45 protein-coding genes and 1 pseudogene (1 of these 46 running past the window's edge) are annotated in these 57,671 nt (G+C 51.2%); 36 read left to right on the plus strand and 10 right to left on the minus strand.

From position 1 onward, the window contains the following. Both AC3ZPD_RS01965 and AC3ZPD_RS01970 read left to right on the plus strand, forming a co-directional pair. On the plus strand, positions 1 to 32 hold the end of the coding sequence (locus AC3ZPD_RS01965; protein ID WP_490982577.1) for an ABC transporter ATP-binding protein. It extends 958 nt beyond the left edge of the window; 32 of the gene's 990 nt are visible here — the last part of the coding sequence; the start codon falls outside the window, past its left edge; it ends in the stop codon at positions 30 to 32. Continuing rightward, positions 25 to 990, plus strand: coding sequence for an ABC transporter ATP-binding protein (locus AC3ZPD_RS01970; RefSeq protein ID WP_490982578.1), 966 nt, complete (start codon positions 25 to 27; stop codon positions 988 to 990). Before AC3ZPD_RS01965 ends, AC3ZPD_RS01970 begins: the two co-directional genes overlap by 8 nt. Before the next feature lie 111 nt (positions 991 to 1,101). Here the strand turns inward: AC3ZPD_RS01970 and AC3ZPD_RS01975 are convergent, their stop codons facing one another. Next, positions 1,102 to 1,689, minus strand: a complete 588-nt coding sequence (locus AC3ZPD_RS01975) for a TraR/DksA C4-type zinc finger protein (protein ID WP_490982579.1) — start codon at positions 1,687 to 1,689, stop codon at positions 1,102 to 1,104. 138 nt (positions 1,690 to 1,827) lie between these two features. Between AC3ZPD_RS01975 and AC3ZPD_RS01980 the strand changes: the two genes are divergently transcribed. After that, complete coding sequence (locus tag AC3ZPD_RS01980) at positions 1,828 to 3,099, plus strand: MFS transporter (protein WP_490982580.1); 1,272 nt, start codon at positions 1,828 to 1,830, stop codon at positions 3,097 to 3,099. Positions 3,100 to 3,168: 69 nt separating this feature from the next. Here AC3ZPD_RS01980 and AC3ZPD_RS01985 read toward each other — a convergent pair whose 3' ends face one another. Next, positions 3,169 to 4,401 carry an aminopeptidase gene (locus tag AC3ZPD_RS01985; RefSeq protein WP_490982581.1) on the minus strand — a complete coding sequence of 411 codons (1,233 nt, stop codon included), beginning with the start codon at positions 4,399 to 4,401 and terminating at the stop codon, positions 3,169 to 3,171. A gap of 72 nt (positions 4,402 to 4,473) precedes the next feature. Next, the gene (locus AC3ZPD_RS01990; protein ID WP_490982582.1) at positions 4,474 to 5,022 is read right to left on the minus strand and encodes a PadR family transcriptional regulator; all 549 of its coding nucleotides are present in this window, start codon (positions 5,020 to 5,022) and stop codon (positions 4,474 to 4,476) included. A 155-nt stretch (positions 5,023 to 5,177) separates the two neighbouring features. Here AC3ZPD_RS01990 and AC3ZPD_RS01995 point away from each other — a divergent pair, with 155 nt between their 5' ends. The 9 genes from AC3ZPD_RS01995 (at position 5,178) to AC3ZPD_RS02035 (ending at position 16,094) form a co-directional block, all read left to right on the plus strand. After that, positions 5,178 to 7,940, plus strand: coding sequence for a CHASE3 domain-containing protein (locus AC3ZPD_RS01995; protein WP_490982583.1), 2,763 nt, complete (start codon positions 5,178 to 5,180; stop codon positions 7,938 to 7,940). A gap of 5 nt (positions 7,941 to 7,945) precedes the next feature. Then, complete coding sequence (locus AC3ZPD_RS02000) at positions 7,946 to 8,215, plus strand: hypothetical protein (RefSeq protein ID WP_490982584.1); 270 nt, start codon at positions 7,946 to 7,948, stop codon at positions 8,213 to 8,215. Between the two features lie 46 nt (positions 8,216 to 8,261). Then, the gene (locus tag AC3ZPD_RS02005; protein WP_490982585.1) at positions 8,262 to 9,344 is read left to right on the plus strand and encodes an AI-2E family transporter; all 1,083 of its coding nucleotides are present in this window, start codon (positions 8,262 to 8,264) and stop codon (positions 9,342 to 9,344) included. 102 nt (positions 9,345 to 9,446) lie between these two features. Next, positions 9,447 to 9,914, plus strand: a complete 468-nt coding sequence (locus tag AC3ZPD_RS02010; protein ID WP_490982586.1) for a hypothetical protein — start codon at positions 9,447 to 9,449, stop codon at positions 9,912 to 9,914. A gap of 131 nt (positions 9,915 to 10,045) precedes the next feature. Next, positions 10,046 to 10,687: a TVP38/TMEM64 family protein gene (locus AC3ZPD_RS02015; RefSeq protein WP_490982587.1), complete on the plus strand. Its 642-nt coding sequence runs from the start codon at positions 10,046 to 10,048 to the stop codon at positions 10,685 to 10,687. A gap of 39 nt (positions 10,688 to 10,726) precedes the next feature. After that, positions 10,727 to 11,635 (plus strand): aldo/keto reductase, encoded by a 909-nt coding sequence (locus tag AC3ZPD_RS02020; RefSeq protein ID WP_490982588.1) that lies wholly within the window; start codon positions 10,727 to 10,729, stop codon positions 11,633 to 11,635. A gap of 179 nt (positions 11,636 to 11,814) precedes the next feature. Next, positions 11,815 to 13,086, plus strand: a complete 1,272-nt coding sequence (locus AC3ZPD_RS02025) for an alkaline phosphatase (protein WP_490982589.1) — start codon at positions 11,815 to 11,817, stop codon at positions 13,084 to 13,086. Positions 13,087 to 13,292: 206 nt separating this feature from the next. Further along, positions 13,293 to 14,399: a glycosyltransferase gene (locus AC3ZPD_RS02030; RefSeq protein ID WP_490982590.1), complete on the plus strand. Its 1,107-nt coding sequence runs from the start codon at positions 13,293 to 13,295 to the stop codon at positions 14,397 to 14,399. A 288-nt stretch (positions 14,400 to 14,687) separates the two neighbouring features. Continuing rightward, positions 14,688 to 16,094 carry a collagen-like triple helix repeat-containing protein gene (locus AC3ZPD_RS02035; protein ID WP_490982591.1) on the plus strand — a complete coding sequence of 469 codons (1,407 nt, stop codon included), beginning with the start codon at positions 14,688 to 14,690 and terminating at the stop codon, positions 16,092 to 16,094. Positions 16,095 to 16,201: 107 nt separating this feature from the next. Here AC3ZPD_RS02035 and AC3ZPD_RS02040 read toward each other — a convergent pair whose 3' ends face one another. Continuing rightward, positions 16,202 to 17,065: a helix-turn-helix domain-containing protein gene (locus AC3ZPD_RS02040; protein ID WP_490982592.1), complete on the minus strand. Its 864-nt coding sequence runs from the start codon at positions 17,063 to 17,065 to the stop codon at positions 16,202 to 16,204. A 269-nt stretch (positions 17,066 to 17,334) separates the two neighbouring features. On the opposite strand from AC3ZPD_RS02040, the gene AC3ZPD_RS02045 reads away from it, so the two are divergent. From AC3ZPD_RS02045 to AC3ZPD_RS02070, 6 genes are all read left to right on the plus strand, one after another. After that, positions 17,335 to 19,740 carry a glycoside hydrolase family 95 protein gene (locus tag AC3ZPD_RS02045; protein ID WP_490982593.1) on the plus strand — a complete coding sequence of 802 codons (2,406 nt, stop codon included), beginning with the start codon at positions 17,335 to 17,337 and terminating at the stop codon, positions 19,738 to 19,740. 157 nt (positions 19,741 to 19,897) lie between these two features. Beyond that, positions 19,898 to 22,294 carry a helix-turn-helix domain-containing protein gene (locus AC3ZPD_RS02050; protein WP_490982594.1) on the plus strand — a complete coding sequence of 799 codons (2,397 nt, stop codon included), beginning with the start codon at positions 19,898 to 19,900 and terminating at the stop codon, positions 22,292 to 22,294. Between the two features lie 221 nt (positions 22,295 to 22,515). Then, the gene (locus AC3ZPD_RS02055) at positions 22,516 to 23,421 is read left to right on the plus strand and encodes an ABC transporter permease (protein ID WP_490982595.1); all 906 of its coding nucleotides are present in this window, start codon (positions 22,516 to 22,518) and stop codon (positions 23,419 to 23,421) included. Between the two features lie 16 nt (positions 23,422 to 23,437). Beyond that, positions 23,438 to 24,367, plus strand: coding sequence for a carbohydrate ABC transporter permease (locus tag AC3ZPD_RS02060; RefSeq protein ID WP_490982596.1), 930 nt, complete (start codon positions 23,438 to 23,440; stop codon positions 24,365 to 24,367). A 34-nt stretch (positions 24,368 to 24,401) separates the two neighbouring features. Then, complete coding sequence (locus AC3ZPD_RS02065) at positions 24,402 to 26,057, plus strand: ABC transporter substrate-binding protein (RefSeq protein ID WP_490982597.1); 1,656 nt, start codon at positions 24,402 to 24,404, stop codon at positions 26,055 to 26,057. A gap of 114 nt (positions 26,058 to 26,171) precedes the next feature. Beyond that, positions 26,172 to 27,374, plus strand: coding sequence for an SGNH/GDSL hydrolase family protein (locus tag AC3ZPD_RS02070; protein ID WP_490982598.1), 1,203 nt, complete (start codon positions 26,172 to 26,174; stop codon positions 27,372 to 27,374). Between the two features lie 93 nt (positions 27,375 to 27,467). Here the strand turns inward: AC3ZPD_RS02070 and AC3ZPD_RS02075 are convergent, their stop codons facing one another. Both AC3ZPD_RS02075 and AC3ZPD_RS02080 read right to left on the minus strand, forming a co-directional pair. After that, entirely contained in the window at positions 27,468 to 28,361 is an 894-nt protein-coding gene (locus tag AC3ZPD_RS02075; protein ID WP_490982599.1) for a carbohydrate ABC transporter permease, read from the minus strand. A 24-nt stretch (positions 28,362 to 28,385) separates the two neighbouring features. Next, entirely contained in the window at positions 28,386 to 29,366 is a 981-nt protein-coding gene (locus AC3ZPD_RS02080; RefSeq protein WP_490982600.1) for an ABC transporter permease, read from the minus strand. A 173-nt stretch (positions 29,367 to 29,539) separates the two neighbouring features. On the opposite strand from AC3ZPD_RS02080, the gene AC3ZPD_RS02085 reads away from it, so the two are divergent. The 4 genes from AC3ZPD_RS02085 (at position 29,540) to AC3ZPD_RS02100 (ending at position 36,879) form a co-directional block, all read left to right on the plus strand. After that, positions 29,540 to 31,129, plus strand: a complete 1,590-nt coding sequence (locus AC3ZPD_RS02085; protein WP_490982601.1) for a response regulator — start codon at positions 29,540 to 29,542, stop codon at positions 31,127 to 31,129. Continuing rightward, positions 31,107 to 32,936 carry a cache domain-containing sensor histidine kinase gene (locus AC3ZPD_RS02090; RefSeq protein WP_490982602.1) on the plus strand — a complete coding sequence of 610 codons (1,830 nt, stop codon included), beginning with the start codon at positions 31,107 to 31,109 and terminating at the stop codon, positions 32,934 to 32,936. Before AC3ZPD_RS02085 ends, AC3ZPD_RS02090 begins: the two co-directional genes overlap by 23 nt. 113 nt (positions 32,937 to 33,049) lie before the next feature. After that, positions 33,050 to 34,666 (plus strand): ABC transporter substrate-binding protein, encoded by a 1,617-nt coding sequence (locus tag AC3ZPD_RS02095; RefSeq protein WP_490982603.1) that lies wholly within the window; start codon positions 33,050 to 33,052, stop codon positions 34,664 to 34,666. Between the two features lie 101 nt (positions 34,667 to 34,767). Next, positions 34,768 to 36,879 (plus strand): alpha-galactosidase, encoded by a 2,112-nt coding sequence (locus AC3ZPD_RS02100; protein WP_490982604.1) that lies wholly within the window; start codon positions 34,768 to 34,770, stop codon positions 36,877 to 36,879. Positions 36,880 to 36,902: 23 nt separating this feature from the next. Here the strand turns inward: AC3ZPD_RS02100 and AC3ZPD_RS02105 are convergent, their stop codons facing one another. After that, positions 36,903 to 37,796, minus strand: coding sequence for an AraC family transcriptional regulator (locus AC3ZPD_RS02105; protein WP_490982605.1), 894 nt, complete (start codon positions 37,794 to 37,796; stop codon positions 36,903 to 36,905). Between the two features lie 161 nt (positions 37,797 to 37,957). Between AC3ZPD_RS02105 and AC3ZPD_RS02110 the strand changes: the two genes are divergently transcribed. The 4 genes and pseudogenes from AC3ZPD_RS02110 to AC3ZPD_RS02125 all read left to right on the plus strand — a co-directional run. Beyond that, positions 37,958 to 41,314 (plus strand): tetratricopeptide repeat protein, encoded by a 3,357-nt coding sequence (locus tag AC3ZPD_RS02110; protein WP_490982606.1) that lies wholly within the window; start codon positions 37,958 to 37,960, stop codon positions 41,312 to 41,314. Beyond that, complete coding sequence (locus tag AC3ZPD_RS02115; RefSeq protein WP_490982607.1) at positions 41,311 to 42,255, plus strand: DUF4432 family protein; 945 nt, start codon at positions 41,311 to 41,313, stop codon at positions 42,253 to 42,255. The genes AC3ZPD_RS02110 and AC3ZPD_RS02115 overlap by 4 nt, the downstream gene beginning before the upstream one ends. A 121-nt stretch (positions 42,256 to 42,376) precedes the next feature. After that, positions 42,377 to 42,754: a DUF488 domain-containing protein gene (locus AC3ZPD_RS02120; RefSeq protein ID WP_490982608.1), complete on the plus strand. Its 378-nt coding sequence runs from the start codon at positions 42,377 to 42,379 to the stop codon at positions 42,752 to 42,754. A gap of 181 nt (positions 42,755 to 42,935) precedes the next feature. Then, positions 42,936 to 43,185, plus strand: a pseudogene (locus AC3ZPD_RS02125) (FAD-dependent oxidoreductase); the annotation flags it as partial. A 250-nt stretch (positions 43,186 to 43,435) separates the two neighbouring features. Here AC3ZPD_RS02125 and AC3ZPD_RS02130 read toward each other — a convergent pair. Together AC3ZPD_RS02130 and AC3ZPD_RS02135 are read right to left on the minus strand one after the other, a co-directional pair. Then, positions 43,436 to 44,275, minus strand: a complete 840-nt coding sequence (locus tag AC3ZPD_RS02130; protein WP_068694928.1) for a copper amine oxidase N-terminal domain-containing protein — start codon at positions 44,273 to 44,275, stop codon at positions 43,436 to 43,438. 126 nt (positions 44,276 to 44,401) lie between these two features. Continuing rightward, complete coding sequence (locus tag AC3ZPD_RS02135) at positions 44,402 to 44,953, minus strand: TetR/AcrR family transcriptional regulator (RefSeq protein ID WP_490982609.1); 552 nt, start codon at positions 44,951 to 44,953, stop codon at positions 44,402 to 44,404. Positions 44,954 to 45,097: 144 nt separating this feature from the next. On the opposite strand from AC3ZPD_RS02135, the gene AC3ZPD_RS02140 reads away from it, so the two are divergent. The 10 genes from AC3ZPD_RS02140 (at position 45,098) to moaA (ending at position 57,142) form a co-directional block, all read left to right on the plus strand. Next, on the plus strand, positions 45,098 to 46,027 hold the full coding sequence (locus tag AC3ZPD_RS02140) for a ketopantoate reductase family protein (protein ID WP_490982610.1): 930 nt from the start codon (positions 45,098 to 45,100) through the stop codon (positions 46,025 to 46,027). 216 nt (positions 46,028 to 46,243) lie between these two features. After that, entirely contained in the window at positions 46,244 to 46,378 is a 135-nt protein-coding gene (locus AC3ZPD_RS02145; RefSeq protein ID WP_490982611.1) for a 4-vinyl reductase, read from the plus strand. A gap of 106 nt (positions 46,379 to 46,484) precedes the next feature. Further along, a complete protein-coding gene (locus tag AC3ZPD_RS02150; RefSeq protein ID WP_490982612.1) occupies positions 46,485 to 47,213 on the plus strand; it encodes a YwiC-like family protein in 729 nt (242 codons plus the stop codon). A gap of 184 nt (positions 47,214 to 47,397) precedes the next feature. After that, the gene (locus AC3ZPD_RS02155; protein WP_490982613.1) at positions 47,398 to 51,090 is read left to right on the plus strand and encodes a nitrate reductase subunit alpha; all 3,693 of its coding nucleotides are present in this window, start codon (positions 47,398 to 47,400) and stop codon (positions 51,088 to 51,090) included. Continuing rightward, the gene (narH, locus tag AC3ZPD_RS02160; protein WP_490982614.1) at positions 51,080 to 52,687 is read left to right on the plus strand and encodes a nitrate reductase subunit beta; all 1,608 of its coding nucleotides are present in this window, start codon (positions 51,080 to 51,082) and stop codon (positions 52,685 to 52,687) included. Before AC3ZPD_RS02155 ends, narH begins: the two co-directional genes overlap by 11 nt. Then, positions 52,680 to 53,255 carry a nitrate reductase molybdenum cofactor assembly chaperone gene (gene narJ / locus AC3ZPD_RS02165; RefSeq protein WP_490982615.1) on the plus strand — a complete coding sequence of 192 codons (576 nt, stop codon included), beginning with the start codon at positions 52,680 to 52,682 and terminating at the stop codon, positions 53,253 to 53,255. The genes narH and narJ overlap by 8 nt, the downstream gene beginning before the upstream one ends. Next, complete coding sequence (narI, locus tag AC3ZPD_RS02170) at positions 53,252 to 53,950, plus strand: respiratory nitrate reductase subunit gamma (RefSeq protein WP_490982616.1); 699 nt, start codon at positions 53,252 to 53,254, stop codon at positions 53,948 to 53,950. Before narJ ends, narI begins: the two co-directional genes overlap by 4 nt. A gap of 33 nt (positions 53,951 to 53,983) precedes the next feature. Continuing rightward, on the plus strand, positions 53,984 to 54,445 hold the full coding sequence (locus AC3ZPD_RS02175; RefSeq protein WP_490982617.1) for a GAF domain-containing protein: 462 nt from the start codon (positions 53,984 to 53,986) through the stop codon (positions 54,443 to 54,445). Between the two features lie 123 nt (positions 54,446 to 54,568). Beyond that, positions 54,569 to 56,065 (plus strand): nitrate/nitrite transporter, encoded by a 1,497-nt coding sequence (locus AC3ZPD_RS02180; RefSeq protein WP_490982618.1) that lies wholly within the window; start codon positions 54,569 to 54,571, stop codon positions 56,063 to 56,065. A 63-nt stretch (positions 56,066 to 56,128) separates the two neighbouring features. Next, complete coding sequence (moaA, locus tag AC3ZPD_RS02185; RefSeq protein WP_490982619.1) at positions 56,129 to 57,142, plus strand: GTP 3',8-cyclase MoaA; 1,014 nt, start codon at positions 56,129 to 56,131, stop codon at positions 57,140 to 57,142. Positions 57,143 to 57,236: 94 nt separating this feature from the next. On the opposite strand, the gene AC3ZPD_RS02190 is transcribed toward moaA, so the two are convergent. Next, a complete protein-coding gene (locus AC3ZPD_RS02190) occupies positions 57,237 to 57,581 on the minus strand; it encodes a winged helix-turn-helix transcriptional regulator (RefSeq protein ID WP_490982620.1) in 345 nt (114 codons plus the stop codon). Positions 57,582 to 57,671: the final 90 nt, after the last annotated feature.

The raw sequence follows: 57,671 nt of genomic DNA on the forward strand, positions 1-57,671 counted from the left end.
TGTATGAAGAGGAGGCGGTCACCCATGCCTGAATCTTTGCTGGAAATTAAAAATTTGAAGAAATATTTTCCGATCAAAGCGGGTTTGTTGAACAAAACGGTCGCCAACGTCAAAGCGGTCGATGATATCAGCATTTCGATTGGACGCGGCGAGACGTTTGGCCTGGTGGGCGAGTCCGGAAGCGGTAAAAGCACCGTGGGCAAAAGCGTCGTTCGCTTAACGGAAAAGACAAGCGGCGAGATTTTGTTCAAAGGGCAGGACATTTACAAGCTGTCCGGCGAGGAGCTGCGGAAAATCCGTCCGCAGATGCAGCTGATTTTCCAGGATCCGTACAGCTCGCTGAATCCACGGGTGCGGGTGGGCGACGCCATTGGGGAAGCGCTGCTTGACCATGGGCTGGCGCCAAGAGATGAAATTAGGGACCGGGTGAAGGAAGTGCTGTCCTTGTGCGGCCTTTCCTCTTATCATATCGACCGGTTTCCCCACGAGTTCTCCGGCGGTCAGCGTCAGCGGATCGGGATTGCCCGCGCGCTTATTTTGAACCCGGATCTTATCATCGCCGATGAGCCGGTTTCAGCCCTGGACGTTTCCATTCAGGCCCAAATTATCAACCTGTTCAAGAAACTTCAGGACACCCGTGCGCTGACCTATCTGTTTATTTCGCATGACCTCAGCGTAGTTGAGCATCTTTGCACGCGGATCGGGGTTATGTACCTGGGAACGATGATGGAGACGGGTTCGCGGGATGATCTGTTCAAAAATCCGCTTCATCCCTACACGAAAGCTTTGCTTTCCGCCGTACCGGTTCCGATTCCGAAGCTGAAGAGAGAGCGGATCGTATTAAAAGGCGATATTCCGAGCCCGGTGAATCCGCCCTCCGGCTGCAAATTCCATACCCGCTGCCCGTTTGCGGTGGAACGCTGCAAATCCGAGGTGCCGGAGTTCCGCAATGTCGGCAGCGATCATTTTGTCGCCTGTCATTTGGTATAAGCTAAGCGCCCCCGACGTTAAGCCGTCTGACGCTGCTGCCTATAGAATGAGAAGTAAAAACGCCAAAAGCGCTCCCTAATGTTTAGGGGGCGCTTTTGGTTTGAATCTTGCTTAATCCTCATCCGGCGTTGTGTCCGAGGCCATATCCTCGTAGCTGTCCACGTTCCGTTTGGCGGACATTGCCGGAGAATCGGAATTGCCGTAGCTTTCCACCGTTCTCCAGGCGCTTGCATCGTCAAAACGGCCGGCATCCTGCTGGCGGTGTTCGCCGGCGCCCTTCGGCGGCAGGGTCATGACTTCTTCCTCAACGGGCCGTGTATCCGGCACCTGCTGTTCCGGCGAATTCTCCACCGTATAAGTCGTGTAAGGGATCGCTTCCAGCCGCTCATAAGGAATTTCCTCGCCGGTCACTTCGTCGATTCCGTATTCGCCTGTTTCCATGCGCTGAAGGGCGGCTTCGATTTGTTCAAGCTGGTGTTCCAGATTTTCGTCGATGGCCAGATCGCGGCTCCGCTCGAAGGTCTCCGTGCCTTCATCGGCAGGATGGTTGTCAGCTGTGCTTAGATCTCCCGTCGATAATCTAAGGGATTCGTCAAGTCCGGGGCCGCCATCCTCCTTAAAATGATTTTCCAAATCTTCTTTCATTTCAAGCAATGTATGCTTCAGCTTATCCAGCTGGGATTGGGTTAAATGGCTCATGTAGGTTTCCTCCTCCGAATAGGGTCATTGGTTTCTTACCCGGAAAAAGGGGATCGTGACGCAAGTCAAGATTTCATATACAATGGGTAGAGCGTCTATGGGTGCGTTTTCAATCATGAAGGAAGAGGGAGTTTTCTGATGAAAAGGTTAATCTGGATCAGTGGCTTATCCTATTTGCTGATCGGTTTGGCTCATGTCATTATCGGATCTATTATGCCGGTTCTGCTGGAGCATTACGGTAAACATTATAGTGCCGGGGGGACCTTGATTTTCGCCCAGTTTGCCGGATTTCTTGTGGGGGTGCTGGTATCGCCCTGGTTGATTTCAAGGCTGGGCAAAAGGCGAGGGCTTCTTGTCGCATTATCCGTATTGGGCATTGCCGAGCTCGTTTATATGCTGCTTCCGGCCTGGCCGATTATGTATGTGATTGGGGCATTTGCCGGATTTGGCTTCGGGATGATCGAAGCGATCATCGGTACGCTGGTCATCGCGGCCGCGAAGGAGAAGGCGGCAATGGCGATGAGCCGCATTGAAGTGGCCTTTGGCGTTGGGGCTTTGCTCATGCCGCTCATTTCCGGCTGGCTGATCCATTCAGGAGCCTGGCGTTATGGCTTTCTGGTCATTTCCGCGTTTGCGATCCTCATGCTGCTGGTATGGTCCAAAAGCAGATTTGGCGAACTGGATACCGTCATTAATGAACGGCCTGCAGGGAAACCCAAAGCTGCGGAGGCTGATTATGCTTCGGCCGAAATCGGCTCCGGGGCTCCGGATGATCCGCCGGGACAGAAGGAAAGGAAGGGCTGGAGCCGCCATTACAGCGGTGTACGCGGCGTTCTGATGGGCGTATTCGTTCTGTTTTTCTTTATCTATGTGGGCATCGAAATGGGATTTGTCAACTTCCTGCCGTCGATGATGATTGAGAAAAGCGGGGTCAAGGAAGCTACGGCGGCGTACGGCGTAACGGTATTTTGGGTGGCGATGTCCATCGGGAGAATTTATGCCGGCGTGCTCGCTTCAAAAATCGGTTTCGCCAAATACCTCATTTCCGGCATTTTTTTGTCTCTGCTTTTTTTAGGTTTGTTTAGCTTGTTCGATCATGTCGGACTGCTGCTTCTGGCAGTCTTGTTCATCGGTTTGTTTTTATCCGGGGTGTTCTCGATTGCCTTGGTTCATGCCACGAGCCTGCTTCCGGGCAGCGAAGAAACAACCCCAAGCCTGCTGATTGCTGCGGGAGGAGTAGGGGGAGCCGTTCTGCCTCTTCTGCTGGGCCGCAGCATGGACCATTACGGCGCCGGTTCGTCGGGCTGGCTGCTGGTCGGCGTTTTGGCCTTACTGGGGATGCTGAGCTTGATCATAGCCGGCACCGAACGGGCCCGCCGGCTCAAAAAAAGCGCCGCGGCCAGCATCTAAAACAAAAACAAGCGGATCGCTCCGGGAGGAGCCGATCCGCTTGTTTATTATTGCAGCGCGCCGCGGCTGTTAAATCGCCCAGCTGCCTTTTTTGAAAATTTGAATCTCCGTGCCGTCTTCCGTGAGGCCGAAAATATCCATTTCGCCGGAACCGACCATGAAATCCACGTGCGTAATACTGGTGTTCAAACCGCTTTGTTCAAGCTGCTCCTGCGTCAATTCCTTGCCGCCTTTCAGGTTAAACGCATAAGCGCTGCCGATAGCCAGGTGGTTGGAAGCATTTTCGTCAAACAAAGTGTTGTAAAACAAAATGTTCGATTCGGAAATCGGGGAGTTGTGCGGTACAAGCGCCACTTCACCCAGATAATGAGCGCCTTCGTCCATGGAAACGAGCTGTTTGAGCACTTCTTCGCCTTGTTTGGCGGTTACGTCGACAATACGTCCGTTCTCGAAAGTTACGGTAAATTCGTCGATAATATTGCCGCTGTAGCTTAGCGGTTTCGTGCTGGACACTTTGCCGTTGACGCCGGTTTTAAGCGGTGCGGTGAACACCTCTTCCGTTGGCAGGTTGGCCAGGAACGAGTTCCCGTTTTGGTTGATGCTGTCCGCCGCCACCCACAGATGGCCTTCGGGAAGTTCGATCGTCAGGTCGGTTCCCGGAGCTATGTAGTGCAACTTTTTGAATTTCTTATCGTTTAAATATTCGGATTTCTCGTTCAGCGTCCGAATATGCTCATCCCAGGCTTCAAACGTGTCTTCACGGTCGATGCGCGTAGTGTGGAAAATAGCCTCCCACAGCTTGTCGATCTGTTCGGATTCCGGCACGTCAGGGAATACTTTCGCAGCCCAGGCTTTGGACGGCACCGCCACGATCGACCAGCTGAACTTGTCGGCTTGCTGATACTGACGGTATTTGCTCATGGCTTTGCCTGTTACTTTCTGCAGATTAGTAATCCGTTCATGCTTAACGCCTTTCAGAAGATCCGGGTCGGATGAGATCACATGCAGAACAGCGGCGCCGTTTTCCACGAGCTCCAGCATTTCGCCTGCATACCATTTCGGCTCGTCGAGGAACGATTCATCTGCCGCCATATCGTATCGGAGACGGGTAATCGTATCGTCATTCCAGTTTACTTTTACAAAACGCGCGCCTTTCTCATAGGCTTTCTTGACAATTAGGCGGACAAGCTCCGCGGAATCAATCGTAGCGTTAACGACCAGCGTTTGGCCGGGCTGAACATTGACGCCCACTCTAACGGCCAGTTCGGCGTATTTCTCTAGTTTTTGCAAAAAATCTGACATGTCCAATTTCCTCCATTCGGCAAATAACTACTTTCCTATTGTACAGGAAATGTATTTAGAATCCAAAAATAATTAATTCGCTCCGGGCAGTCCAAGCAGGGCTAAAACCCAATTGCACCAAGCGATTTCTTCTTCTTCCATCCGAAGCTTGCGGTTGTGGACGATATAACGTCCGAATTGCAGTTCTCCGAATTCCGGAACTTTTCCACCGGACTCTTGGATAACGGTTTCGATCTTGAGTCTGCGGTTCTCGGAGCTTTTCCGGTAAAAGGCAATACGTTCATGAAACAGGCGTTCCGCCGTGGGGAGGTCGGAAAGGGATAGGGCATAAGCTTTGATCAAAAACTCGTCCCGGGCCACGGGCATGGCCGGCGATTTTGAAGTCCAGGTTTTTAGAATCTCTCGTCCCTTGTCGGTGATATAATAGATTTTTTTGTTGGGTTTTCCGGTTTGCTCCACGTTTTCGGATGTCAGCAAAGCTTGATCTTCAAGTTTGGCGAGCAGCGGGTAGATTTGGCTGTGTTTCGCCTGCCAGAATACTTCCATCATCTTTGCGAGCTCATAGCCTGAGCAGGGCTTTCTGACCAGCATGGCGAGCAGCGCATAACTGAGACTATTCATGAAAGAATAACTCCCTTTCTTTTGATAAAAACAATGCCTGGCTGTGCAAAAAATGATAGTATAAAGCAAGACATATCTTAAAATTACCACACAAATCTCTTTTTATGTGAAATAAATGCGCTAATTCGATAAAAATTCATGGAGGTAGGCCGGATTTGAAACTCAAAGTATGGAATATTCGCGGTAAAATCCTGTTTGGCTACATTTTGATCGTGTTGTGCTTGGGCATCCTGCTGATTACGGTTTCCTCTAGGCTGAACGATCTACAGAAAGAAACCGACTATATCAGCGACCACGATTTGGCGGTCCAGAACCAAACGAATACGATCGAAAAGCTGGTTCTCGATATGGAAACCGCCCAGAGGGGATTTATCATAACCGGCATGGAGTCTTATTTGGAGCCATATAACAATGCCTTCGGTTCCTGGAAAATGGCCTCTGAAACCTTGAAGCAGCTTGTGCAAAACGATCCTGTGCAAAGCGATAATCTCGATAAGATTGATAAAGAAATCTCCAACTGGATCGAGGTTGCCGGAAGCCCATCGATAGACTACAAACGCGAGAATAACGAAGCGGCTATCAGAAGCTTTTTCGCAAACGATCCCGGCAAACCGATTATCGATCAGATCCGCCAGGATTTCGAGCAGTTCCGGAGTTATGAGAAAAACGGAACCAGCCAGCGCGTCGCGGCGCTTGAGGAAGGCAACAAAAGTCTGGTCAGCTTTATCCTGCTGCTGTGGCTGTTAATTACCGGGGTTGCTTTGATTGCGGCCATTTCCATCTCCAGAAACATCGTAAATGCCATTAAGCAGGTGACAGGGGCGATACGGGAAATCGGAAGGGGAGGAAACCTGTCAAAAAGAATTGCGGTCAAATCCAAAGATGAATTTTTGGAGCTGGCCCAGGTTACCAATGACCTGCTCGCGAGCATGGAGGAGGAGAACTGGCGCAAGGAGCAGCTTAAGAACACAGCCCTTACTTTGCAAAACAGGCCAACCGTCGAAGAATTGGGCAAAGTGCTGCTAGAGAAACTGGTGGAGACTTTGGACCTCTCGGTTGCTGCTTTTTACGTTGCTTCTAAAAATACCGGGCGTTATATGCTTGCAGCTTCTTTTAATACAGTTTTATCTGAAAGTGCTCTTCAGTTTGAGGTTGGGGAAGGACTTGTCGGCCAATGTGCGCAGAGCAGAAAGACCGTCCATATACATAACGTTCCGTCCGACGTTCTATCGATCGAATCCGGCTTTGGCAGAATCGTCCCTTGTCAGCTCACTGCAATGCCTGTCCTGTTTGAAGACGAAGTGGTTTCGGTCCTCGAATACGGCATGATGGAAGAGCTTCCGCCGGGCAAACAGCGGTTCCTGGAAGAGCTGCTGGCCACCGTCGGCTCCTCTGTTCATTCCATTACAACGCGGATGGAGCTTGACCATCTTTACCGGGAATCCCAGGCGGTGAACGAAGAACTTCAGGTCCAGACGGAGGAGCTGCAAACCCAGGCCGAGGAACTGCAAACACAGACAGAAGAGCTCACCATGCAGGCGGAAGAGCTGCATAATCTCAATGAACGTCTCGAATCTCAGAAGAGCCTGGCGGAGTATTCGGCGCAGGAGCTGGAGAAGTTCGCCAAAGAACTGGAGGTCAGCTCCAATTTTAAGTCGGAATTCCTGGCGAACATGTCTCATGAATTGCGGACCCCGCTGAACAGCATGCTGATCTTGTCGCAGCTGCTGTCCGAGAATCAAACCGGCAATTTGACGGAGGATGAAAAAAACTATGCTTCGGTCATTCATTCCTCGGGGCGCGATCTTCTGCACCTGATCAACGATATCCTGGATTTGTCGAAGGTGGAGGCCGGTCAGATGGATCTGGAGATCATGGACGTGTCCCTTAAGGACATGCTGGAAACCCTGGAGGTACAGTTTGAAAACATCGCCAAGCAAAAAAATCTCGAGTTCATGATCTATTGGGATGAACAAGTCCCTGCAAGCATCCGGACCGATTCCTTGCGGGTTCAACAAATTTTGAAAAACCTGCTGTCCAACGCCTTCAAATTTACGGATCAGGGGCAGGTAGCAATTTCGATCCAGCGGAAAGACGGGCTTATGGTTCCTGAAATCGCCGCTCCGGTGGATGTGCTGGCCTTTACCGTACGCGATACGGGCATCGGCATCCCGCCTGAGAAACAAGAGATGATCTTCGAGGCATTCCGTCAGGCGGAAGGAAGCACATCCCGCCGTTATGGGGGGACAGGGCTTGGTTTATCCATTTCGTTGCAGCTTTCCAGATTGCTCGGCGGTCATATCACCCTGGAAAGCGAGCCGGGATTCGGCAGCTCGTTTACCTTATATTTGCCGATATCGGAAACCGCAGCTAATGATCTGTTGAGATATGACAACGTCATGCTTCCGCAGGGATACGATCCGTTAGGGCAAACGCAGGCTGCGGCCGCTGCGGAAAGGATCGGCCTTTCAGAGCCGGATATTCAGGATAGCGGCATCCTGACGACTGCCTTCGAGAACAAAACCGTGCTTATCGTGGATGACGATATCCGGAATGTTTATGCCTTAACAAGCGTCCTTGAAAAGTTGAAAATGAAAGTGGTTATTGCGCAAAACGGTTATGAGAGCCTCGATGCCGTTTCCCAGCAGCCGGTCGATCTGGTGCTCATGGATATTATGATGCCGGAGATGGACGGTTATCAGGCGATCCGCGAAATGCGCACGACGTTAGGCTACACCAGCCTGCCCATTATCGCCTTAACGGCCAAAGCGATGAAGGAGGATCGGGAGAAATGCCTGGCGGCAGGAGCCTCCGATTATGTCAGCAAGCCGCTGGACATTCAACATGTTTTAAGTATTATGCAGCTATGGCTGGAGAAAAATAAGGAAGAACCGACTAAAGATATGAGGGAGTTTTGAAACAAATGAACATAATGATTAAAAACGCGGAAATGAGCAAGGATTCGGAAGGGGCCTTCCTGGGTAAAACGGTATTTGAAGTTGAAGGACACAGCCAGCCCTACGAGATAACCTTTTACAGCAAAAAGGGCAAGGAGTGGGATTACAGCCTTCATTTTCATGCGGAGCCGGGAGAAGAAGAGAAGCTTCTTGCGGTAGATGCGTTTATAGAAGAAAGCGACGAGGCTTTCGACAACCTGCTTGACGCTGCTTTGGATTCTAATCCGGAGCTGTAGCCTGCCGCGTTGCCCGGGCCTTGTTCGGAGGACTAGGGGGATAAGCATGCCGCAGAACACTTTTTTCAAGAGCTCGCTTGGCATCATCATGGTGCTTACGATCATCTATCTGCTCCACAAGATCAGTTTTGTTTTTAATCCGGTCGTCACGCTGGTTTCCATTCTGATCGTGCCGGTCAGCGTATCCGTATTCTTATATTATTTGCTCCGTCCGATCGTGCATTTGCTGGACAAACGCAAGGTGAACCGGGTGGTCTCCGTGCTTGTCATTTATTTGGCGATCGGGCTCCTGCTGACGATCTTTTTCCTTGTTGTTTGGCCTCCGCTGCGCAATCAGATCCAGCAGTTCATCAACAACGTGCCGAACCTGATCAGCGGGCTGACGGTACAGTTGAACGAGATCCAGAAAAGCAAATATTTTTCGATGTTTGACAGCGACAATGAACAATTCACCAGTAAAATAACGGAGTATACCAACGAGCTGCTGCAAACCATCAGCGGTTATTTGTCGCATTTTATTTCGTTCCTGAGCGGATTTTTTATCGTCGTGGGCACGGTGCCGATTGTCCTGTATTACATGCTGAAGGAAGATGGGAAAATGTCGGCAGCCGTCGTACGCATGATTCCTTCGAAATACCGCAAGGATGCCAATTATGTAACGGAAGAGATTGATAACGCGTTAAGCGGGTTTATTGCGGGACGGATTATCAGCTCCTTTTTGCTCGGCGTACTGAGCTTTATCGGCTACGTGATCATCGGGCTGCCTTATCCGCTGCTGCTGGCGATCATCTGCGCGATTTTTAATTTCATTCCTTATTTCGGTCCCTTGCTTGGCGCCATTCCGTGCGTCATCGTCGCTTTTACCGAATCCCCGAGCATGGTGCTCTGGGTCGTTGTAGTCGTATTTGTAGCCCAGCAGATTGAAGGCAATTTGATCGCCCCTTACGTATATGGGAAAACCATTAATATTCATCCGTTAACAACGGTGGTGCTGATCCTCATTGCCGGCGAAATCGCCGGCATTCTGGGCATGCTGCTCGCTATACCGCTGTATATGATCGTGAAGGTGACGGTCGTGCGGATCTACCGGATTTTTCTGGCTGAGAAAGTTGAAGAATTTGTCGATTGAATGGTGGATTTGTCAGAAGTGACAGATGTCATATCGGGACCTTCTTTTGATAAGGGATGATGGAGGCAAGCAAGTTTCTCTAAACTCCCGGGAGGCGATATCATGTCAATGACTGCCAAAGGCGGCAAGTTTGTATACGCTTGGAGCCTGATCGGCTTAGACGGCTCCCTGCATTTGCCGGAGCAGGCGCTGGAGGAATACGGTATTCTTCCGGGCCCTGTCATTCTTATGTCCGGCAGAAACACATCCAGCGGATTCAATGTCATGTGCAAGGAACTTATCCCCAACTCACCGCTGGCTGCGGTATTTGCCAGCCTTCCTGAGCTGCAGAACTTTTCCATTAAAGAGGGGAGCATTACCAAGTTTAAGGAACGTTTATTTTGTTGGGTAGCGCTTAAGGAAGACAACAGTCTGACCATTCCGCTTCCGACGTTGAAGTTATGGGGACTCGAGCCAGGGGACAAGCTGCTCTGTCTGCGGGGAAGCCATTTATCCTTCTCCTGCCTGGCTAAAGGTCCTTATGTGGAAAGGGCAGAAACATCCTACGGAATAAAGGTATACCGGATTTGAACCAAAGCCGATCGTTTCAGGATCGGCTTTTTATTTTTCGCCGAATGGGTAAGTAATATCAAAAATGACGTTTTTGGGTTATGATGAATCAGTACCAAAATTCATTGTTTAGGTTGTGGAGCGGGATATTTATGGAGAATTACCCCGAGGAATTTATTGACTGGTTAATTCAAACCATGCAGCTGGATGGTTACTCTATTCTGCTGGTTACGATTCCTCTAGCCCTCATTCAGTCCTTTGTCGGCCTCTATCCGTTTGCTGCCCTGATTATGCTCAACATTTCGGCCATTGGTCTTGCAGAAGGTCTGCTTGTCAGCTGGGTAATGGGTACGTTAGGCACGATACTGGTCTATGTAGTTTGCGAGAAACTTTTATCGGACTGGATACAGCGCAAGTGGCTAAAAAAAATGAAACGGTATGAAAAATGGCAGAAGTACACGGAGCGCTACGGGATTTGGACGATCATCCTGCTGCGCACGCTGCCTATCATGCCGAATAACTTAATCTGTTTAATGGCGTCCATTTCTTCGTTAAGCTTCAGAAAATACTGCTGGTCCTCGGTATGGGGCATGTTGTCCTATATCGGCCTTATCGGGGTTCTGGGAGCGGCGGTGCTTATGCCTGAGGTAAACATAGGTTTGGCAACGGGCTTGTATGCGGCGTTTTGCCTGCTGATGCTGCTTATCTTCATTAGCCAGGAAGTTTGGCTGGTCAAGCAGAACGGCAGGAAAACGCCGGATAAGGAGCCTCCTCCCACCAATCACACGTTGTAATGCTCATCCTTATTTTGAAGCGGAAGGCAGGTAGGATTTATGAGGAAAAATCAGCTCGGAAACTCGGATTTATTCGTCTCCGAAATCGGGTTTGGCTGCATGTCCATCGGGACGGAGGAGCAGCCGGGCGTAAGACTGATCCATGAAGCGATAGATCGCGGCATCAATTTGCTGGATACGGCGGACTTATATGACAGCGGCCGAAACGAAGAAATTGTCGGCAAGGCCGTCAAAGGCCGCCGACAGGAGGTTATTCTGGCGACCAAGGTCGGCAACCGCCGCGTTCCCGGCCAGGATGGCTGGGTATGGGATGCTTCCAAAGCTTACATTTTATCCGCAGTGAAGGAAAGCCTTCGCAGGCTGCAAACCGATTATATCGATTTGTACCAGCTTCATGGCGGAACGCTCGAAGACCCGATTGAGGAAACGATCGAGGCCTTCGAACAGCTCAAGAAAGAAGGCGTGATCCGCGAGTACGGCATCTCGTCGATTCGGCCGAACGTTATCCGGGAATATGCGTCGCGTTCCTCTATCGTCAGCGTTATGAATCAATACAGCCTATTGGACCGGCGGGCCGAAGAAGAAGTCCTGCCTCTGCTGCAGGAGCGGGGCATCAGCGTGATTGCCCGCGGGCCGGTGGCCAGCGGCATCTTGGCTGAAAGCGGACAGGCTAAGGCCGCCAAAGGTTATTTGGACTACAGCGAGCCTGAATTGCTGGAGATCAGACGCCGGCTTGCCGAGCTGGCGGCAGGGAAAGGCACGTTAAGCCAGCTCGCCATTCGTTACAGTCTGGCTGCGCCGGCCGTGGCTTCGGCAATCGCCGGAGCAAGCTCGCTGGCCCAACTGGATGAAAATCTCGGCGCGGCGGCCATCGAGCCGCTTGATGCCGAAATTTTGAAAGAGCTCCGGGAGATCAGCCGGGCTAATCCATACACGCAGCATCGTTGATTATGGAACCGGAAGATCGCCTTTGAGAACAAAAAGAGATCAAAAGGATAAACCGAATCCATCTCGGATTCGGTTTATTTTTGTCGGTTTAACACTATTTTACATAGAGGATATATTCTATTAATCTACTAAAGGTATTCTACTTTTTGGATAATAAAACCAATTAGGAGGGTACTACAATGAAATTGAGCCAAAAAAAACGCCTCACAAAAACTGCGGCCGTAACGGCAGCAGCCGTACTGGCCATTACCGGTTTTGTTGTTCCTAAAGCATCGGACAACGTCCTGGCGGATACCCCACAAACCAAAAACGTAATTCTATTTGTAGGGGACGGCATGGGCACAGCCCAGCGCAATGCCATCCGGTTGGCTACGGTAGGCCTTACAGGCAAGCTGGCCATGGACGACATGCCTTACGCGGGTTTGATTCACACTTCCTCGACGGTTCCGGTTACGGATTCCGCAGCTTCGGCAACCGCTTATGCGAGCGGTGTTAAAACCTACAACGGGGCAGTCGGCGTGGATGAAAACAAGAAACCCGTCAAAACGATTATGGAATACGCGAAAGATTCCGGACTTTCCACCGGCGTCGTGACGACCAGCCAGGTAACGGATGCAACGGGCGCCGCATTTGGTTCCCATGTGGAAGACCGCGGCAAGCAAAGCGATATCGCGCTGCAATATTTGAATGACAGCAAGCTGGACGTGATCTTGGGCGGCGGAGAAGACTTCTGGTATCCGGCAGGCAGCGCAGGCGTTTTCCCGGATGAACCTGCGGAAGATCCGTCCGAGAAGAGCAAAGGAACGCAGGGCAACCTCGTGGATAAAGCCAAAGAGCTGGGCTACACGTATGTCAGCAGCAAAGCCGAGCTTGACCAGGCTACGGGCAGCAAGCTGCTTGGCTTGTTTGCGAACGAAGAAATGTTCCAGCAAAGAGAAGAAGGCCAAGGCGATCTTTACAATCCGGTGGTGCCTTTGGCTGACATGACTCAAAAGGCCATCAGCACCCTGTCCAAAAACGATAAAGGCTTTTTCCTGATGGTGGAAGAGGAGGCTACGGATGAAATGGCCCACTCGAACAATGCCAAGCTGACAATCAAAGCGGGTCAGGAGCTGGACAAAGCCGTTCAGGTCGCTAAAGATTTTGCCAAACAAAATCCGGATACGCTTGTGCTTGTATTGGCCGACCATGAAACCGGCGGCTTCTCGATCGAACCGGTGGAAGATACGGAAGACGAATCCGGCGACGGCATTTCCAAAGAAGACGGGCCGTTCAGCATTGCAGGCTCCGACCAGCAATTTATGGTGGACTGGACAACGTCCGGCCACACGGCGGTTGACATTCCTGTAACGGCTATGGGCAAAAACTCCGTTTTGTTCTCCGGCATGTTTGAAAATACCGAACTCGATGACAAGCTTATGCTGGCCATGGGGCTTAAGAAAAGCGAATAAATTTTAAACCAGCGCGCATGAGCTCATCCGAAGAGGATGGGCTCTTTTTTTATATCCGCGAATCACGACTCTATTAGGTCGGGGTCATCAGGCCATAGAAGGAACTGAGGGGCCAGGAAAATGGATTATTACAGTACAGAGGGGATTCTATAACGGGCACACGGGATATCTTTTCCTGGAATATAAGTAAGGTGAGGTGATAAAGTGTGATCCAAATCAGTTTATGCATGCTTGTTAAAAATGAAGAGGACACCATCGGCCGGTGCCTAACCTCCGTGCAAGATTTGGTAGAGGAAATTAATATCGTGGATACCGGTTCTACCGATCTGACCAAAGAAATCGCAAGCCGGTTCACGGATCGGATTTACGATTTTGAATGGATCCAGGACTTTGCTGCAGCACGGAATTATGCGTTTAGTAAAGCGACAAAACCTTACATTTTATGGCTGGATGCGGATGATGTATTAAAGGAGCCCGACCGCGTGAAATTTGCCCAGCTAAAAAAAACGCTGGACCCTTCCGTGGATTCCGTGACGATGAAATACGATCTTGCCTTCGATGAATTCGGGAACGTTATTTCAAGCTTGCGCCGCAACCGCTTGGTCAAAAGATCCAAAGGTTTTAAATGGATCGGTCCCGTACACGAGTATTTGGAGGTCTGGGGACATATTCTTAACAGTGAAGTATCCGTCACGCACGGCAGTCTTCATCATGACCGAGACCGGAACCTGAACATTTACGAAAAGCGGGAACGGACAGGGGAAGATTTTTCTCCTAGGGATTTATATTATTTTGCCAATGAGCTTCTTGATCATGGGAAATACGAGAAAGCCATTTCGTATTATAACCGCTTTTTGGCTACCGGACTTGGTTGGGTGGAAGACAATATTGCGGCCTGCGGGAAGCTTGCGGACGGTTACACTCATTTGGGTCAAAAGCAGATGGCGCTTGAGTCGGCGCTTCGCACGTTTCAATACAGCAGCCCGCGGTCCGAAACCTGCTGCAGACTCGGTTATTATTTTCTGAATGAAAGAGATTACCGCTCCGCCGTATTTTGGTATGAACTCGCAATTCAACTAAAACCGCCTCCAGAACACCTGGGGCTTACCCACATGGTCTACTCAACCTGGCTTCCTCACCTGCAGCTTTGTGTATGTTATGACCATCTGGGAGAACACCGGCTGGCTTACAGTCATAACGAGCAAGCTCTTAAGTACAGGCCTGCCGACGAAAGAATGCTGCATAATAAAATATATTTTGAATCGGTACTTGGTATTTCCAGCGAGGCGGAGCAGAAAGAAGGGGAGGGATAGGCATAAATGGCGCGGTATAGGAAAAAGGAGATTGTGCCGTGTCATTGCCCGTATAGAGACTGTGTCCCAGACGGCCTATGGCTATGTTTTTTTTGTTAACCCCTGAAAATAGGCGGCTGCACTCTTCAATCATCCAATCTCTTTGCGCGTTTTTTGAATATATTAATTACTAAAAAGTAAAAGGGAGATGGGGGGAATATTTAGCTCGATGCTAAAGGGCAACAATAAAGGAATTATAGCTCCAGCGTTGCGGTCATGTATAGAAATTAGGCGAAAGGAGTAGAAACATTGACATTTTACAGTTCTGGCCCCATAGATAACGCGATTGACGCTTCAACCGGATTAAGACCAACCCAGCAGGTTGCGCTGCGTTTTACAAACCGGAGTCAGACTAACTCGGCTACGGCAGGAGTAACCGGTTATATACTGGGTGCAATAAGAACCGCATATGTTCTGGAATATTTTCCGATTCAGGCAAATCAGGCGATTGTCCGAACTTATCCTGCCGACGTAGATGCTTTTGAATTTGATTTTAACATCACTGGAACCTCTCCGGAAGAAGTTGAAATTTCCATGTGGGGGAAAAACGCCAACAATCAGCTGGTAAGCGTGCATCGGCTGGTGACCTCTGAATTAGCCGGGGCTGGATCCGGTGGAGCAACGGGACCAACCGGACCTACCGGCGCAACAGGGGCAACGGGACCTACCGGCGCAACAGGGGCAACGGGACCAACTGGGGTTACGGGAGCAACGGGACCTACCGGGGTTAGGGGAGCGATGGGACCAACTGGAGTTACGGGAGCAACCGGAGCAACAGGATCAACCGGAGCAACGGGCTCGACGGGGCCAACAGGAGCTCCCGGTCCGGGAGGAGGGGCGACCGGAGATACTGGACCTACAGGGCCGACAGGTCCAACCGGCCCGACGGGAGCAACGGGAGCCACCGGGGATATCGGTCCTACGGGAGCTACCGGCCCGACGGGTGCCGTTGAACCCAATCCATTTAATGTCTATGTGCAAGCTGGCGCTATGGGCGGAAACGGAAGTCAAGCAAGTCCTTTCGGAACGATTCAGCAGGGCGTAACCGCTGTGGCGCCAACGGGGAAGGTGCATATTTTGGGAGGAAGCTACCCGCTGACGGCACAAATCACCATCAACAAAGCAGGAGTCACTCTGCAGGGTTATCCAAACACCCAGGTGATCCTGCAGGCAGCGGTGATTCCTTTCCTTGTGACGGGCAGCGGCATTACGATTGACGGATTAACGATTACCAGCAATCTTCCTTATGCTGTTGAGTTCATTCAGTTAGCTGGGGCTAATCACGTATTGTCCAATAATACGATTTTTGGTCCGCCACAAGCCGGACCTTCAACAGGCTGGGTAGTTAACCGGGGATTTTTGACCCAAGGCAATGTAACCAACCTGCTTGTGAAGGAAAACATTTTTTACAGCTTGAGACAACCAGCTTATTTGAACCCTAACTCCGCAGGCAATATCATAAACAATGTCGTGTATAACACCCGAGGTTTCGTTGTAGATAGAGCTATATTCGTTTTCTCGGGCAATTCCTGGGGCATTCCGGAAAACGCGTCGGATATCGCCTTGCTCGTCGGGACGCCAATTGGAGCGCCCTATGATCCGGTTACGGAACTGGAGGCTAACAACAGCAGCGCCACGGTCGACGATCAAAGGTAAATAAAAGCAATGGAAAAGTCTAAAACACGCTAATAAGACCGGTAATTGAGCGGCCAGAGTGCTGCATTTCGGTCAATCAAGATTCTCAAATGAAGAGGGTCTTTTTTTTATGGCCGGGGCTGCGGATTTTTTCGAAATTGGGTAGGGGTCAGGCCGTAGAAGGAACTGAAGTGTCTGGAGAAAGGGTGGATCGAGCCGTATCCCAGCTTTTCCGCAATCAGGGTCACGCTCATTTCGCTTTCAAGCAGCAGGTTGGCCGCCTTCTTCATGAGCAGGTTATGCTGGTAAACCTTTGGCGTCAGCCCGGTTTCCCGGAGAAAAAGTTCATGGAAGTAGGTACGCTTTAAGCCGCAGCTTCTGGACCACTCAGCGATCGAATCCCGGCGCTCCGGGTGAGCCTGCAGCTGCTCCAGAAACCGGACAATCCGGTAATCGCTCGGCTGCCGGGTTTGCAGGACGTTAAACCAGGACAAAAGCCACCCGTAAAAATAGCTGTTTACCGCCTCCTGCCGGTACAATTCCAGCTCATCGAAAGCCCGCGCCACCTGAAGGAAGCCGTCATACAGATGCGGGTAGGCGCGAAGCGAATAAACCTGCGGCAGAATCGCAAGCTCTCCACATTCCTCTTCCGCCGCTTTATCTTCCAAAAGGAAAGGCAGGGGCGCATAAATAATGGTCCGGCTATAGGGAGCCTTTGCGGGACGTTCCCACAAGTCGCAATACAGATTATAAGAGGCTAAGGGACGTTCGGGGGAAATGTGAAAAGCATGCGGCTGGCCCGGACGGAGAAAGATGAGCGTGCCCCGTTCAATCGGATAAAGGATTCCGTCGATCTCCATTTCGCCCGGACCCTCCGTAAATAAATGAAAGGCGTATACGCCGCATATCCTGAGTTTTTCATTGCTGCTGCCGTCGTAAATATATTTCATCGAATCCCCAACATACGGCCGGATTTCGGCTAAACGTTTCATGTTTCTCTGCGCCTCCCATCATATTTGAATAAATCCAAATTACCGGATAATTCGTCAAATCAATGAATGATCCAGCAAAGACATGATCTGCTTCCAATGATACGATATTTGCGGATGAAACGGAAAGAGGAAGAAAAATTAAGCGGATCATTCGGCAACTCCATTCACCATTGAATCCGCTTTCTTTTTAGGCTGAAGGAGCAAGCGGGTTGGCTGGCGGAGCGCGGTTGATCCATAAACCTTACTATGGGCAGAAAGAGGGATATCCGATGTCTACAAACAAACTTTGGTACGATACGCCGGCTAGCGGCTGGGGACAGGGACTGCCGGCCGGCAACGGAAGAATCGGAGCGGTAGTGATTGCGGAGGCTCTAAAGGAAATCTGGTGCATGACGGAAGTGACCTATTGGTCCGGACAGCCGGAATATATCCGGGGGGCCGCCGGCGGGAAAGCCGCCTTGGATGAGATGAGAAGCCGTTTTTTTGCCGGGGATTTTGCCGGCGGCGACCGGCTGGCGAAACGTTACCTGCAGCCCGCCAAACAAAACTTTGGGACGAATCTGAGCTTGTGCGACGTTGTTATCGAGTTCCGAGCGTCCGGTTCGGATGGGCAGCGGGGGGGAAGCGGCGGGGAGCCGTCGATCTACCGGGAGCTGGATCTTGACGAGGCAATCATCCGGACGGAAGTGCGAGGTCTTGAAGGGGAAGCCGCAGCTTCGCCGTCGCTGACGAGGGAGCTTTTTGCGACGCACGCGGAGGGACTGGTCATCGGAAGGGTGCGGAGCGCGTCGCCTGGAGGCGTTCATTTTTCGTTGAGGCTCGAAGGCCGTACCGATGAGTTCCGGTCTGAATGTGCCAGGCAGGATGCCGAGGACGCCGGTTTGCTTGTTTTTCGTGGGAGGGCTGTTGAATCCGTACATAGCGATGGAAGCTGCGGGGTGCGGAGCGAAGGGGCCGTGAAGGTGACAGTTACCGGAGGGTCGGTGCGCCAATCGGGCGGAACCCTTGAGGTCAGCGGCGCGGACGAGGCGATCCTGTATTTTGCGGTGAATACGGATTATAAGCAGAAGGATCAAGCCTGTAAGACCCGAAGCTTGGAACAAATCGAAAGGGCGGCAGCCAAAGGATACGAGCGACTAAAGCAGGAGCATGCGGCCGATTACGCCCCTCTTTTTGAACGCGTGAAGCTGGATTTGGGAGAAACAGCCGCCGCCTGGCTGCCGCTGGATCAAAGAATCAGGCGTTTCAAAAACGGGGAGCTGGAAGACCCGGCGCTTGTTGCGTTATTTTTTCAATACGGGCGTTATTTGACGATTGCCGGAGCCAGGGAGGATTCCCCCCTGCCGCTGAACCTGCAGGGCATCTGGAACGATGGGGAAGCTAACCGGATGGCCTGGAGCTGCGATTACCATCTCGACATTAACACCCAAATGAATTATTATCCTACGGAGATCGCGAATCTCGGCGAAAGCCATGTGCCGCTTATGAATTATGTGGAGGACCTGTCCAAAGCCGGGCGGTCGACGGCCCGGGATTTATACGGCGCGGACGGCTGGGTGGCCCATGTCTTCTCCAATGCCTGGGGATTCACGGTGCCCGGCTGGGAGACCGGCTGGGGACTGAACGTAACGGGCGGATTGTGGATCGCTACGCATCTTATGGAGCATTATGATTACACGCTGGACAAACGGTTCCTGGAAGATCAGGCATATCCGGTGTTGAAGGAGGCGGCGGCTTTTTTCTTCGATTATATGACCGAACATCCGAAGTATGGCTGGCTCGTTACGGGGCCGTCGAATTCGCCGGAGAACAGCTTTTATCCCGCCACACCGGAGGAAGGCGGGCAGCAGCTTTCCATGGGGCCGACGATGGACATGGTGCTGGTGAGGGATTTGCTGGAGTTTTGCCTGCGGTCCGCCCGCCATTTAGGCAAGGATGAAACGCTGCAGGAGCAGTGGACAGCGGCGCTCTCCAAGCTGCCTCCTCTCCAGGTCGGCAAACAGGGCCAACTCCAGGAATGGCTCGAGGATTATGAGGAAGCCCAGCCGGAGCACCGGCATTTGGCCCATATGTTTGCCTTGTATCCAAGCAACCAGGTTGATGCCCGGCGTACGCCGGAATTTGCGGAGGCGGCCAGGGTTACGCTCGAGAAACGGATGGGACAAAGCGATCTGGAGGACGTAGAGTTTACGGCGGCTTTGTTTGCGGTTTATTTCGCGAGGCTGCAGGACGGAAGCCGGGCTTTGAAGCACATCTCTCACCTGATCGGCGAACTGTGCCTGGATAACCTGTTAACGTTTTCAAAAGCAGGAATTGCAGGGGCGGAAACGAATATTTTTGTAATAGACGGGAATTATGGCGGAACCGCAGCTATCGCTGAAATGCTGCTTCACAGCCGTCCAGGCGAAATCGAACTGCTGCCGGCGCTGCCGCAGGATTGGCAAGAGGGCCGGATCAGCGGTTTAAGGGCGAAAGGCGGATACGAGGTCGGCCTCGAGTGGCAGGGGGGAGAACTTCATAGCGTCTCTATCCGTTCTTTGATTGCAGACGGCTCGTTAGAGATTCGGTACCGGGAGAAGCAGGTCCGGCTGGAATTGCCGAAAGGAGAAGCCGTCCGGCTGGATGGTGAGCTTGGGGAAATTCCAGCCGCGGGGGGCGTTCAAATCCTTCATTGACGGCGACTGGGTGATCGCTCGCTGCTCAGGACGCGCCCTCACCGTAAATAGGGCAGAAGACAACCGCAGGCTTTCAGGCCGGGTTGTTTTTCCTGCCTTTCGGAGGCGGCTGCGGTTCCGGTCCAATTCGATCTTTTTACTCAAGGGGGAAAGGCTTTTGCGTTTGCCATCGATTGAGAAACTGCACAATTCGGGAAAGCTGCTCCAAAATTCGAAACGGATGCTGCAAAACACGCAGCGGGTGCTGAATCAATCCAAAATGTTCCGGCGTTTTCTTGTTTCCTATTTGATCATCCTGGTGATTCCTAGCTTTGCCGGTTATCTCTCGTATCGAACCTCTATTTCGGTTACGGAATCGTTATCCATCGAGAACAGCCTGACGGAACTGAACAAAAGCAAGGAAATTCTGGAGAGGCGGATGGCGGAGGTGGAGGGTTTTACCCGGCAGCTTGCGCTGAATCAGGACTTGAACGTGCTGATGAACGAGAAACCGGCCGCAGGCGGCGCCGTAAACGTCTTTGGCATTTGGGAATTGATGAAACAGGTGACCCCGTTCAGCCAAACGAACGATTTTTTGCAAAATTACTTTATCTACCTGAACAATTACAACGTGATTTTGGCGAAGGGCTCCACCTACAAGCCGGAATCCTACTTCCAAACCAATCATTATGAAAATATGTCCTTGAGCGGCTGGAAAAATAAAGTGCTGCATGAAACCCACCGCAGCGAAGTTTCGCCGCTAGACACCATGGTCACTGAAGATAAACGGTATGCAGCCGTTTCTTATATGCAGTCCCTTCCGCTGGACAGCTTCAGTGGGGCTTCGCCGGCCGTAGTCGTGGTTACGATCGACGAAAAAAACATCCGAAATCTGCTTTCGGGCTGGATAGAGAGGTATGGAGGCTGGACCTCCATCACGGACGAGAAAGGCCAGCCTATCAGTCTGCAGGGCATCAGCGCGGATAAAATGAAAGCGGTATCATCTGAGCTGGCTCCGGAAAACGGGCAGGTGAGCCGGTTCCTCGACGACGATCTCGTCATCACCATTCATTCGAAAAAAACCGGATGGGTCTACCGGGCGGGGATTCCCAAACAAGTATTGATGGAAAATGCCATCCGGATCAAACATATTACCTGGTTGTTTACGGGAGCGGCTTTGCTGATCGGACTGCTGGCCGGTTTTATCCTGTCCTACCGGAACAGCGCGCCGCTGAACCGGCTGCTTGCCATGATTAAGGAGCAGGTGCAGAAGGACGAACCGGCAAGCCGGAGACGGAATGAGTTTGATTTTCTGCACGGCAACATTTCGCAGATGATTTCAGCGAACAAACAGCTGGAGACGGAGGTAGCCCGACAATTTCCCATGGTAAGGGACGGCTTCCTCAAACGGCTGATCAACGGGGAATTCGAGACCAGGCCGGAAATACTGGCCGCGGCCGCCCAATCCAACACGGAGCTGGAATCCCACTGCGGTTATGTGGGGGTTTTACGGGTAAACGGTTATCCGGACCTGGACAGCGTAGATATTCTGAATGAATTGTACGCCGCACGTCTGCTCGTCAAGCAAATGCTCAGCGGCCGCCAGCCGTCGATGTACGTGACGGACTTGGGCTCGGACCGGATGGTCCTGATCTGCCTGGGCGGGATGAATAACGAAAAGGAAGAGGACCCTGAAGAACTGCGCACCAAGCTTGAAGAAACGCTGTGCGGAGTGCTGGGCATGGCTTATGCCGAATATAAAATCAAGCTGACCGCCGCCTTTGGCGATTATTTTTCCTCGATTCAGGATATCGGCCAGTCGTTTGAACAGGCGAAACAGACGGCCGAATACGCGGCGGCGGAAGAGGATAAAGATATTGCCTGGTTCAGCGACTCCAGGCAGGGAAACGGCAGTTATTATTATCCCCTGGACGTCGAGCAGCGTTTGATCAGCACGGTTCGTGCGGGGGATTTGGAAGAGGCGGAGAAAATTCTCGGCACCATAATAGCTCTGAACAAAGAAAACCGCTGCCTGCTTACGGACATGAAAGTCCAGTTCATCAACGAGCTTAAAGGAACTTTGATCAAGCTGCTGGACCAGAAAGTGTTCCTGGAGTCGGAGCATTATGCGGAGCTTTATCAGAAAACGATGAACATTCATCCCGGCAGCGAATGGGAAACCGCCCAGCAGGAATTCGGCGAAATTTTGTCCGCTCTATGTGTATTGGTGACCAGCAAACAAAGCGACAGCCAAATCCAAACCGTGGAGAAGATCAAACAATTTATTGCGGAAAATTATTCGGACGGGGACCTGAACTTGTACCGGATCGCGGAGCAGGCGGAACGCCCGGAAAAGTATATTTCGCAGTTATTTAAAGAGATAACGGGGGTCAACTTATCCGATTATTTGGAACAGATACGAATGGAAGAGGCGGTTAAGCTGCTTCGGGAAAAGCCTTATACCGTGGATGAAATTTCCGAAATGGTGGGTTATAACAGCTCCCATTCCTTCCGAAGAGCCTTCAAAAGAGTGATGGGCGTTTCGCCAAGCGCTTACAGGCAGCTCGCGCGGTAGCGCGGGCTTGTTTGGTTTATCGGACAATCTTGCGGAGGCAGGGCGGGACCGGTTATCGCGGGAAATGTACGCCGCAGAAGCGATTGGCCCCATTCATACAGGGAGAACGGTACCTAAAAAACGGAATTGTACCTACCCGACAACAGCCCGGCGGACCTACAATGAACCCTGTAGAAAGCGCTATCATTTCAGCGTAGACCTAACTCGAAGGGGGGATTTATTTGAATGTCGCACGCAAAAGTTTTGCCAAGCATTGGCAGCTGTATTTGATTCTGATTCCGCCCATTCTGTTCTTCATCATCTTCAAATACTACCCGATGGCAAACGCTGTGCTTGCTTTCAAAGACTACAATGTAACAAAGGGAATTTGGGGCAGCCCGTGGATCGGATTTAAAAATTTCCGGCTGTTCTTCGAAAATCCGATCTTCTGGACGCTGGTGAAAAACACCTTATTAATCAGCCTCTATCAGCTGCTCGTCGGATTTCCGATCCCGATCCTGCTGGCGCTTGCCCTTAATGAAGTAAGGCACGCCAAGTTCAAGAAGCTGGTGCAGATGGTCACCTTTGCGCCGTATTTCATCTCAACAGTGGTTATGGTTTCCATGATCATGTTGTTTTTGGCTCCGCGGCTGGGGTTCGTGAATCTGGCGCTGAATGCGCTGGGTCTGGATTCCATCAATTTTCTCGGGGAGCCGGGAATGTTCCGTTCCATCTATGTATGGTCGGACCTCTGGCAATCCGCAGGTTATGCTTCCGTAGTCTATTTGGCGGCGCTGGCGGGAATTGATCCGGTGCTGTACGAAGCGGCCAAGGTGGATGGGGCCTCCAGGCTCCAGAAAATCATCCATGTGGATTTGCCGGGCATTTTGCCTACGATTACGATTTTGCTCATTTTGAACGTAGGGAACATCATGGCGCTTGGCTTCGAGAAAATTTATTTGCTTCAGAACCCGCTTAACACCTCTAATTCGGAAATCATCGCGACTTATGTTTATAAAATGGGGCTGCTGAATGCAAATTACAGCTTTGCTACTGCGGTTGGTTTGTTCAACTCGGTGATCAATCTTGTGCTTCTGGTGTTCGTGAACTCGTTAGCCAAACGGATTTCGAACAACAGCATCTGGTAGAAGGGAGGGACTGGCATTGGCCTCACAACTTACGGCTTCAACCGCAGCGGCCGCCTCCAATTCGTACCGTATCAAAAATTCCGCTGGCGACCGCGTGCTGATGGCAATTATATATACGGCGCTCAGTCTCGTCCTGATCGCCGTGCTGTACCCGCTGATTTATATCCTGAGCAGTTCGATCAGCAGCCCGGATGCGGTGTCTTCCGGCAAGGTCTGGCTTTGGCCGGTGGATATATCCTTCGAAGGCTACCAAACTTTGTTTTCAACGCCGCTGATTCTGACGGGCTACGCCAACTCCCTGTTTTATACGGCTGTCGGCACTTTGATCAGCGTTACCCTGACGATCATGATCGCTTATCCGCTTTCCAGAAAAACGTTGTACGGGCGCAGTGTCGTTATGGTGCTCGTCACCTTTACGATGCTGTTCGGCGGAGGTCTCATTCCTACTTATCTGGTGGTTAAAGAGCTCGGCATGATCGATACCCGGTGGGCTTTATTGATTCCGAACGCCATCTGGGTCTGGCAGGTTATCATTGCCCGTTCTTTCTTTCAGTCCTCCATCCCCGATGAACTGCTGGAAGCCAGCGAGCTTGACGGCTGCAGCGATCTCCGTTTTATCTGGAGTGTTGTGCTTCCGCTGTCCAAGCCGATCATTGCGGTACTTGTGCTCATGTACGCGGTTGGCCAGTGGAACGCCTATTTTGATGCGCTGATTTATTTGAAATCGGATAATCTGTTTCCACTCCAACTCATCCTGCGGAGCATCATCATCCTGAATAACGGCGCCGGGGCCATGGATGCGGCAGAGATGGTGCAGAAGCAGCACTTGTCCGACCTGCTGAAATATTCCCTGATTGTCGTGGCAACCCTTCCGGTGCTTTGCATTTATCCTTTTGTTCAGAAGCATTTTGTGCAGGGCATGCTCGTGGGATCCGTTAAAGGTTAAACCAAGAAATTGAACAAAAAAGGAGAGGTCGGATTTGAGAAAAAGAATCTTGAGTTTGTTCAGCTTGATGGTGACGTGCTGCTTGCTGCTTGCTGCTTGCGGCGGCGGAAATAACAGCGCGTCTTCCAATTCCGGAAAGGCTTCCTCGGGCAGCGCCGACAGCGGAAAGCCGGTAGACGTCAGCGTGTTTGCGCAGCAGGAATCCGGCGTGGATCTTAAAACGAATACGTTCAGCAAATTTTTGGAGAAGCAGTTCAACGTCAAGTTTGACTGGCAGGTCATTCCTACCGACGGCGCGAAGGAGAAACGCCAGATCTCCCTGGCGAGCGGAGACTACCCGGACGCTTATTTTCTGACCGAATACATCGACCAGTTTACGCCTGCCGATTTGCTGAAATACGGGAAACAAGGCGTGCTTGTTCCGCTCAATGACCTGATCGACCAATACGCTCCGCATATCAAGGCTGCTATGGAATCGAATCCTTCGCTGCGCAGCTATATCACCGCGCCGGACGGCAACATCTACGGGCTGGTAGCCTATGCCGAGTGTTTTCACTGCTCTTATCCGAACAAAATGTGGATCAATACCAAATGGCTAGATAAGCTGAACCTGCAGATGCCGAAGACGACCGAAGATTTCAAAAAAGTTTTGGAAGCGTTTAAAACGCAGGACCCGAACGGCAACGGCAAAGCCGACGAAGTGCCTTTGAGCGGATCTACGGAAACGTTTGGCGTTCACGTCGTTCCGTTCCTGATGAACGGTTTTATCTACGACGATGACAATAACTATTTGCAGCTTAAGGACGGCAAAGTCGATTCGGTGGCCAATAAGCCTGAATGGAAGGAAGGGCTTGAATATATCAAATCCCTTTATAATGAAGGATTGATCGATCCGGGTGCCTTTACGCAAAATGCCGATGCTTTCCGCAAAATCGGCGACAACGCCAGCGCGGAAATTTTGGGAGCCGGCGCCGGGATGCATCCGGCGATCTTTGTCAACACAAACACCAAAGACTACAACCCGGTTCCGCCTCTGACCGGTCCTCATGCTTCCTATGCTACGCATAATGACGGCGGGATCGTTCCTGGAGCCAAGTTCGTCATTACCAACAAAGCCAGCAAGGAAGCGCAGATCGCACTCATTAAAATCGCGGATTACATGTATACGCCGGAAGGCCAGACGATCTCCAACTCCGGACAGGAGGGAGAAGGCTGGAGAAAACCGAAGGAAGGCGAGCAGGCGCTTGGAGACGGCGTAACGCCTCAGTTTGCTTCCATCAGCTACCCTTCGGGCCAAGGTCCTACCAACTACGGTTGGGGCGGCATGTCACACATGTATATGCCTAAGAGCTACCGCGACAGCTTTGTAGCCGACCAGGACATCTATTCGCCGGACGGATACGAACGCAGACTGTATGAAGCGACGCTGCTGTACCAGGGCAAGGAGCCGAAAGATCTGTTCCCGTTCTGGTCGATCTGGGTGGATCCAACCGAAACGGATGAACTGAGCATGCTGCAAACGAATATCAAGAACTATATCGATCAAAATACGCTCCAATTCATTACCGGCAGCAAAGATTTGAATAAAGACTGGGACAGCTATGTGAGCGGCCTGGATAAACTCCAGCTGGGACGTTATCTTGAGATTCTGCAGAAAGCCTACGATTCCAGCAAATCTGCTACAAATTAAAGAACTGCCGACAGGCAGATTCGAATAAGGTACGGCCCCCTTTGTCTCGCATGGCGGCAGAGGGGGTTTTAAGTTTACAGGAAGAACAGGATGGCTTTTTAAGGAGTGGTGAATATGGAATTGGATTCAAAAGGCATTCAAATGCGCTGCGGGCTGCCGCATACGAATAGGAAATTTCGCAGGCGGGAACCGCTCCGGGTCGTCTTTCTGGGCGGTTCGATTACGGAGGGAGCGGGAGCCTCAAACGGTGACGAGACCAGCTGGAGGGCGCTGACAGCCCGTTATTTGGCTGAAAGGTACGGCGAAAACCTGGTCGCAAGCATCAATGCCGGAGTAGGGGGAACGAATTCGGCTTTCGGGGCTCACCGGCTGCAGGAGCACGTCCTCCGTTTTGGGCCTGTTGATTTGCTCTTCGTGGAATTCAGCGTCAACGACGGCAATGATGGATTATCGAGGGAAGAATCCATACGCGGCATCGAGGGCATCGTGCGGCAGATGCGGCGTCTGTCCCCGCAGACGGATATCTGCTTTGTTTATACGGCGGCGGAGAAAAATTTGACCGGCACCCTGCCGTTTTACATTGCCGTACAGGAGGAGGTGGCCGAGCATTACCGGCTTCCAAGCGTCAATTTCGCGAGAAGAATTTATGACCGGCTTCAAGCCGGGGAAACGGAATGGACGGACCTGGCGCCGGATACGTATCATCCCAATGATGATGGTCATGCCCTTTATGCCCGTTATATGCGCGAGTATTTGGAGGTTGCTTTATCCGGAAGCCCTTCCTTTCCGGAAGCGAACGTTTCAGCCCAACCCCTGCCAGAACCGCTTGAAACCTCCAATTATGAATTTGCCGGAATGAAATTTGCTGAATCGATAGGGGAACAAACAGCCTCCGGTCTGGAAGGCAGTACGGAAGCTCCGGACTCAGTGCCGATCCAGCTCATTAGCCAAACAGGCTTTTGCCGGACAACTCTTGATGCGAATGCTCCCGTCATGAACTGGAGATACGATTCGAGCCATCTGGATACGAGCCTGCCGGGTGCGGAGCTTGCTTTCCAAACCTGGGGACAAAGCGCAGGCGCAACGCTGCTTTGCGGCCCGGATTCGGGCAGCTTCGAATATTCGGTTAACGGAGCGGAGTTTAAGCGAGTAAATCCGTTTGACGAGTGGTGTCCTCTTGCCTACCGGCCCGTGACCATCCTGTTTCCGCTGCAGCCGGAGCGGGGTCCCATCAGCGTCCTTTTGCGGAATACCGGACAGCGGAATGAACGAAGCAAAGGCAACGGCCTGAAAATCCTCGGACTGCTGTCAAACTGAGGTTAAAGTTGTCCGCTCGCTTCTCCGTGTTCTCATTAAAAAAACCTTCCGCACGCCAGGGTGCGGAAGGTTTTCTTGGCTTCATTTTTTCCGTTAACTTTTGATAGCGCCCATCATCATGCCTTTTACGAAATACTTCTGCACAAACGGATAGACCAGAATAATCGGAATCGTGGCGACCATCGTTGTGGCCATGCGGATGCTTTCCGTGGAGACCGGGATTTGTTTCGAGCTTTGCGCGAGCTGCTGGGCGTCGGACATCATGCCGGCGGTTTGATATTGATTCAGGATTTTGACCAGCACGGCCTGCAGCGTCTTCAGGCTTGGCTTGTAGGTATATACGTAAGAATCGTACCAGGCATTCCAGTGGCCGATGGCCAGGAACAGACCGATCGTGGCGAGAACCGGCACGCAAAGCGGCATCACGATGCGGAAAAAAATCTGCAGGTCGTTGGCCCCGTCTATTTTGGAGGATTCTTCGATTTCGCCCGGAATCTGTTCAATAAAGGTGCGGACCAGAATCATTAGGAACACGCCGATCAGTCCCGGGAATATAAATACCCAAAACGAATCGATCAGCCCGACGGATTTGATGACCATGTAGCTCGGGATCAGCCCTCCGCCGAAGTACATCGTGAATACAAAAAAGAAAGAGAAGTATTTCCAGCCGACCAAGTAACGTTTGCTGAGCGCATAGGCCAGCATGGAGATGCAGAAGAGCGATAGAAGGGTTCCGACGACGGTGCGAAGCACGGTCACTTCCAGGGCGCTCCAAATCTCGGGATTCCGAAAAATCGTCCGGTAGCTTTCAAAGGTAAGCGATCTCGGCCAGAAGTAAAGATTCCCTTTTAGGGTATCCGTCGCATCGTTCAGGGAGATGACGAGAATGTTCCAGAACGGGTAGAAGGTGATGATAAAAATGCCTGTCAGGAAAAGATAAAGCGCGGCGTCAAAGAGACGTTCGGCGATCGTTTTGCTGCTGTTCATAATAAGCCCCTCCGGTCAAAAATTTTAGAATAGGGATTGTCCGTTCACCCTTTTGGCAATGGAGTTCACGATGACCACGATGATGAAAGCGACGACGGAACTGAACATGCCCACTGCGGACGCATAGGAGAACATGCCGTTCTGGATCCCGTAGCGGAAGGAATAGGTCGACAAGACGTCCGAATAATCCTTGGTTAAGTCGTTGCCGAGCAGGAAGTGCTGGTCAAAACCCGCGTTCAGGATGCCGCCGAGTGCGAGGATCAGAAGAATGACGATGGTCGGCTTCAAATGCGGCAGCGTAATGTAGCGGATTTGCTTAAACCGGTTGGCTCCGTCCACCTTGGCGGCTTCGTAGAGCTCCGGATTGATCGAAGAAATGGCGGCCAGGTACATAATCGAGCTGTAGCCCATATCCTTCCAGGTATTGCCCAAAGCGACGATCCACCAGAAATAAGGGCCGTGCTGCAGAAACAAGATGCTGTCCTTCGTCAGATGGAGGAATTTCAGCAGGCCGTTGATCGCTCCGTCGGAAGACAGCAGGGTAACGATGATGTTTGCCGCAATAACCCAGGAGATGAAATAAGGCAAATAGGAAGCGGTCTGGACGGTTTTTTTGAAGGCGACGTTTTTGATTTCATTGATCGCAATGGCGATCAGAATCGGCATCGGGAACGAAAAAAGCAGGGTAATCAGCGTTGAAGCCAGCGTATTCCGCATGATCAGGAGAAAATCGCCGTTGCTGAAGAAATAATCGAACCATTTGAACCCTACGAATTCGCTGTGGAACAAGGTTTGCCAAAAAGCGCCAAGCGTCGGCTGATAGTTGACGAAAGACATGTACAATCCGACCATAGGCGTATAGGCAAAAATGAGCGCCCACACGATGGCGGGCAGCATCATCAGGAACAAATATTTTTGCTGCTTGAATCGGGTCCATATTTTCCGCTTAGGGACTGCAAGAGTAGGAAGCGGCGGATTTTCCTGCACGTTTGTAAAGGTTTTCATTTTGCTGCACCTCGCAAGTTCAAGTTAGTAAAATTATAGAGCCGTCAAAAAACCAGTGTCGATATGACATTCTAACGAATGATGCCTGAAAATAACTTTCATGCTAAAGTCTCATTAAAGCTCTATAATGTAAGCGCTATAATATTGAGAAGCCAGTGAGGAGGGAAACAGCGATGTACAGCATTTTTCTGGTTGATGACGAAACGCTTGAGCTTGAAATGATGCGGGATTATATACGATGGGAAGAGATGGGCATCTATGTCGCTGGAACGGCGGTGAACGGCAAAGACGCCATGGAGAAAATCGAAGTTATCCAGCCGGATATCGTGCTGACAGACGTGCAGATGCCGATTCTGAACGGGATTGATCTGGCGAGGCAGGTGAGCGAACGTTTTGAGTGGATGCAGCTCGTGTTTTTGACCGGGCATGACGAATTCACCTACGTGAAATCGGCGCTGAACGTAGGGGCCGTAGGCTACCTGCTTAAGCCGCTGGACCTGACCGAAATCGTGACGATTATGGAAAAGGTGAAGCAGAAATGCGAGGAAGTGAGACTTAAGAACCGCTCTATCCAGGCCGCGAAAGCGAACATTTTAAAGGAGCTGCTCCAAGAGCGCAGTCCGGAACGAGTGCGGAATCTGACGGAGAGCTATTGCAAGCTGGCCCGCAGACAGGAGACGCCTTCCTACAGCCTGATGCTTTGTGATGTCCATCCCGCTTCGGAGCCTGCCGAAGATCAAGGGAAATCCCTGGAGGAAGCGCTGGCGGCGTTTGTACCTTTGGCGGAAAGGCTGCTTGCGGAACATCATATGGAGGGAATCGTCGTGCCTGTGCGGGAAGGTGAAGCCGGCATTTTTATGGAGCGAAAGGCGGACCCTCAATCCGCATCCGTGTCCATATCCGGCACTGGCGCATCTTTTGTTTATAACCTGGCGGAGCAATGGTCATCCCGTTTGCGGGAACAATTGACTCTCCCGGTTACCCTTGCGGCCAACGAAGAAGTGGAGCCCCTGGAGAACTTGGCTTCCTTGTACGAACACAGCAAACGGATCCTTAACGATCAATTTTATGCGGGAGAGGGCAAGGTGCTTCGCCGCCAGAACCCTTGCGCCAATCTGCACGAGGAACTGATCCCTCCTTTTCCGGAGCGAAGATGGCTGGAAGCGGTGAATCAGCTGGATGACGAAACGTCGGAGCAGCTCATCCATGAATATACGGATATCCTGATCCGGCTGCATGCCGGACGCAAAACGGTTTGCGATTGGGCGCTGCATCTGATGGGGCGGGTGGAGGAGGAAATTCTTCATCAGCCCGCGAAGGGATACGAGCGCAGCGAGCTGTATTATTCGGTTTACAACGCCCGGACCATCCACCAGATCGAAGCCCGGGTTTTAAAGGCAGTGCGGCAAACGATGGAGCGGCTTGGCGAACGGTTTACGGATAAAAACGAAAAGCTGGTGCACCAGGTCTGCATGCTAATCGACCAGACGTACCATGAACCGATCACGATCAACAGCCTGTCTGAACAGGTTTATTTGTCGCCCAATTACCTGAGGTCTATTTTTAAAGAGAAAAAAGGGATTACCATCCATGATTATTTGACGAAAATCCGGCTGGACAAAGCCAAACAGCTGCTGGCGGACGGTTCTTTAAAGGTTCAGGACATCGCGCAAAAGGTCGGTTATGAAAGCACTTCGTATTTTATTTCCTTATTCCTAAAGAACCAGGGAGTTACGCCGAATGAATACCGAAAGAGTTTATAAACCAAAGCCAAAGCCGGTGCAAGGGCATCCCGGGGCAATGAAACGGAGATTTCCGCTCCTCGGCAAAGGAGCCTTCGCGAACCTGCGCCTGAGGAACAAATTTTTCTTTATTTTTCTGGTCGTGCTTATTATCCCATTCTCCGTGCTCGTTTTCTACTCTTATACTTCAACGAGGGATACGATCACCCAGCAGGCATATACGAGCATCAGCAGCACGCTGGATCAGATCGATGCGAACGTGGAGGACCGGCTGGATTATTATAAGCAGCTGTCGACCAGCATTTACATGGACGCGCAGCTGCGGAATTATTTGTCCACCCAATACGAGCAGGCCTATTATTACCTGGACGCTTTTGATTATATTAACCGGCTGCTGCCGTCCATCATGATCCTGAATTCCAATTTGCAGGGGATCACCATCTATACGAATAACAAAACCCTTTATACCGACGAACAATTCGTCAAATATATGGAAGAGCTGCCGGATCCGCTGCAAACCCGGGCTTTGGATGCCGCGGGAAATACGGTGTATACCCATTCGGCCGATTATAAAGCGGCGGATGCGCACATCACGCTGGCCAGGTCCTTAAGTTATTTCAGCCTGAAGCATCCCTACGGCGTTCTGACCCTGGATATCAAAAGCAGCGAGCTTTATTCGCTGATCGAGAAAGAAAACAATCAAAAAAGCGTTTATATCATAGACGAAAACGGTCAGGTCATCAGCACGGGAGATCGCAGCCTGACCACGGATCAGCTGTTTGACGTTTATCCGATCGAGTCCCAGCTCAAGGACGGGGAGGGGAAATTCGACGCCGTCATGGGCGGGGAAAAGCATTTTTTTACTTACAAATCGCTCAGCAACGGCTGGAAAATCGTCATCACAACGCCTTACAATGAGCTGCTGTCGAACACGAACAAGGCTACTGCGCATATCGTCTGGATTTCGGCCATCGCCATCGCCGCCGCAACGCTTTTGATTTTTATTACGAGCAAGGTGATCACCAAACGGATCGAAATTTTGCTGTCGCAAATCCGCAAGGTGGAACGGGGCGATTTCCGGCTTTCCATCAAACCGATGGGCCATGATGAAATCGGGCAGCTGTCTTTTGCGTTTAATAAAATGGCCGCACAAATCCAGTCCTTGATCCATGACGTATACGAGAAAGAGCTGTCGATGAAAGAGTCGGAGCTGAATACGCTGCAGGCCCAAATCAATCCTCATTTTCTCTATAACACTTTGTCTTCCATCTCTTCTTTGGCGGTCAAGGAAGGGGCCATGCCGGTATACGAGATGGTCAATTATTTGGCCAAGTATTACCGGGTATCCCTGAATAAAGGCAAACGGATTATTTTAATCGAGCAGGAAATCAATCTCGTCAAAAACTACGTGGCGATCCAGGCCATCCGTTTTCCGGATAAACTCCATATGCATTATGAACTGGATGAAACGCTGTTCGGCAGGTCGACCATCAAGCTGATTCTTCAGCCTTTTATCGAAAACTGCATCAATCATGCCATCTGGGACGAAAGCGGCATTAATATCGTCGTTAAGCTGCAGCAGGAAGGAACGGATATTTTGCTGAAGGTGATCGACGACGGCATCGGCATGACGGCGGAGCAGCTGGAGCAGGCGTTGAGCAAAACGGACAATTTATCCGGCTACGGCATCCGAAATGTGGATGAACGCATCAAGCTGACGTACGGTGAAAAGTACGGAGTTCACATGTTCAGCAGACTCGGGATCGGCACCTCCGTGACCATCCGGCTCCCTCTTGATCCAAACGTAAACGGCAAGGCTTTGCGATGAAAGACGTTTTCCATCATGGATTGTAACATTGCGTTATAGATTAATGCTTCCGGCATTTTTACAATGAACTTGTATTTACGGCTCACACGAATACGGAAGAGAGGGGTTAAACGATGAAAAAGTTTTCGGCCATCGCAGCGGCAGTTTTAGTTTTGGCAGCGCTTACGGGATGCGGCAGCAACCAGGGGGCTTCTTCCTCCGGTACAAATGGTTCAAACGGGGAGGCGAGCACCGGGCCCATTACGCTAACCTGGTTTGACAAAAACACGGGGGATCCATTCGACAATCCTGTTGCGAAAGCGATTACAGAAAAAACGGGTGTCACCATCGAAGTCCAGCAGCCGACCGGCAATCCGGTCGAAAAGCTGAACCTGATGCTGGCGAGCAACGACTTGCCGGATGTGGTCATGCTGGACCGCGGCAGCGATATTATGAACAAATATATCGCCTCCGGCGCGGTGATTCCGCTGAATGACCTGATCGACAAATATGCGCCGCACATCAAGGAAATGTACGGGGACACGCTGAAGAAAACCCGGAGCGACGACGGGAAAAACTATTATTTTGCCAACTGGTACGGGTTGGAGAAATATCCGGTATTCGGCTTCATGATGCGCATGGACCTGGCGAAGCAGCTGGGCGTGGGCGACAAGCTCACGAACGGCGAGCCTTTTACGGCTCAGGAATTCGAAGACCTGCTTGTTAAGTTCAAAGAGAAATTCCCAACCATCGACGGAAAAGAAAGCATCCCGATGACGCTGAACGGCGAAAACATCGGCAGCGTAACCGGCACTTTTAAAGGGATGTTCGGCATGATGCCTTATTACGAGGAGAACGGCGAACTGAAGAAGGATATCCGCGATCCGAAATATTTGGAAATGGTAAAGTATTTGAACTCCCTGTACCAAAAAGGGCTGCTCGACAAAGAATGGGCAACGCTGAAAACGAAGCAATATGAACAAAAGCTGTCTACAGGCAACGTCTTTGCGACTGCGGAAGCCCTCTGGAACGTCGGCAACGCCAACACGGCGCTTAAAGCGGGAGCCAGCGACCCGGCGCAGCAGGACGAACGCCAATTTTACCAATACAAAGTGGTTGCGCCAGGCGTAGATCCGGACAAAACGACGTATGGCCCTAAAAGCTCCCTCGGCTGGGACGGCATAGCCATTACCAAAACGAACAAAGATCCGGTCAGAACGATCAAGCTGCTTGATTTTCTGGCCAGCGAAGAAGGGCAATACCTGCTTATGTGGGGCATCGAAGGCAAGGATTGGGACATGAAGGACGGCAAACACGTACCTCGTCAGGAAACGCTGGACGCTTTCAAGAAAAACTGGGATGAAGCTGCCCGCACGACCGGCATCCGCAAATGGACCTGGATGATCAAAAACGGTCCGGGCAAAGACGGCACGCCTTATGACCTGATCGGACGTTACTCTACGGATCCTGTAACTGATCTGGCGATCAAAAATCTGGCGGACACCTCGTTTGATACGGCGCCTTACGACAGCCTCGGACCTGCCGGCGGCACGCCGGAAGCGATTATGGAGACTAAGGTCAACGATACGGTCAACAAATATTTCCTGAAAATGGCTCTTGCTCCTTCCACGGACCAAGTTACGGAACTGTACAACCAGATGATCAAAGAAGTGGATGCGGCCGGACTGCCTAAGCTGGAGAAAATCTACACCGATAACTACAAAAAACGCCAAGAGCTGTGGAACAGCTAACCGGCTGTCATTGAACGACTGGCAAGGGAGAAGAAAGACGGCCGTCTTTTTCTCCCTTTTATTCGGGGCTTGTTTATTTAACGAAGGAAGGATGATTCGGCTTGACTATTCAGTTTGACGAGCTAAACCGCATTTTTGCGATTCAAACGGCGGGCAGCTCTTATGTATTTGGCGTAAATGACAAAGGGAAACTGCAGCATTTATATTGGGGGGAGCCGGTGTCGATCGAAGACGCAGCGCCTTTGCTTCGCTCCTCTTCCCATAGTTCGTTTGATGCGGAGGTAGATCGCGAAGCGGAGGAGTACAGCTTCTGGGGCGGAGTTTGCTATACGGAACCCTCCCTGAAGGTGCGCATGCCGGACGGCGTGCGGGACTTATGCGTCGATTATGCCGGGCATGCGATTACGGAACAGGACGGCAAAGAAACGTTGATCGTCACGCTCAAGGATCGGGTATATCCGCTTGAAACGCATCTCGTCTACCAGGTCATTCCGGAATACAATCTGATCGAACGCAGCGCTAGGATCGTAAACACCGGGGATCAGGAAATCATTCTGGAAAATACGCAGTCCGCGGCGTGGAGCTTGCCTTATCTGCCGGAAACGCGGATGACCCACGTAACCGGCAAATGGGCCGGCGAATTCCAGCTTCGCAGCACCTTGCTCACCGAAGGGAAAAAAGTGATCGAATCCCGCAGAGGTTTTACGGACAGCCATGCCAACCCCTGGTTCGCGATTGACGGCGGTGCGGCAACGGAGGACAGCGGCCAGGTTTGGTTCGGGGCTTTGGCCTGGAGCGGCAACTGGAAAATGACCGCCGAGAAAACCGCTTTTAACCATGTACGCGTGACGGGCGGCATTAACGATTTCGACCACGAATGGTTGCTTGCCGGGGGAGAGACCTTTGAGACGCCGGTGTTCGTAGGCGGCTACAGTCGGGACGGCTTTGGCGGTATGAGCCGGCAGCTGCACCGTTACCAATACGGGTACGTGCTGCCACGGAGCGAAACGCGGAAGGTGCTTTATAATTCCTGGGAAGCCACCTATTTCGACGTCAACGCCAAAGATCAGATGGCGCTGGCCGAACGGGCCGCCAAAGCCGGTGTGGAGCTGTTTGTCGTGGATGACGGGTGGTTTGGCGCACGGAACCATGACCGGGCCGGCTTGGGCGACTGGTACGTCAACAAGGAGAAGTTCCCGAACGGTTTAAACGAGCTGATCGGACGGGTGCAAGAGCTGGGCATGGAGTTTGGCCTTTGGGTCGAACCGGAGTCCGTGAATCCGGACAGCGATTTGTACCGGAAGCATCCGGATTGGGTGTACCACTTTGAAACCCGGGACCGAACGGAGCTGCGCAACCAGCTGCTGCTCAATATTTCCAAGCCGGAGGTGAAGGCCTACATTTTAAAATTCATGACCGAACTCCTGGAGCAGCATGACATTAAGTTTATCAAATGGGACATGAACCGCACGATCACCGAACCCGGCAGGTCCGGCAGCCCCTTGAACCGGCAAAAGGAAATCTGGGTCCGCCACGCGCTCACCCTGTACGAAATTTGGGCTGAGCTGCGGCGCAGATTCCCGCAGGTCGAGTTTGAGACGTGTGCGGGCGGCGGATCGCGCATCGATCTCGGCATTTTCCGTTATGCGGACCAGTCCTGGCCGAGCGACAACACGGATGCGTTCGACCGTCTGAGCATTCAAAAAGGTTTTTCTTATACTTACGCCCCGCGCATGATGACCTGCTGGGTGACCGAATCGCCGACCGGCATGAACAAACGCCATGTGTCTCTGAAATACCGGTTCCACAGCGCCATGATGGGGACGCTTGGCATCGGCTCCAACCTGAACGAATGGAGCGACGAGATGATGTCGGAGACGGCCGTATACGTGGACCAATACAAACGGATCCGCCATTTGATCCAATTTGGAGACCAATACCGGCTGACCGCCTTGGAAGATAAAGGGGTCACCGCGGTCCAATACTCGGGCGGGGATGCCACGGAGCATGTGCTGTTTGCGTTTCTGCATTCGCAGAAGCTGGGCGAACCGCTGCCGCGCCTTCGCCTGAAAAATCTTAACCCGGACCGATCCTATGCCATAGAAGGACTTTCCGGCGTCCGGAGCGGACGCGCCCTGATGAACATCGGGATCGAGCTGCCGCTGCGCGGCGATTTCGACAGCCTGATGTACCGCATCCGCGAACAACAGTAATTCCTTTGAAGAAAACCCTCGGCCTATCCCTTCCGGGTTTCCCGGTATTCGGTCGGGGGTTTTCCCATGATTTTTTTGAAGAGGCGCGAGAAGTAATAGGGGTCCTTAAAGCCAAGGCTGTGGCTGATCTCTTTGACGCTCTGGTCGCTCAGATCGAGGAGCTGGCAGGCCCGCTGGATTTTCAGCCGCAAATAATAATCGACCGGCGAATAACCGGTGGTTTTCTTGAAGCGGTGGGTGAGATGCGGGACCGACAAATTGGCATGTGCGGCCAGCTCCGCCAGAGTTAACTGATCCTCCAGATGTTCGGTCATAAACCGGATTGTTTCGTCGATGGCCGACGGATTGGCGGCAGGGCGTTCCCCCGGGGAACGAAGCTGCGGAAGCTTGAGCAGAACCGCCGCATAAGAGGCCAGCTGCGAAACGTAAATCATGTGATTCAGCGAATACCCTTTCAACAGAATCTGAAAACCTTCCTCAAACAGCTGCAGCAGCTTGGAGGTCTGTTCAACATCAAGAGGGACGGGGGCGGACTGGCAGTCGAACCCTTCAAAGTAAACCTTCGCATGTTCGCCTTTCATATGCCACCAATAAATGCTCCAGGGATGCGTTTCGGAAGAAGCGTATTGATGAGGGACTCCAGCCGGAATCACCACGGCGAAACCTTTGCGCAAAGTCTGTTTTCTGCCCTCCTCCAGCTGCACCCAGCCTTCGCCTTCCACGCAATAAATGAGGATATAGGCCTCGATGCCGACCGGCCGTTCCCGGTAATGATGCCTGGCTTCCGGGAAATAACCTGTATCGGTAACATAAAGCGGGGCGACGAGCGGGTGTTCGGCAGCTTTATTCAGTATATCGTCCGGCAAAACAATAAGCTTTTGTGCGGCGAATCCTTCTGATTTTCTTATCGTATCCATACTTTAACTATGATTCATGCCTCTTTTTCTGTCAATGAAAATTCTATTAAAAATCATCAGATAATCCATCAATTCCATGAGATCGTTAATGGAGGGAGAGCCGGGGAGCAGGTAACATAAGAAATAAGAAAGCGATTTCCTAATCAGAAAGGATGACAAACATGTCCAGCATTTCCGTACAAGCTGACGTGAAGGTTTGGGAACAGCACGTTGAAATTCCGACTTACGAAACCGGCCTTCCGGATAAAAACCCGATGTTTCTGGAGAAACGTGTCTATCAAGGCAGCTCGGGCCGGGTATACCCGCATCCGGTTATTGATAAAATCGAAAACGACAAAGTGTTGAAATCCTACCGAATTGTGTTTCTGGAGAACGAATACGTACAAATCCAGATCATGCCTGAAATCGGAGGACGGATTTACCGTGCGTTCGACAAAACCAACAATTACGATTTCGTGTACTACAACCGGGTCATTAAGCCGGCTTTGGTCGGGCTGGCCGGTCCATGGATCTCCGGCGGCATCGAGTTTAACTGGCCTCAGCATCACCGGCCGAACACGTTTGGTCCTGTAGAGTACAAAATCGAAGCGAACAAGGACGGGAGCAAAACCGTCTGGGTCGGCGAAACGGACCGGATGTACGGTACCAAAGTTACGACGGGGTTTACCCTGCATCCGGGCAAAGCTTATCTGGAGATCCACGCCCAGCTGTATAACCGGACCGCCGAGCCGCAGACCTTCCTGTGGTGGGCCAACCCGGCCGTAGCTGTCAACGACCACACCCAATCCGTTTTTCCTCCGGACGTCCATGCCGTATTCGACCACGGAAAAAGAGACGTGTCCAAGTTTCCGATCGCAACCGGCACCTATTATAAAATGGACTACTCCGCCGGCGTAGACATTTCCAAATACAGCAACATTCCGGTGCCGACCTCCTATATGGCATACCATTCGGATTTTAATTTCGTCGGGGGTTACGACCATGGCGCGGGAGCCGGAATTTTGCACATCGCGAGTAAACATGTATCGCCGGGTAAAAAGCAGTGGACCTGGGGCAACGGCGAATTCGGGCAGGCCTGGGACCGCAATCTGACCGATGAAGACGGCCCGTACATCGAGCTGATGACCGGCGTTTATACCGATAACCAGCCGGACTTCAGCTGGCTCCATCCTTATGAAGAAAAAAGCTTCAAGCAGTATTTCATGCCCTACAAACATATTGGAATCGTCAAAAACGCTTCCCTGGATGCAGCTGTAAACCTTGAAATCGAAGGGCGGGAAGCCAAGGTTCAGGTCTACGCCACTTCCCGTTTCGAGCAGGCAAGGATCGTCATCCAGGGCGAAAATCAAACCTACGCAGAACGAAAAGTAAACCTGTCGCCGACGGAAACCTTCCAGGACACGGTTCATTTGAGCGGGGAAGAACGGGAGACGGATGTCCAGGTAACGGTTTACGACCGCGAAGGGCGCGAGCTGGTTTCGTTCCGGCCTTTGCCGAAGGAAGTCAAACCGGTTCCCGAGCCGGCGAAAGCCATAGGCGAACCTCGACATTTGCCGAATACGGAAGCACTTTTCCTGGCCGGTCAGCACCTGGAGCAATACCGCCATGCGACTTATGAACCCGATCCTTATTACTTGGAGGGATTGAAGCGGGATCCGGGCGATATTCGGCTGAACAATGCTTACGGTTTGCTGCTGCTGCGCAGGGGGAAGTTTGCCGAAAGCGAAACGTATTTCCGCAAAGCGGCCGAAACGCTGACGCGGCACAATGCCCGCCCGTATGACAGCGAACCTTTTTTCAACCTGGGAAAAAGCCTGAAATGGCAGGGAAAGCTGGAGGAAGCTTTTACCGCCTTTTACAAGTCGGTTTGGTCCGCGGTGTGGCAGCCTGCGGGATATTTCCACCTGGCTCAGATTGCCGCCGAGAAGGGGAGTTATGAAGAAGCGCTGGAGCTGATCGACCGCTCCCTGAACATGCAGTACCGGAACTTTAAAGCACGCCACTTAAAAATAGTGCTGCTCCGCAAGCTTGGCCGCTTGCAGGAAGCCGGACAGTTAGCTGCGGAGACGATCTCCCTGGACCCGATCGAATTCGGCTCCCGGTACGAACGGTTCCGTCTTGCCGCAGAACAGAAAGACGGGGCGGCAGACGTAGAGCAGGCCGCCCTGCGGGAATTGCTGGCCTTGCTGCGCGGCGAAGCCGCCAATTTCATCAACCTGGCCCAGGATTATGCGGATGCCGGGCAATATGAAGAGGCTCTGCAGGTGCTGGGGTTATATCCGGAAAAAGAGGGGGCCCAGGTTTCTCCGCTGCTTTTGTACTATCAGGCTTACTACAGTGAAAAGAAGGGCCGGACGGCCGAAAGCGAACGTTATTACCGGCTTGCGGCGGAAGCCGATCCGGCTTATTGTTTTCCGAATACGCTTTATGATTATCAAATGCTTCAGCATGTGACACGGCACCGCCCTACGGATCCACGTGCGCCTTATTACTTGGGCAATTTGCTGTATGACAAGAAACGGCATGAAGAGGCGGCCCGCTGCTGGGAGGTTTCGGTAGAGCTTGACGGAAGTTTCGCCACGCCTTACCGCAATCTGGCGCTTGCCTATTACAACAAGCAGAACCGTCCGGAACAGGCGCTGAACGTGCTCGAACAAGCCTTCCGGCTGAACCCCGCCGACGCCAGGGTGCTCTATGAGCTGGATCAGCTGCATAAAAAGCTCGGCAGTCTTCCGGAAACCCGCCTTCAGCTTCTGGAGCAGCACCGGGAGCTCGTCAATGCCCGTGATGACCTGTATCTGGAATACATCACGCTGCAAAATACGCTGGGTCATTTTGACCGGGCGCTGGAGCTGATTCTGGGGCGGCATTTCCACCCCTGGGAAGGCGGCGAAGGCAAAGTGCCGGCCCAATACGTATTTGCCCGAGTGGAACGGGCCAAAAAGCTGCTGCAGGGGCAAAAAGCGGAGCAGGCCGCGGCAGAGCTGCTGGCTGCTAAACAATACCCGCTGAACATCAACGAAGGCAAACTCGAAGGCGCGCAGGAAAACAACATTCATTATTATCTGGCTCTCGCCTATGAACAATTAGGGCAGACCGAACAGGCGTTGTCGAATTTCAAGACGGCCTCCGAAGGTTTGTCCGAGCCGGCCAGCGCGATGTTTTATAACGACCAGCCTCCGCACATGATCTTTTATCAGGGGCTCGCGCAGCGCAAGCTGGGGAACGAGCCGGCCGCGCGAAGCCGGTTCAACAAGCTGGTGGATTACGGGGAGCAGCACTTGTTCGATGATCCGAAAATCGACTATTTTGCCGTTTCCCTGCCGGATTTTCTGGTGTTCGACGAAGACCTGAAACGCAAAAACGTCATCCACTGTCGTTACATGATGGGCCTTGGCTACCTGGGGCTGAACCGGCCGCAGGATGCTGCCCGGCAGTTCAACATGGTTCTGGACATGGAGCCGCATCATCAGGGAGCCGCCGTTCACCTGGCGCTGGCCGGGGCAGCGGAACGATGAAGCCGAGCTGGAGCCAGAGCAGCCATAACGGGGTGGAGGTCTGGATCGGGGAAACTTCCGGCATGCGGATTTCCCTGCTTCCGGCTGTCGGAAGCAAGATGGTTTCTCTCTATAACCGGAAGAGCGGCCGCGAATGGCTGACCCAATCCGCGGACTGCAAGGTCCCTGGGTATGGCCGTCCTTTCAAGGAAAGCAGCGGAAGCGGCTGGGATGAGATGTTTCCGACTATCAATCCTTGCCGTTATCCCGGGGATGCATGGACGGAGGTGGAACTGCCCGATCATGGCGAGGTATGGTCGATCCCTTGGTCGGCGAATCTAGATGCGGATGGACGTGAACTGCACTGTAAGGTCCAGGGCGTCCGGCTTCCGTATCTGCTGAGCAAAACGTATTCTTTCCCTGCCCCTGACCGGCTTCGGATCGGTTATGCGGTAAAGAACTTAAGCGCTACGCCCATGTCCTTTCTTTGGGCGGCCCATCCGCTGTTCCGCATAGAAGAGGGCATGGAAATCCGCGTTCCGCAAGGTTTGAACGATATCGTCGTCTCCTATTCGGCGAACGACCGGCTTGGCCGGACAGGGGACGTACGGGGCTGGCCACAGCCTTTGGCGGATCGTCCGGACATCCGGCTGGACCGTACGGGAACCCCCGAGCAGGGAACGGCTGAAAAATATTATTTCGCCGGCCCTCTGCCGAGCGGGAGGGCGGGAATCTATGATCCCGCGAGAGGGGAAGGCCTGGAGCTTGCTTTTCCGGTAGACAAAGTGCCTTATTTATCGGTTTGGGCCAATGACGGGGGATTTGAGGGCCAATATCATCTGGCGCTGGAGCCCGCGACCGGCTTTCTGGACGATCTGAGTTATGCCCGGGAGCACGGGCAGGCGGCGGAGGTCGGGCCGGACCGTGTATACGAATGGTTTCTGGAAGTTAACTGGATTTGAAATGGAAGCGGCTAGTGAAAAGGAAGCCCGGCGCAAGCAAATTTTTTAACAAGTGATATAATGACGGAAGAATCGAGGGGAAGATGAACAAGCAGATGAACCGGAGAGAGGAAGAGGAAAAATGAGCCGTATTCCCACAGATCATCTGACCATAAAACGCATCTACGAGCCCTATGAGGCCGAGGACGGTTTCCGGATTTTGGTAGACCGGCTGTGGCCGCGGGGCGTTGCCAAAGAACAAGCCATGATCCAGGAATGGATGAAAGACGTAGCCCCCAGTCCCGGATTGCGGAAGTGGTTTGGACATGAACCGAAACGTTTTGAGGAATTCAGGGACCGTTACATGCTGGAGCTGGAACAGGAGACTGTTCCGAGGGCGGCGGCAGTAAAAATCCGTGATTTGGCGGCTCTGCAGAAGGTTACTCTGATTTATGCCGCCAAAGACCCGATGCACAATCATGCCCTTGTTCTGCGCGACTGGTTAAAAAGCCTGGAGTAAGGCTTGGACATGAATACCTCCGCGGGTGAATCTATTCCCTGCTGTTTCTCAATTTGAGCGATTGGCTGCGCAAGACCTAATGGGTCTTGCGCATTTTTTTGGTTACGGCGAACCCATTCATATTCAATTCATAATAGCACGTTAATGTATGGATCATGACTCGTAACCTTATTTTGAGGAGATGGTTGGTGTGGCAACAAAAGAACAACAACGTATTACAATCATCGGTGGAGGTCCAGGCAGGTTAATGCTGGCGCTTGTTCTTCAGAAAAAGGGGATCCGTTCAACCATTTATGAACGTGAAATTAGCGGACCAGAACGCCAAACGAGGCGGTTCACTGGACATTCATGAAGATTCCGGACAGCTAGCGCTTCGAGAAATAGGACTACTTGAACCCTTTCAGGCAATAGCTAGATATTCAGGTGAGGAAATTTAATTTTATGGCAGTAAAGAAAGAACCAGCTGCCAGAATGAAGCGGCAACTGGTTGTTTAGTCTAAAAAGTGTCTGAACTCTGTCTTACAAGCAGGGGAAGCTCCCATAAGTAGCTTTATTAGACTCAGAGTTAACTGCTCATTTGAGTTATAGGAATATGACTTTCTAAAAGTAGATGAGTTAATTTCATGCTTAAGGAAAGTTTATTATTCTAAAAAACGATCTTTATTGAACAACTCATCAGATCTATTTTGTTACAAAATAATTAACAAAAATATATCTTAATGGTTCTCCTTGAACAATGTTTAAGGACTCCCAATTAATTTCGTCTGTATAGTTTCCTTTTGAAGGAATATTAGATGTATTTACGCCAGTCGAACCATCTGGAGCTATCATCCCTCTTGTGCCAATAAAAGAAATTTTAGAATTATTTGCAAAAAATATAATATTTCGATTTAGTTGTCCTTCAATGATATTAGCGGTTGAATCGTTCTTTATGTCTACTGTTATTTTGTTCTTCTCAATATCTTTATTTGTTAAAAAGGAAAAGTTGTAAGGAATGATTTTATTTTTGAAATCGTCATTGACTCTTTGCATCTCATCTATAACACTAAGTTTTTGGCTACTCATTATTCTAGAATCGGTTAAATGGACAACGTTTGAACTCTTATTGTAATCTATTTTGATTTTAAATGCTTCAGAAATAAATCTTGCAGGCACCATAATAGTTGAATTTTTTACTACAGATGTTGTGTCCATTTGTTTTTGTATTCCATTTACAAATGCGTTTTTTTTATTTAAGACTACAATGACGCTGTCTTTCCCCATAGTTACCGTTGCTTTTTGTTCTTTCGCATTCCAATTAACTGTTGCCCCCATTACATCTCCGATTAATCTTAACGGCAGAAGGGTTCTCCCATTAGATGCATAAGGTAATTGCTGGCTAGAATATAAAACGTAAGTATTGTTTAATTGAACCTTTAATGAAGGGGAGGTAATTCCGTTGGCGCTTGCAGAATTTTGGAATTCCATAAAAATAAAAGAGATTGAAGCTAAAAAAATGAACATGCCTTTAATATACTTCATTTTAAATTCCTCACTTTCCAAAAGATCAAATTTTTTGTTGCAAAATAATTAACTTCAATTAAGACGTTATATCTATATTAAAAGTTTCAATTAAGAGTAGGTTAGGGAGTGGTTTGAATGATAGACTCATTCTTTTAAATAGGGCGTAATCCCGCTTGAAAATAGGTTCTCTACTAATTTAAAAAATTCTTCTGATGATAAATCCTGTTTACGCTGGATCCAAAGACGAAACAAAGTAAGGGAGGTTGTCAGGTAAAATTCGATTAAGTATGGCGTTAAGGAATGGTTTTGCGGAACGTTTAATTCTAATTGACCCAAATTGATTTCTTTTTTTAAGCGTTTTAAAAAACGGGAACTTCCATAATCGCCCAAAAGGGCATTAAGAACCAGGAGATGTTCTCTTTTGTCCAGGCAATAAAGCGTATCTTGCACCGTATGCATCGATAGCTCTTTATTCGCCAATTCTTTTTTCATGTCATTCAATAAGTCGTTTTCAACAGCGTCCAACAATTCATAAATGTCAGTAAAGTATTGATAAAAGGTGCTGCGGTTATATCCGGACTTCTTCGTAATTTCCTGAACTGAAATTTTCTCAATCGGCTTTTGGCTGTATAACTCACAAAAAACCTCTACAAACTTTTGATTTGTTTTCTCCGTGATTTGGGGTTGCTTTTTCATGTTGCCCTCCTGCTGGCGAATAAGAATATCATCCGACAAATTCTAAAATACTGATGGTTGATCAAGAAATAATAAAGCTTTATGATCACATCATACAACATGTTGTCGGATAATCAAAAAAGGTTACTAAGCAGGGGTGTTATAATGTCAGCAAAACAAAATCGAATTTTAATTTTCGGTGCAGGTGTCATCGGCAGCATGTACGCCATCAAGTTTATTGAAGCAGGGTTTGACGTTACCCTGTTTGCCCATTCTAATCGTTTTAAATCCTTAAGAGAAAACGGCCTGCAATATAAAGAAAAAGGTACAGTTAAATCGATACAAGTGAAGGTCATAGATACGCTCGAAAATGACGATGTATACGATTATATTTTGGTTACCGTTCGTTATGATCGGTCCGAATCAGCCTTATTAGCGCTAAAAGATAATCAAAGCAAAAATATAGTTACGATGACTAATAATTCGATTGGATTTTCTTCGTGGCTGGGTATCGTAGGGGATAGACTTTTACCCGCTTTTCCCGGCTTCGGCGGACAGATTAAAGAGGGAGTTTTATATCCTCGATTTCTGCCAAAGATCATAGCGGCAACGGCATTCGGAGAATTGAACGGCGTAATGACAGAACGCATAGAAAAGCTCGCCAAATTATTTAAAACAGCAAAGCTTCCCTACGTTATTAAAAAGGATATGCCAGCGTATCTAATCACACATTCCGTATCAGACATTGCCCTGCTCAGTATTTTGCAATCCGGAAATAATATAATGGGCAACAAAACAGCCGGAACCGGAAAGACGGCACGCCAAATAACAGTCACTTTAAAAACGTATCTAAGGGCCATACAACAAGCCGGCGTTTCCATTGATCCGCCTATGCTTAAATGGGCGCTTAAATTTCCAAACTTATTATTGGATCTCTTCTTTATGACATGGCTGCGAACTAAAATGGTCAGGGATATGAGGCTGCCGGATTATGCGAATAGTGCCAACAATGAGATTGTGCAGCTGAGAAAGGATTTAATGAAATTTTTAAGTCAAAAGGGCATCCTCATAGTAGGCGCTACTGAGCACCTCTAATGGTTGTGATTATAATCACAATCGAAGGGGTTAGGCCATGTTACGCTGAGGTTGTTTCTTATTACCGGGCTGCTCTCGCAGCTTGACTATAAATTTTGGACTAATGAAGTAAACGCTAAGGAGAGGTTGCCCATGATCGTGGGCCAGGATGAGCGGGGCCTTTGCGTCGCTGTCGAAGACTGCTTTTGCTAAGGTCTGCCGGTCGATGAAGAGAAGATGGTGTGCGATCTGGAGGGCGCCATCATGGAAGGAGCGCTTAAGAAAATCCTGAACCGGAAGGTCAGCGTCCGGGAAGTGAAATGCAATGTGCATGGCGACGAGCGCTGCGAATATGAGGTGCGGCTGCAATAAGGCTGCGGCAAGCTTCCGAGGGTTTTCCCTAATGGGCAGATTGGGCAGGCTTGCTTACAATATTACATAGCGCTTTTACTAATTTAATAGTTAAAGGAGAATGTTTGTGGCAAGGTACATTCCCAAGCAGCACGGAGCCTGGGCGATGCTTGTCCTTCCCTTTTTGGCCGGCCTGGCGGTCTCGGAAGGAAAAATCATTCATATTCCGCTGTTTCTTGGCTGGCTGGTTATTTATTTGTTCAGCTTTCCGGTGCTGCAATGGATCAAGACGGGAAATAAAGCCCGATACCGCGGACCCGCGCTGCTGTACGGGGCGATTTTGCTTCCTTTGGCGATTATTCTTATCGCGTATGCCCCCATGCTGATCGGATATGGCATACTGCTGCTCGTTTTTTTCATCCCCAATATCTATTATGCAAAAACAAAAAACGAACGTGCGCTTCTCAACGATATCATGGCCGTTTTTGTCTTTTGCTCCTTCATTTTTCCGGTTGTGTATGTGGGGGGAGGGAGTAGCCAGGGATTTGGGGCAGCAGCGCAATGGTTTGCGTTGTTGGCCGCCTATTTTGTCGGAACCGTCTTATACGTCAAAACCGTCATTCGCGAAAAAAATAACCCCAGGTTCTATTACGCCTCCATAACCTATCATCTCTTAAATATCGGGATTTACGCAACCGTCAATCTTTATATGATCTTTCCCGCCGTTATCCTGCTGCTGCGCGCCGCCTGGTTTCCAAGCTTAAGCTTGAAGGTTAAGCAAACCGGCATGGCGGAATTCGGTTTTGCTGCGCTGATGGTTGCTTTCATTTTGCTTATATCCCCTTTTATCGTTTAAACCATGTCTTAAGCCATCCGGTCCTCCGGATGGTTTTTTTATCGTAGAAACACAGGGATTTTCCCGCAATCCATAGGACATTCCCTGATGGGCACGCTAAACGGCACCTTTCATAATGAGGATATAGATGTTGCGGCTCTTTTAGATGACATGACTTATACAGGCAAAGGAGCGTTCTATTTCAATGAAAAGAAAAAGAAGCCTTAATTTTTTTAAACCCGTAGAAAGCTATTCCGGCAACTGGTCCATTCTTGAGGAGAAAAATAGGGAGTGGGAGAATGTCTACCGGCAGCGCTGGTCGCATGACAAGGTAGTCCGGACCACGCATGGCGTGAACTGCACCGGTTCCTGCAGCTGGAAGGTGTTTGTCAAGAACGGCATTATCACCTGGGAGAACCAGCAGATCGATTACCCTTCCTGCGGGCCCGACATGCCCGAGTTTGAGCCGCGGGGCTGCCCGCGGGGGGCCAGCTTTTCCTGGTATGAATACAGCCCGCTGCGCGTGAAATACCCTTATATACGCGGCAAGCTTTGGCGGCTGTGGGAAGCAGCCCTCGCCGAGCATAGCGACCCGGTAGAAGCCTGGGCCAGCATCGTGGAGGACCCGGAGAAAACCAAACCGTATAAATCCGCGCGGGGCAAAGGCGGCCATTTGCGGGTCAAATGGGAGGATGCCCTGCAGCTGATTTCAGCGCAGCTGATTTACACCATCCGCAAGTATGGGCCGGACAGAATCGCAGGTTTTACTCCGATTCCAGCCATGTCCATGATCAGCTATGCGTCGGGCGCCCGTTTTATCTCCCTGCTGGGCGGTCAAATGCTCAGCTTCTACGACTGGTACGCGGATCTTCCGCCGGCCTCCCCGCAAATCTGGGGCGAACAGACGGACGTGCCCGAGTCTTCGGACTGGTACAATGCCGGTTACCTGATCATGTGGGGGTCGAATGTTCCGCTTACCCGCACGCCGGATGCCCACTTCATGACCGAGGTCCGCTACAAAGGGACCAAGGTGGTTTCGGTAGCCCCGGACCTGGCGGAGAACGTTAAGTTTGCCGATAACTGGCTTGCGCCGAATCCCGGCACGGATGCCGCATTGGCCCAGGCCATGACCCATGTCATTTTGGATGAGTTTTACCGTGTCCGCAAGGAACCGATGTTTTTGAATTACGCCAAACAATACACGGATATGCCGTTTCTTATTCTGCTTGATTCCCATGAGGATGCCTGGAAGGGCGGCCGTTTCCTGAGAGCCAGCGATCTTGGAGAAACTTCGCCGAATTCCGATTGGAAGCCGGTTATTTATGATGAAGCCGCCGGGGAGCTGATGGTTCCGAACGGTACTTTGGGCCAAAGATGGGAGCAGGGCAAGAAATGGAACCTGATCCTCGAACGTGAGAACGGGACGAAGGTTGAACCTGCTCTTACCGTAGAAGGCCATGGGGAGCATTGGGAGGAGATCGTGTTCCCTTATTTTGACAACGTTAAGAACGGGACGTTTAAACGAATGATTCCGGCTATGAAAATCCGTCTTGCCGACGGTACGGAACGTTACGCGGCTACCGTATACGACCTTATGATGAGCCAATACGGCATCGCCCGTACGGAGAGTTCTTATCACGCTGAAAATTCTTATCACGCCAAAAATTACGAGGACGAAACGGTCCATTACACGCCGGCCTGGCAGGAAAAAATTACGGGCGTTAAAGCGTCCGTGGTCGTACAGATTGCCCGCGAATTTGCCCAGAACGCTCTCGATACCGGGGGACGCTCGATGATTATTATGGGAGCCGGCATCAATCACTGGTTCAACAGCGACACGATTTACCGCTCCATCCTGAACCTGGTTATGCTGACCGCTTGCCAAGGCGTTAATGGCGGAGGCTGGGCCCATTATGTCGGACAGGAGAAGCTCCGCCCGATCGAAGGCTGGTCGGCTATTGCCTTTGCCAAGGACTGGCAGGGGGCAGCGCGGCAGCAAAACGCGACTTCGTTTTTCTATTTTGCAACGGACCAGTGGAGATATGAAGAAAGCGATACGTATTCGCTGAAATCTCCGACCGCAGGCGACGTTCATTACCGGCATCCTGCAGACTACAACGTGCTGGCCGCCCGTCTCGGCTGGCTGCCTTCCTACCCGCAGTTCAACAAGAACAGCCTGCTGTTCGCGGAAGAAGCGGCCCGGGCAGGCAAAAAGTCGCATGAAGAGATCGTCCGCCATTCGGTGGAAGAGATCAAATCCCGTAACACTAAATTTGCGGTTGAAGATCCGGGCGCACCCGAAAACTTCCCGCGTTCGCTGTTCGTCTGGCGGTCGAACCTGATCTCCAGTTCGGCGAAAGGGCAGGAATATTTCATGAAACACCTGCTCGGGGCCTCCGACGCTCTGCTGGCCCGTCCGAACGAGGAACAAAAACCTGAAGAAATCGTGTGGCGAGGCGATGTCGAAGGCAAGCTTGACCTCCTGGTCAGCATCGACTTCCGGATGACGGCGACGCCGCTGTATTCGGACATCGTGCTTCCGGCGGCCACTTGGTATGAGAAGACGGATTTATCTTCGACCGATATGCATCCTTTTGTCCATCCGTTTAATCCGGCAATTAATCCGCTGTGGGAATCCCGCTCGGACTGGGATATCTACCGCCAGCTATCGGAGGTTTTCTCCGAGATGGCCAAGGAGCATCTGCCCGGCGTCTATAAAGATTTGGTCATGTCGCCTCTCGGTCATGATTCCGCCGGCGAAATTGCCCAGCCTATGGGGCTGATCAAGGATTGGACCAAGGGGGAAATCGAGGCGGTTCCCGGCAGGACGATGCCGAACTTCAGCATCGTGGAACGGGATTATACCCAGATCCACGACAAATACGTTTCGCTGGGTCCTAACCTGGCAACCGGAAAAGTCGGCGCCCACGGCGTCAGCTTCTCGGTAGCGGACGAATACGAGGAAATGAAGAAGCTGAACGGCGTCTATCACGACAACTCGATCAAAGACGGATTGCCGAAGCTTCAAAGCGCCCGACAAGCGGCCGATGCGGTACTGCATTTGTCGTCGGCCACGAACGGACGGGTTTCGCAGAAGGCCTATGAGGAAGCCGAGAAGGAGCATGGCGTTCCGCTGAAAGATATCTCCGCAGACCGCGCCGCGGAGAAGATCACCTTCCAGAGCATTACGGCCCAGCCGCGGGAAGTCATTCCGACACCGGTCTTCACCGGTTCGAACAAGCAGGGACGCCGATATTCGCCGTTTACAACGAATATCGAACGATTGGTTCCGTTCCGCACCTTGACCGGCAGACAGCATTTTTACCTGGATCACGAAATTTTCCTGCAATTCGGGGAATCGCTGCCGGTTTATAAACCAACCCTTCCTCCGCTGGTCTTCGGGCCGAGGGACAAGGAGGTCAAAGGCGGCCGGGATACGCTGGTGCTCCGCTACCTGACTCCGCACGGCAAGTGGAATATCCACTCCACTTATCAGGATAACCAGCACATGCTGACCTTGTTCCGGGGAGGACCGACGGTCTGGATCAACAATGAGGACGCGGCGGAGCACGATCTCGCCGACAACGATTGGGTGGAAGTTTACAACCGCAACGGCGTAGTGACCGCAAGAGCCGTGGTCAGCCACCGGATGCCGCGAGGCACGATGTTCATGTACCATGCCCAGGATAAACATATCAACGTACCCGGTTCGGAAATTTCGGAGACGCGAGGCGGCAGCCACAATGCCCCGACACGGATCCACCTGAAGCCGACCCAGATGGTCGGCGGATATGCCCAGCTCAGCTATGGATTCAACTATTACGGGCCGATCGGCAACCAGCGTGATGTTTATGTGGCGGTCCGTAAAATGAAGGAGGTTAACTGGCTTGAAGATTAAAGCGCAAGTCGCAATGGTCCTGAATTTGGATAAATGTATCGGCTGCCATACCTGCAGCGTTACCTGCAAAACTACATGGACAAACCGCAAAGGAGCGGAATATATCTGGTTCAACAACGTGGAGACCAAACCGGGCATCGGTTATCCGAAGCGCTGGGAGGACCAGGAGCAGTACAAAGGCGGCTGGGAGCTGCGCAAAGGCAAGCTGGAGCTGAAAGCCGGGAACAAGCTTTCCAAGGTTGCGCTCGGCAAAATTTTTTATAACCCCGACATGCCTGAAATGAAAGACTACTATGAGCCGTGGACCTATAATTACGACCATTTGACTCAAGCCAAGGAACAAAAACACTCTCCGGTAGCCAAACCGCATTCCGCGGTTACCGGGGACAAAATAAATCTGGAATGGGGCCCGAACTGGGAGGACGATTTGGCCGGAGCCCATGTCACCGGACCGCAGGATCCGAATATTAAAAAGATCGAAGAAGAGATCAAATTCAACTTTGAGCAGTCGTTTATGATGTATCTGCCCCGTCTGTGTGAGCATTGCCTGAATCCGAGCTGCGTGGCTTCCTGTCCTTCAGGCGCCATGTATAAGCGGGATGAAGACGGCATCGTGCTGGTGGACCAGGAGGCCTGCCGAGGCTGGAGATACTGCATGACGGGCTGCCCTTACAAGAAGGTCTATTTCAACTGGCAGACCAACAAGGCCGAAAAATGCACCTTCTGCTTCCCGCGTGTGGAAGCGGGCCTGCCGACCGTGTGCTCGGAAACCTGCACGGGCCGCATCCGTTATTTGGGCGTTCTGCTTTACGATGCTGACCGTGTGCTTGAAGCGGCGTCGACACCGGATGAACAAGAGTTATACAAGGAACAATGCAGCTTGTTCTTGGACCCGCACGATCCCGAGATCATTGCCAAGGCCAGACGGGACGGCCTTTCCGAGGATTGGATCGAAGCGGCCCAGAACTCCCCGGTTTACAAGCTGGCGATTGAATATAAACTCGCTTTTCCGCTTCATCCGGAATACCGTACGCTTCCGATGGTATGGTACGTTCCGCCGCTCAGCCCGATCATGAACTATTTTGAGGGGAAGGATTCGATCCAAAATCCGGATCTGATTTTCCCGGCGATCGATGAAATGCGGACCCCGATCGAATACTTGGCGAACCTGCTGACGGCCGGCGATACGGATACGGTCAAAGGAGCCCTGCAGCGGATGGCGATGATGCGCTCGTATATGCGCGCCAAGTCCAGCGGACAGGAGTTTGACGACAGCAGGCTTGACCGGGTGGGGTTAACGGCGCTTCAGACGGAAGAGATGTACAGACTGCTGGCTATTGCCAAATATGAGGACCGCTTCGTGATTCCTTCTTCACATAAAGAGGAGCAGATGAATCCTTACCGGGCTCAAGGCTCCACCGGCTTTAACCATGTCATGGGCGGCATGGACATGGGGCAGGGCTGCAGCGGCTGCGGAGCGGTTCAGTCGATGAATGCGGTTCAGTCCATGAACGCCGTACAGCCGGCTCCGGTCAAAACCGAGGAATCGGGCAAGGAATTTGGCGAGAATTTTTACGGGGGGATCTGGCGTGATTGAGGCAATTGACGTATCCAGGCTGCAGGAGTACAAAACCTCGTTTGGCTTCTTCTCCCGCCAGCTGATGTACCCGGAGAAACTGGACTTTCATCCCGTTTTGCTGGAGGAGGCTTTTGATGCGCAGCACCCGGCCTTTACGGAGGTTCAAGCCTACTGGTCTTTGATGCAGAACCGGAGCATGGAAGAGATCCGGGAGCTGTATACGGAGACGTTTGATTTTGACAAACATTGTGCGCTCTATATGACTTATTTTAAATTTGAGGATGCCAAAGAGCGGGGGCAGATGCTGGCCAAGCTCAAAATGCTGTACGAATTATACGGACTGGTCATGCCGGAAGGGGAGCTTCCGGATTTCCTCCCGCTGATGTGCGAGTTTTTCTATGCGGCAGAATGGAGAAAGGACCCGCGCACGCCTGAAAATTTTCGAATGCCGATTCTGATTCTCGAAGACGGCACTTACCATTTGCTCAAAGCGCTGGAGAAGAAAAACAGTCCTTATGCCCATCTGGTAAAAGGGCTGCGTGCAACGCTTAAAGCGTGCGTCAAACAGGGGGTTGCCGGGTCATGACCATGCTGAACCAATTTTTATGGGTGATTTACCCTTATCTTTGCCTGGCGATTTTTGTTGTCGGCCATATCTTCCGCTACCGGACGGACCAGTTTAACTGGACCGCCAAATCCAGTGAATTTATCGAGAAAAAACGGTTGATGGCCGGCAGCCTCCTGTTTCATCTCGGCGTCATTCCGGTATTCTTTGGCCACGTATCGGGCCTCGGCATCCCTAAATCCTGGATGCGGGCTTTTGGCGTGGATGATCATATTTACCATATCGGCGCCGTTTATATCGGCGGGATTTTCGGGGCGATGACCCTGATCGGCATGCTCATTTTAACGGCACGGCGCTTTACGATGAAGAACGTGCGACGTTTAAGCTCGGCTTCCGACCTGGCGGTGAACGCGCTGCTGCTGATCATCGTTTGCATGGGCATGTTCGCCACGCTGGTTACCAATGCCGTGCGGCCCGAATTCGATTACAGGGAAACGATTTCCGTCTGGTTCCGCGGGCTGTTTATGCTCAGACCGAATGCATCGCTGATGACGGACGTTCCTTTATCCTTTAAGCTGCATGCCCTGCTTGGTTTCGGCATTTTGGCTTTCTGGCCGTTCAGCAGACTGGTTCACGTCTGGAGTGTTCCGCTGAATTATCTCGGCAGAAGTTACATTCTGTATCGCAAACATAAAACGACTGAAAAAGAAGTCTGAGCCTTCTTTTCCGGTTTCCATAGGAGATAGTCTATGAACAATAAGGTGGCTTTCCAGAAGGATCTCGACAGGGCTCGGGAAACCTTCGGTTTTGATTTCATGGCCGTGGCTCTTGTTGAACCGGCAGAACACAACTATGTCATCAAATGGAAATATGTTTCCGGCAGCCGGAACGACCGTTATAAACGAATTGTGCTCCAATCCGGGAAGGGCATAGCCGGGATGGTCTTCAAGATCGGGAAGCCGCTTTTAATCTCTTCCGTTGAAAAGGATGTCGGCTGGGGCAGCCTGTTCAATTATCCGATTGCCCAATCCGAAAATTTGAAGAGCATGGGGGCCGTGCCGCTGTGGAACGAAGAGCGGGTGGCCGGCGTTTTACTGGGGGCCTTCCGGAGCGGGATGCAGGTGACGGGTGAAATGCTGCAGGCCATGGTCAACCTGACCCAAACGGCCTTCAAAGAAAAAAATAATGTCAAGGAATTGACAGAGCTCTAATGAGAAGAGGGCTGAAGCATGATACAAATCGTGATCGCAGACGACCATGCCATCGTACGCAGCGGATTTTCCATGATTCTACCAGAGCCCTTCCAGCTAAATTGTAGAAAAAGGTGAGCAAACATGATAAGAAAAATTCAGCTGCCCCTGCAGACGCTGAACCTGATTGTCGGATTTATGATCTGGGTCATTATTTCTTCCTTGATGCCCTACATTACCGACGATATTAAAATTCCTGCGGACCAATTGTCCATAGTGACGGCAATCCCGGTAATCCTGGGTTCCGTCCTTCGGATCCCGCTCGGCTATTATGCCAATATACTGGGAGCCAGGATTATGTTTTTGGTCAGCTTTGTCCTTCTGCTGTTTCCGGTTTACTACATAAGCGCGGCTTCAAGCATGACCGATTTGATTATCGGCGGCTTGTTTCTCGGCATTGGCGGGGCCGTGTTTTCGGTAGGGGTCACCTCGCTGCCAAAATATTACCCGAAAGAAAAACACGGTTTCGTAAACGGCGTGTACGGAGCGGGAAATATCGGGACGGCGATCACGACCTTCGCGGCGCCGATCGTAGCCGATCGAATCGGCTGGGCGCCCACGGTCAAGCTGTATCTCATTTTGCTGCTCTTATTTATCGTCTTAAACTTTTTCCTGGGAGACCGGAAAGAGACAAAAGTGAAGACCCCGATCCTGGAGCAGGTAAGAGGCGTCTACAAAAATCAGAAAATGTGGTTTTTCTCGTTGTTTTATTTCATCACATTTGGTTCGTTTGTAGCTTTTACGGTTTATCTGCCCAACTTCCTGGTCTCGAATTTCGGGCTGGACAAGGTGGATGCCGGCATGCGGACAGCCGGTTTCATAGCGGTTGCAACCTTGATGAGGCCGGTAGGGGGTTGGCTGGCAGACCGCTTTCAGCCTCTGTTTCTCCTGATTGGCACCTTTGCTGCCTATACTTTATCGGCCATTCTGCTTGCCTTTTCGCCTTCGATCGGCCTGTATTCGGTAGGAAGCCTGGTCATCGCCGTATGCGCCGGCATTGGTAACGGGGTTATTTTTAAACTGGTTCCGTTCTACTTCAACAAGCAATCCGGGATCGTAAACGGCATCGTTTCGATGATGGGCGGTCTCGGCGGATTTTTTCCTCCGATCCTATTGTCGGCCATCCATGGATTAACAGGCCAATATTCCATCGGTTTTATGCTTCTGTCCCAGGTGGCGCTCGCCAGTCTTGTGATCGTGATCTGGATGTATTACCAGGAACGTTTGTCCATGCAGTCCGAGGTATTCAATTCAACGGGCCAAGGCGTTCTGGTTACGGATGTATCCGGCAAAATTATAGCGGTAAATCCGGCTTTCAGCAGGCTGACGGGTTATCTTCAGGAAGAGGTGGTAGGCAAGAAACCAAGCGTGCTGAAATCCGGCCGCCAGCCTGAGGATTTTTACCGGAAGATGTGGAAAGAAATCAAGGAGAAAGGCGTTTGGCAGGGCGAGATCTGGAACAAACGCAAAAACGGACAGCCATATTTAGAATGGCTGACGATCAGCGCCGTCAAGGACGAAACGGGGGAAGACGCCCGTTATGTCGGGACCTTCAGCGATATCACGCTGGATAAGTCTTGATCAGACCGGGGATCAGCCCTTACCAGACAGCACGAATGAACCGGAAGGAATGGAGGGAATCGCATGAGCAGAAACCTAATAATGGATCAACATCATCGTCCCATGCGCGATTTGCGGATATCGGTGACGGATCGCTGTAATTTTCGCTGCACTTATTGTATGCCGAAGGAGCTGTTTGGCGATGACTTCCCGTTCCTTCCCGAAGGCGAGCTGCTAACGTTTGAAGAGATCCGCCGGCTGGTCCGGCTGTTCGCTTCTCTTGGCGTAAAAAAAATCCGCCTGACCGGCGGCGAACCGCTGATCCGCAAAGACCTGGCTGACCTGGTGGCTTCTTTGATTGCTACGGAAGGAATCGAAGATTTGGGTTTAACCACCAACGGACTGCTTCTGGGCAGGCAGGCGCGGCCGCTGTACGAAGCGGGGCTCCGCCGGCTGAACGTCAGCCTTGATGCGCTGAATCCCGAGCGGTTTGGAATTATGAACGGACGTGGGATCAAACCTGCTGTCATTTTAAAAAATATAGAGCTGGCCCGGGAAATCGGGTTCAGCGTCAAGGTGAACATGGTCGTGCAAAAGGGCGTCAACGATTCCGAAATTTTGCCGATGGCAGCCTTGTTTAAAGAGATCGGGATTCCTCTGAGATTTATTGAGTTCATGGATGTCGGCAACGACAACGGATGGAGCTTCAGGAAAGTCGTAACCAAGCAGGAAATTTATGAACGTCTCAGCAAAGTCTACGATCTCGGGCCCGTGGAACCCGATTATTTGGGCGAAGTTGCCGTAAGATACCGGTATCGGGACGGGGGGACGGAAGTGGGGTTCATCAGTTCGGTTTCCGAATCGTTTTGTGCTTCCTGCACACGGGCGAGATTGTCCTCGGAAGGAAAAATATTTACCTGTCTGTTTGCTTCCGAAGGATTTGATTTAAGGGGCATGCTGCGAAGCGGTGAGGACGATGAAGCTATTATCGCAGCTATCAAACGTGTTTGGGAGCGGCGCACGGACCGTTATTCGGATGAAAGAACCGAGCAGTCGGCACGGAGGGGGAAAATTAGCATGTCCTATATAGGCGGCTGACAGCCGGAGGGGCGTCCCTGGTCAATTTGACTTAGGACGCCCCTTATTTACAAAAGGTCTGTTTGTTCGTATCCCTTAGGTCTTCTTAGGTTCTTTAGGTCCACTTGGCGGCCCAAAGCTTCATTTCATGGCAGATGACGTGCAAATCTTGTCCTTTAGGCGTAAGTGAATATTCTACCGTAACAGGCACGGTCGGAAAAACCTCGCGTTCGAGAACGCCCTGCTCCTCCAGATGGCGGAGCGTACTGGTTAAGGCACGGGGGCTTACGCTCGGAATTCGCCGCTGGAGCTCGCCGAAGCGGAGTTTGCCGCAGAAAAGCTCGCGGATGACAAGAAAAGCCCATTTTCCGCCAAGCACATCCAGCGTTTTTTCAATCTTGCATTCGATAAATACCGGTTCTTTAGGAATATAGCTGCTTGCCTTTTTAGCTGTTTTCATAGGTTCTCCTCCTCTATGGAACTAACTATACGAGGTATAGTAGCTACCCTATCTATAATTAAGTGAAAAACATTTCACTTCTTCAAATCA

The organism is Paenibacillus mobilis (genome assembly GCF_058267595.1).

Excerpts from the sequence above, each read along its gene's own strand:
- AC3ZPD_RS01970 (WP_490982578.1), top strand. The coding sequence starts at position 25 with ATGCCTGAATCTTTGCTGGAAATTAAAAATTTGAAGAAATATTTTCCG.
- AC3ZPD_RS01975 (WP_490982579.1), bottom strand. The coding sequence starts at position 1,689 with ATGAGCCATTTAACCCAATCCCAGCTGGATAAGCTGAAGCATACATTG.
- AC3ZPD_RS01980 (WP_490982580.1), top strand. The coding sequence starts at position 1,828 with ATGAAAAGGTTAATCTGGATCAGTGGCTTATCCTATTTGCTGATCGGT.
- AC3ZPD_RS01985 (WP_490982581.1), bottom strand. The coding sequence starts at position 4,401 with ATGTCAGATTTTTTGCAAAAACTAGAGAAATACGCCGAACTGGCCGTT.
- AC3ZPD_RS01990 (WP_490982582.1), bottom strand. The coding sequence starts at position 5,022 with ATGAATAGTCTCAGTTATGCGCTGCTCGCCATGCTGGTCAGAAAGCCC.
- AC3ZPD_RS02000 (WP_490982584.1), top strand. The coding sequence starts at position 7,946 with ATGAACATAATGATTAAAAACGCGGAAATGAGCAAGGATTCGGAAGGG.
- AC3ZPD_RS02005 (WP_490982585.1), top strand. The coding sequence starts at position 8,262 with ATGCCGCAGAACACTTTTTTCAAGAGCTCGCTTGGCATCATCATGGTG.
- AC3ZPD_RS02010 (WP_490982586.1), top strand. The coding sequence starts at position 9,447 with ATGTCAATGACTGCCAAAGGCGGCAAGTTTGTATACGCTTGGAGCCTG.
- AC3ZPD_RS02015 (WP_490982587.1), top strand. The coding sequence starts at position 10,046 with ATGGAGAATTACCCCGAGGAATTTATTGACTGGTTAATTCAAACCATG.
- AC3ZPD_RS02020 (WP_490982588.1), top strand. The coding sequence starts at position 10,727 with ATGAGGAAAAATCAGCTCGGAAACTCGGATTTATTCGTCTCCGAAATC.
- AC3ZPD_RS02025 (WP_490982589.1), top strand. The coding sequence starts at position 11,815 with ATGAAATTGAGCCAAAAAAAACGCCTCACAAAAACTGCGGCCGTAACG.
- AC3ZPD_RS02040 (WP_490982592.1), bottom strand. The coding sequence starts at position 17,065 with ATGAAACGTTTAGCCGAAATCCGGCCGTATGTTGGGGATTCGATGAAA.
- AC3ZPD_RS02045 (WP_490982593.1), top strand. The coding sequence starts at position 17,335 with ATGTCTACAAACAAACTTTGGTACGATACGCCGGCTAGCGGCTGGGGA.
- AC3ZPD_RS02070 (WP_490982598.1), top strand. The coding sequence starts at position 26,172 with ATGGAATTGGATTCAAAAGGCATTCAAATGCGCTGCGGGCTGCCGCAT.
- AC3ZPD_RS02075 (WP_490982599.1), bottom strand. The coding sequence starts at position 28,361 with ATGAACAGCAGCAAAACGATCGCCGAACGTCTCTTTGACGCCGCGCTT.
- AC3ZPD_RS02080 (WP_490982600.1), bottom strand. The coding sequence starts at position 29,366 with ATGAAAACCTTTACAAACGTGCAGGAAAATCCGCCGCTTCCTACTCTT.
- AC3ZPD_RS02085 (WP_490982601.1), top strand. The coding sequence starts at position 29,540 with ATGTACAGCATTTTTCTGGTTGATGACGAAACGCTTGAGCTTGAAATG.
- AC3ZPD_RS02090 (WP_490982602.1), top strand. The coding sequence starts at position 31,107 with ATGAATACCGAAAGAGTTTATAAACCAAAGCCAAAGCCGGTGCAAGGG.
- AC3ZPD_RS02095 (WP_490982603.1), top strand. The coding sequence starts at position 33,050 with ATGAAAAAGTTTTCGGCCATCGCAGCGGCAGTTTTAGTTTTGGCAGCG.
- AC3ZPD_RS02105 (WP_490982605.1), bottom strand. The coding sequence starts at position 37,796 with ATGGATACGATAAGAAAATCAGAAGGATTCGCCGCACAAAAGCTTATT.
- AC3ZPD_RS02110 (WP_490982606.1), top strand. The coding sequence starts at position 37,958 with ATGTCCAGCATTTCCGTACAAGCTGACGTGAAGGTTTGGGAACAGCAC.
- AC3ZPD_RS02115 (WP_490982607.1), top strand. The coding sequence starts at position 41,311 with ATGAAGCCGAGCTGGAGCCAGAGCAGCCATAACGGGGTGGAGGTCTGG.
- AC3ZPD_RS02120 (WP_490982608.1), top strand. The coding sequence starts at position 42,377 with ATGAGCCGTATTCCCACAGATCATCTGACCATAAAACGCATCTACGAG.
- AC3ZPD_RS02130 (WP_068694928.1), bottom strand. The coding sequence starts at position 44,275 with ATGAAGTATATTAAAGGCATGTTCATTTTTTTAGCTTCAATCTCTTTT.
- AC3ZPD_RS02135 (WP_490982609.1), bottom strand. The coding sequence starts at position 44,953 with ATGAAAAAGCAACCCCAAATCACGGAGAAAACAAATCAAAAGTTTGTA.
- AC3ZPD_RS02140 (WP_490982610.1), top strand. The coding sequence starts at position 45,098 with ATGTCAGCAAAACAAAATCGAATTTTAATTTTCGGTGCAGGTGTCATC.
- AC3ZPD_RS02145 (WP_490982611.1), top strand. The coding sequence starts at position 46,244 with ATGGTGTGCGATCTGGAGGGCGCCATCATGGAAGGAGCGCTTAAGAAA.
- AC3ZPD_RS02155 (WP_490982613.1), top strand. The coding sequence starts at position 47,398 with ATGAAAAGAAAAAGAAGCCTTAATTTTTTTAAACCCGTAGAAAGCTAT.
- narI (WP_490982616.1), top strand. The coding sequence starts at position 53,252 with ATGACCATGCTGAACCAATTTTTATGGGTGATTTACCCTTATCTTTGC.
- AC3ZPD_RS02175 (WP_490982617.1), top strand. The coding sequence starts at position 53,984 with ATGAACAATAAGGTGGCTTTCCAGAAGGATCTCGACAGGGCTCGGGAA.
- AC3ZPD_RS02180 (WP_490982618.1), top strand. The coding sequence starts at position 54,569 with ATGATAAGAAAAATTCAGCTGCCCCTGCAGACGCTGAACCTGATTGTC.
- moaA (WP_490982619.1), top strand. The coding sequence starts at position 56,129 with ATGAGCAGAAACCTAATAATGGATCAACATCATCGTCCCATGCGCGAT.
- AC3ZPD_RS02190 (WP_490982620.1), bottom strand. The coding sequence starts at position 57,581 with ATGAAAACAGCTAAAAAGGCAAGCAGCTATATTCCTAAAGAACCGGTA.